Genomic DNA, 56812 nt, shown 5'->3' on the forward strand with positions numbered 1-56812 from the left:
AAACACGTGACGCGCAATGCGAGAAATGCGGCGCAATGTCAAGCGCTATGCGCATTGTGATTGTAGTGGCCGCTTACACGAACCTGCCAGATGATAGATTCAGTCTAATTGATTTCATCAATTTCTCTGGTCGAAAAACTCCATGAGGTGTGATGGCACAAATCCGCCACTGCCGCGTTGATAAGGCATATAGATGGATTTGACAGACAGGAGGATATTTATGTCAAACGATAATGGAAATAATGCCGCAAAAGCACTGGCGGACTCACTTAATGGCCTGCTGGCTGATAGCTTTGCGCTCTATTTCAAGACAAAGAATTTTCATTGGCATGTGGCGGGACCTAATTTTCGCGATTACCACTTGCTGCTTGATGAGCATGCCGCTGAAATCATCGGCATTACCGATGTTATTGCTGAGCGTGTGCGCAAAATAGGCTATCGCACGCTGACATCAATCGGATCGGTGGCTGCGAAACAGTCCGTGTCTGATAATGACAGTGAAGACATTGATGCCAAAGTGATGCTTGAAGAGCTGCGTAATGACAATATGGCTTTTGTGAAAGCGCTTAAGGATACCAAGGAGCTGGCCGAGGCGGCTGGCGATAATGCAACGGATGGTCTGATCGACGACTGGACTGATCAGGCGGAGCAGCGCGCATGGTTCCTGCGCGAAACATTGAAATAAGGCTATATCCCATATGAAAAGGGCGGCGTATCCAATGATGCGCCGCCCTTAATGTTTGAAATATGAAACTGCCTAGCCCGCTTTGGGGGACAGGTTGACTGCGGAATATTTGCCGCGGCGATCAACCTCAACATCAAATTCAACCTGATCGCCTTCATCCAGCCCCGACATGCCAGAGCGTTCGACGGCACTGATATGGACAAATGCGTCGGCCTCACCATCGTCGCGCGTGATAAAACCAAAGCCCTTCATGCTATTGAAGAATTTCACCGTTCCGCTGGTGCGTTCACCGGTCAGTTCCCGCCGGGGTGGTTCTGCGCGCTGCGGTGCTTCGATCACCTCACCGTCAATCTGCAGATCGCTTGCCGACACCTTGCCACCGCGATCAACCAGTGTGAATTCCAGGCCCTGACCTTCGGCCAGACCGCTTAGTCCTGCTTTCTCGACAGAGCTGATATGCACGAATACATCTTCACCGCCATCCTCACGCTGAATAAAGCCAAAGCCTTTCTGCGCGTTGAAAAATTTTACGACGCCCTTGCCTTCGCCAACGACCTGCGCTGGCATGCCGCCACGTGCGCCGCCACCGGCAAAACCGCTGCGTGGTGCGCTATCGCCGCTGTTAAATCCGCCGCTACCGCCGAAACGATCGTTGGAATTATTATTATATCCGCCGCCATCAAACCGGCCACCGCTGCCTTGATATCCGTCGAAATTCTCATCACCAAATTGGTCGCGCTTGTCCCGGCCCTTACCACGCCGGCCTCTGTCAAAACCCATGCCTTAAAATTCACTTTCGCATCGTCCGTAATATTTTCAGTGCGGATTGCGGAATGGACGAATTTCCGCTCTCCGTATAATTTAAAAAGACAGCCGGGTATCCGCTGTTTCAATGCGGATGCGGCTTTCTTTTCCTCTTCCGGCAACTGCCAAGACCGCCAGATGGGCGAATCTATAAACCAAAAAACCTGCCTTTGCGAATAGAATCCACGTCATACGGCACCAATATGTGGCAAAAATGTACCATTTCAGCCCATTTGGTTACCTGATAGCGTGCTGTTAGAGAAATTTTGTGACTCGTTCATGACATATGCTTTTGTGTGAAGATATACGGCGCGGCGCAATGCTCTTGCAAGATAATCGCGGCTGGGCCATGAGAAACCCGTTATGAATTTGTCGCCTTGCCAGACAAACCCTGTGGCCAAATCCATGGCCTGAATAGACCGGAAAGCCAAATATGACCGTCCATTTCCATGAAGAAGATTTGCCAGCAGATGCCCTGGGGCCTGGCGATGTCGCCGTCGATACAGAAACAATGGGACTTATCACGCCGCGCGACCGGTTGTGTGTGGTGCAGATTAGCGATGGTAGCGGCGACGAGCATCTGGTGCGCTTTGGACCAGACAGTGACTATGCTGCTCCCAACTTGCGGGTGATACTCGCGGACCCGGACCGGGTGAAGCTCTATCATTTCGGCCGGTTCGACCTGGCGGCGATCGATCATTATCTGAACGTCACTGCAGCGCCGGTATTTTGTACCAAGATCGCTTCACGGCTGGTGCGCACTTATACTGACCGGCACGGCCTGAAAGAACTGGTGAAAGAATTGCTGGGCAAGGATATTTCCAAGCAGCAGCAGTCCAGCGACTGGGGCGGACCGGAGTTGAGTGATGCGCAGCGCGATTATGCGGCAAGCGATGTGCGTTTCCTGCATGAACTGCGTGAGGAATTTGTCACCCGGCTCAAGCGGGAAGGGCGGATGGAAATGGCGCAGGCCTGTTTTGATTTTCTGCCGCGCCGCGCTGAGCTTGACCTGATGGGCTGGCCGGAAATTGATATTTTCGCGCACAGTTAATATATAGATGTGAAGCAAGACGGCGCCAATCCGGTGCCGGTCACCAGGATGATCGATTTATGAGCGCCAAGGCCGAACGGATGCGCACGCGCAGGCATGCTGTTGCTGCCCCCGGCAGTGCGCGTGACACATGGGTGAAGATATGGCGGGTGATTCTCCCATCGGCCATTGGCGCGCTGGCGGCTTTCCTGATCCTGGCGCCATTGACCAACAAAGGTGAAGTCAGCTTCCTGCTCGACAAGGATAGTGTGGAAATCGCCAAGGAACGCCTGCGCGTCAACGAGGCTGAATATCGCGGATCGGACAATAAAGGCCGCGCCTTTTCATTAAAGGCGGGTTCCGCTGTGCAGCGCAGTTCGGCCTTGCCGGTGGTGGAAATGGAAGACCTGCTGGCACGCATCGCTCTGGACACGGGGCCTGCCGAGCTGCGGGCTGATGAAGGCTCCTATAATATGGATGCCGAAACTGTGGAAATCACCGGCCCGATCGAATTTGAATCGGCGGGTGGTTATGGACTTGTGACGCGCGATGTTGACGTCGACTTGAACGGGCAACGTATGGAAAGCCGCGGCGCGGTGACCGGGCGCGTGCCGAGCGGCACATTTCGTGCCAATAAACTGGTGGCGGATCTGGATGAGCGCCGCGTCGTGCTGGAAGGTGGTGCGAGGCTCAGGATGCAACCGGGATCAAAAGGGCTGGGATTCTAATGCCCTGTTTTATTTTACATACAGTTCGGCTAAGGAATAGGTCATGAAAAAGACAGTTTCGATAGCCGTTATTGCAAGCGCACTGACATTTGCCGGAGCCGCTGCGCTCAATGCGCAGTCCATCACCAGCCATAACAGCAACGCACCGGTCAACTATGCTGCGGACCGTATTGAGCTGCAGGACAGGCAAAACCGGGTGGTGCTGAGTGGTAATGTCAATATCGAACAGGGCGGGCTCAACATGCGTGCGGCGCGTACCACCGTGGCTTATCGTAATCAGGGCAGCCTGCAAATTGACCGTATCGACGCCACGGGCGGCGTGACGGTGGCAAAAGGCAATGAACGCGCTAGCGGCAATGTCGCCGTGTATGATTTTAACCGCCGCATCATTACTGTTGTTGGCAATGTGGCACTGCGCCGCGGCACCGACACACTTAATGGGGGTCGTCTTGTGATTGATTTACGCACGGGCCGGTCGACTATTGACGGCCGCAGTTCGGGAAGCTCTGCTCCCGGCGGCCAGACAGGCAATAATGGCCGTGTTTCGGGAAGCTTTTCCGTTCCGCAAAGTACGGACTAGACAGCTTTCAACGGCAGAGGTTTAGACTTTTTCTACATATACATGCATAAATCCTGCCAAAATCATTTTTTGGCCGGTTTCCTATTATTTTCTCCATGCTATAGCTATATATGAAACAAGGAAACACGCGCTTCAGGATGGATTTATGAACGATGCCGCCACGATTGACCCGGCCGAAAATGCGGTAACCGATGCAGCGCTGGATCATGGCCTGGCCGTGATTTCCATCGCCAAAAGCTATGACAAGCGCGAAGTCCTGTCCGATGTATCGCTCTCTGTGGCTAATGGAGAGGTTGTCGGCCTGCTTGGCCCCAATGGTGCGGGCAAGACCACCTGTTTTTATTCTGTCATGGGATTGGTAAAGCCCGATGCGGGCCGGATCATGCTGGACGGTGTGAACATCACAGCGCTGCCTATGTATCGCCGTTCCGTGCTTGGATTGGGCTATCTGCCGCAGGAGACATCCATTTTTCGCGGGTTGAGCGTTGAAAAGAACATCATGGCTGTGCTCGAAATGGCGGAGCCGGACCGTGATGCCCGGCATGCCCGGCTTGATGAGCTGCTTGATGAGTTCGGCTTGACCCGTCTGCGCAGCGCACCGGCCATGGCCCTATCTGGCGGTGAGCGCCGCCGCTGTGAAATTGCCCGCGCGCTGGCGGCAAATCCCTCAATTGTCCTGCTCGACGAACCGTTTGCAGGGATTGACCCCATTTCTATCTCCGATATCCGTGAGCTGGTGATCCAGCTTAAAGACCGTGATATCGGTGTGCTGATTACCGACCATAATGTACGCGAAACGCTCGATATCGTGGACCGTGCCTGCATTATCTATGATGGTCATGTGCTGTTCGCAGGCAGTCCGGAAGATCTGGTCGCCGACGAAAATGTGCGGCGGCTTTATTTGGGCGAAGGTTTTGCATTGTAAGGGCCGCGTAATGGAAGTTTTTCCGGTTCGTTCCGGTTTACATGCGGCACCGGTTCGCATTCAACTTCAAGGCCTTTTTGGTTCGCTCTCGCTCGCAAGTCGGCACCAGTTCGCATAATGGCACTGACCCCCCGCCTTGATTTACGCCAGAGTCAGTCATTGGTGATGACGCCGCAACTGCAGCAGGCGATAAAGTTGCTGGCACTCTCAAATCTGGAAATCGAATCCTATATTGCCGAAGAGCTGGAGAAAAATCCGCTGCTTGATGTGGCTGATGGCGCACGTGAAACCCGCGATGTCGATGGGGAAGCAGATGGCGGGCCACCCGAACCCAAAGGTTCTGACGAATTGCTGCAAAGCGGGGTATCAGAAGGCGAAGCGGCTCTCGATATGAATACCGAAGCCGATATCTATCACCATGATTGCCCAAGCGATATGGTCGACAGCAAGGCGAGCGACGGCGCGGAAGCGGGTGCAGGCCTGACCACATCCGGTCTCGATGGCGCGCTTGGCATGAACGGGGATATGGGCAGCGGCGGTCCGGGCGGGGATGGCACCGGTTTTGAAAATATGCTGCAGGATGACCTGTCACTGCAGGATCATCTGCAGGCGCAAGCAGGGGAGATGCTATCGGGTGATGCGCTCTTCATTGCCCGCCACCTGATCGGGCATGTTGACGACAGCGGTTATCTACGCGGGGATATTACTGAAATCGCAGATCAGCTGGGAACATCGCTGGCTGACACACAGGCTGCACTAGACGTGATACAGGGTATGGAACCGTGCGGTGTCGGCGCGCGGGACCTCAGTGAATGTATGGCGATACAGGCGAAAGATGCCGATCGGTATGACCCGTGCATGTCGCGGATGATAAACAATCTTGACCTGGTTGCGCGCGGGGCCTGGCCCCAGCTGAAACGGATGTGCCGGGTCGATGACGAAGACCTGATGGACATGATCGCTGAACTGCGCGGCTATGATCCCAAGCCAGGCCTGAAATATGGAGGCACAACCGCACAGGCCGTGGTGCCCGACCTGTTTGTGGTGCCGCGCGGGAAAGGCTGGGCGATTGAATTGAATACGGCGACACTGCCGCGCCTGCTCGTTAACCGGCAATATTATGTCGAAATGTCGGATGGCGCGCATGACAAGGCATCGAAAGCGTGGCTTAGTGAATGCCTGAATGATGCGAGTTGGCTCGTAAAGGCGCTTGACCAGCGGCAGCGCACGATCATCAAGGTGGCAAGCGAAATTGTAAAGCAACAGGAAGGCTTTTTCCGCAAAGGCGTGTCGGAGCTGAAACCGCTCACGCTCCGACAGGTGGCCGAAGCTATCGATATGCATGAATCGACGGTCAGCCGGGTCACTTCACGCAAGTATCTAAGCTGCGCGCGCGGCCTGTTTGAGCTTAAATATTTTTTCACCAGCGGCATTCAATCATCTGATGGCGGGGAAGCGGTGTCGGCCGAAGCGGTGAAAGCCGCGATCAAGACGCTGATCGACAATGAGGATCCGAAAAAAATTCTGTCCGACGACAAGCTGGTCGAATTGCTCAAGGCTGACGGATTCGAAATTGCCCGGCGCACCGTTGCCAAATACCGCGAAGCGATGGGGCTCGGGTCCTCTGTACAGCGGCGGCGGCAGAAGAAATTGCGGGGGGAGTGACCGCACAGGCCCCCCCCCGCAACCATGATGGCTCAGTTTATTTTATCATAGTCTATTTCATAATCCACGCCGGCTGAAAAAGCCTTGCGTGTGAAAATAAACTGGGTCCGTGTCGTTTCCGCCGGCTCGGAATCGCGGAACAGCTTGTCCTCATGGACCAGGAATTCACCATCCAGTTCTGAACCGCCTGAAATACGGCTTTTGGGTTCGATGAGGATTTTCCATTTGCGGATTCTTTTCCCCTCGCCCTGCCGGGTGTGTTCGCGTACTTTGAATGCTACTTTGCCGCCGCCGGAGGCTGTTAAGGTATAGCGATATCGTCCAGGTTCCAGATAGCGATCAAATGCATCGCGGTAATCACCTTTTCTCAGGTCGTTTCTAATTGTAGGCATAACTTCTCTCCTGTCTGTGTGTTTGTGTTTTTTGCGTCCCAAGACTCACACTAAGGCAAGGCCGCATCAGAGTATGTGACAAAAAAGACAGGCAGGTATTGTGAAGTTATGTAGCAGAAACGCGGATGTCCGTTTAAGATGTCAGCCCAGGATGCTGACCTAAAAGTCTATCGCAACGCCGTTTATTTCCCAATCGCCGTAGCGCACAGGGTTGCGGCCTTCGCTGCTGTTTTTGGTATTTTTTTCAGCCTGCGGTTCCGGGGCGGGTGCATTTTTCCAGTGTGCAGGCGGCTTTACATGGGCCGGGCGCTTTGTTGCGCGTCGGGTCTCGCCGATTTTACCGCTCATATTATCCGCCATATTGCCGCCTCATGTATATTTGAAAAACAAAAAACCTGACACCATATAGGGTATATATGACCAGAAAGTGCAATGTTTCTAGTGTGAGAACAGGCGCGGACAGGAAAATACTGATGAGGATAACCAGATGAACTTTATGAAAACCACTATGCTGCTGGCGGCGTTGACAGCCTTGTTTATGGCGCTCGGTTTTACGCTGGGCGGGCCACGCGGCGCGGTATTGGCGCTGATTGTCGCGGCGGGCATGAATTTATTCACATTCTGGAATGCCGATAAAATTGTGCTGAAAATGCACAATGCGGTTGAGGTCGATGCGCAGTCACACCCTGACTATTATGGCCTTGTGCAGAATCTTGCACAGCGTGGCGGCCTGCCGATGCCCAAAGTCTATCTGATAGACATGCCGCAGCCCAATGCTTTCGCGACAGGCCGTGATCCCGAACATGCGGCGGTGGCGGCCACGACCGGTTTGCTATCGATGCTGAGCCGTGATGAGGTGGAAGGCGTGATGGCGCATGAGCTGGCGCACGTGAAAAACCGTGACACGCTGATCATGACAATGGTGGCGACCATTGCCGGCGCGATTTCGATGCTAGCCAATTTCGGCATGTTTTTTCGTGGACGCAATGCCGGGATAGCTGGATTGCTGGCAGTGCTTGTCGCTCCCTTTGCGGCAATGATTGTGCAGATGGCGATCAGTCGTACACGTGAATTTGGCGCGGACCGTGGCGGTGCGGAAATCAGCGGCAAGCCGCTCGCACTGGCCTCTGCACTTGCCAAGATAACCGACAAGGCGAAGCAGGGCGGGAACCCGGTCATTGCCCGCAACCCGGCGGCGGCGCAGCTTTACATCGTACCATCAGGCATCAAGGCGATGTTTTCGACTCATCCCGATACAGGTGACCGCATCGCCGCACTGCAGGACATTGCTGCGCAGATGGGTGATGGCACGGGAGGTGCAATCGGTGGTGAAACGGTGAATATGGAACGCGCCCCGCGCGGCAGTGCGCTGAATCCGCACCGGCGTGACTGAGCGGTTATTCCAGATAGAAGTTGACCGTCGTAACCACGCGCACCTTTTTATAGGGCGTATCGCTTACACCGTAACCGCCACCATCACCGTCGCGTGACTGGACCGAAAAATAGCCCTGCGTTGCGCTTTTGATGCTGCCGACATCGGTGCCGCTATCCTCGGCAAATTGCTGCGCGGATTCGCGGGCATCCCTGGTGGCTTCGGCCACCATTTCCGGCTTGATGTCGTTAAGTTTGGTGAAAGTGTAGCTCATGCCTGAGCCATCTTCGAGCACCACACCGCGCTTGATCAAGTCAAACTGCCGCGCGACGGCGGCCTGAGCCTTTTCAATATCGGTGGTGCGCAGCGATAACCGCTGCCGGATGGTGTAAGTGGTTTTGCCATAATTGCTGTATTGCGACACGTTGGCGCCGGTGGGTTGCAGGGCATCTGCCTTGAAACCCAATTCTGTGAAAAAACCGCGTATCGCATCGGTATCGCGGTCAATTTCTGCCTGTGCTTCGGCAAGGTTTGCACTTTTTGAGCTATAGGCAATGGTCCAGGTGGCAAGGTCGGCCGTGACATCGCGTTCGGCCAAACCGCGGACCGTGACCGAACGGTCTGCCTCGCGTGCCCGCAGCAAACCGTCACCCAGAAGATATCCACCCGCCACCAGGCCAATAGTCAGCAGGCCAGCACTGGCCAGCATCACTTTGTTGAAACTATCAGTCCATTTGCTGGAATCTGTGTCCTCGAAATGCGTTTCTTCACTCATCTTGCCACTCCTTCCCATTACATCCATATTGGCTTCATCATCCTTTCGTCGCTATGCGCTTGCTGCGATGAACCGTTTCTGAACTGCGACAAAGCGAGTAAAATGACTACAGAATATCTCCACACCATGATCCGTGTCCGTGACCTTGATGCGACCATTGCCTTTTTCAAGCTATTCGGTGTGGAGGAGGTCCGGCGTTTCGATGTCGAAAAAGGGCGATTCACGCTGGTTTTCCTGGCGGCTCCGGGGCAGGCCGCAGAAGTTGAGTTGACCTATAACTGGGATGCGGAAGAATATGATGTTGGCCGCAATTTCGGCCATCTCGCTTACCGCGTCGATAATATTTACGAGACCTGCCAAAAACTCATGGATGCGGGCGTGACCATCAACCGGCCACCGCATGATGGGCGCATGGCGTTTGTGCGTACGCCCGACAATATCTCGATTGAGCTGTTGCAACGGGGGGAGCATTTACCTCCGCAGGAACCATGGGCTTCGATGGAGAATAGCGGTAGCTGGTAAGCCCGCCTGATTGTAAAAAATGGCGATTTCTGTTACTGTCATATTATTACGGGGGTAAAACTGGAGAAAACCTATGCGTAAAGTCTTTGTTCCCCTTTCCCTCATGGCTTCGGCTATGGCGCTTACCGGGTGCGCGCAAGCTGATTACGCCGCTGGTGAAAAAGAACCACAGCTAACCGAAAAGCAGCAGGTCAAGCTTGATAAAAAACTTGCCGGGCGTGTTGCAGGAGAGCCTGTGTCATGCATTCAGCGCAGCCGTGTCCGCAATTTCACCGCGATCAGTGATGATGTCCTTCTCTATGAAGTTGGCGACACCGTATATGTAAATCAGCCCTATGGCGGTTGCCCCGGAGTGACCCGGGACACATTGGTTACAAGAGCGACGACGAACAGGTTATGCAGCGGTGATATTGCACGAGTCACCGACTTGCAGATCGGGATAGACGTGGGCAGCTGCGCGTTTAGTGAATTTGTGCCTTACCGAAAAGTGGAAGAAGACAGCGCGGACTGAAGTCTGACTCTAGGTTTCGGGCTATTCGCTGATGAGATCGGCGGGCAGGGTCGGTTCGCTGATAATCCGTTCCATTGCGGCCCATCGAAACAATGGGTCACTGCCCGCATCTTCGATGTGCGCACGCACCATATCCTTACCAAGTCCGTAATTGATGACATAGCTGCGGTAGGTGTCATTGAAATCCAATGACTGGCGCGCCCGTTTTTCGCTAACCAACTGATACTTGCGGATCAGTTTCACAGCCTCTTCGCGGTCAATTTCTCCATCAAGATATTGTTGCGCTATCGTAAAACGCGCACCCGATAGCGCGCCCATGGCGTTGGTCAGGTTGAAATAGGCGCGCGCCGTGCCGGGGTCGAGCCCGGCGAGTGGGTAGAGCACACCGCGTTCGAATTTCAGGCGTTCATCGCCCGGAAAAGCGAGATCTATACCATAGTTGGCCGACCCTTCGGCAATCAAGCTTTGCGGACTATAGAGCGGATATACACTAAATTCCTGCCAGCCCTTGGCCTTTGCCTGACGTGCTTCAAGTAGCATGTTGAGTGCATGATGACCGGGATAGCCTTCATGGCAGCCAAGATCGACAGCGCGGCTGATACGGATGGGCAGGTCGGTGTTGATCTGAATCAGGCTTTCATATCCGCCCTGGTAATAATTATAACCGCTCCATGGCTTGTCAGTGACAAACTCCATGGTGAATTTTTCGCCTTCGGGTAGTTTGATATAGCGCGCAGTGCGGGCGCGGCATTCGGCAATTGCGGCCTCGAAAACAGGTTTCAGACGCTGTTTTGGAATGACATAGCGGTCAAGAAATTCGGTTACACGTACATCGAGCGGACCATCGCCGGGTACCATCTTTTCGATATTGGCCAATATCCCGTCATAGCTCGCCAATGGCTTTAATTCAGGCGTTGCTCCGAAAAGGCCCAGCGATTCTTCGCGAAAGCTGAGCGTTTCACCCTGCATCATGATAAGCCGCGTATGCGCGGCATTGAGCTGCGCACGCAGGAAGCGCGCCCGCCGTTTTTCATCATCGGCCAGCGTTTCAACGGGGATATTGCCAAGCTGCTCTTCGAGCAGTGTAACGGCATTGCCAAGTTCGATCATGCCCCGCTGTGAGGATTCAGCATCTGCCTGCCACTTGGCGGGGCCGTAATAAGCGTCGATATAACCCGGCTCCCGCTCCCCTATTTCCAGGCTGAGCCGGACATAGCGATTTGCGAGATGGCCCAGCATTTCGGATGATGTAGCTTTGCGCACCTCGGCTGGTTGGGCTGTAGGCTGTGCCTGTTTTTCCGGCATCGCACACCCCGCCAGCACAGCTGGAACGAGAAGCAGTGGCCAGAGCCGCATTATTCCGCCGCCTCTGCGGTGTTTGTTTTACCGGTTTCCGTTTCCAATTCCTTGTCCGCGTTGGGTGCAAAACGTATCAGGAGGAAGCCGACTATCGCCGATAGGACCGAGCCGAGCAGAACGCCGATCTTGGCTTCATCTATCAGCAGCGCATTGCCCGGAAAGGCGAGCGCGCCAATAAACAGGCTCATGGTAAAGCCGATACCACAGAGCAGCGACACACCGTAAATCTGTGTCCAGCTCGCCCCGCCCATCTTGTCTGCATAGCCGGTTTTGACCGCGATCCAGACGCTGCCAAAAATGCCGAGCTGCTTACCCAGAAAAAGGCCCGCTGCGATGCCAAGAGGCAGCGGCGCGAGTATTTGTTCCGTTCCCATGCCTTCGAGCGATACGCCCGCATTGGCAAAACCGAATACCGGGATGATGAGATAAGCGCTCCACGGATGAATGGCATGTTCCAATATGTGCAGCGGGCTGTCCTTGGCATCAGGCGCGCCGGGTGTGCGGTCCAGCGGGATGGTCAATGCCGCCAGTACGCCCGCTATCGTTGCGTGCACGCCTGACATGAGCACGCAGTACCAGAGCACCACGGCCATTATTAGATATATCGGAATGGAACGCACACCGCTTTTGTTGAACACATACATGACGCCCAGCACGATGGCCGACATGAACAGCCATATGGTGGCCAGCGTTTCGGTATAGGCAATCGCGATAATCGCCACCGCCCCCATGTCATCAACAATCGCAACCGTGACAAGAAAAAGCTTGAGCGATGCAGGTGCACGTTTGCCCAGTAGTGCGAGCACGCCGATGGCAAAGGCGATGTCAGTCGCGGCAGGGATAGCCCAGCCATTTTCCAGCTCGGGATTATTGCGGGTTATGAACAGGTAAATCAGCGCAGGAACAAGCATGCCTGCAGCCGCAGCGATAAACGGAAGCCGCCGCCTTTCCCATGTCGACAAGCGGCCATCTATAAACTCGCGTTTGATTTCCAGTCCGACCAGCAGAAAGAAAATAGCCATCAATCCGTCGTTAATCCACAAATGTGGAGTCATTGGTCCCAGTTTCCTGGTAAGAGTGGGGCCATCAATTTCATGGAGGAAATGATGATAAGCATCATAAAGCGGGCTGTTTGCGACTATCATTGCAAGCGCAGCCGCAAGCATCAGCAGGACACCGCCTGCTGCCTCGCTTCTCAGGAAGTCGCGTAAGACTGAATCTGTTCCTGAACGTGGTGGTGCGCTATCGCCCATGAATGCTCCTATTTACCGTTTCCGTGCATATTTATAGCGATTGGCCTGCAAGTCCAGCCTTGCAGTGTTGAAATAGACGCTTTTTCCAAAATTTTATGCGTCGTTTTCCGGTTAGCGCCGAATAATCCATAACCGACCATTTTGAAGTGGAGGATTACATAAGTTTAATGTAGGAATATCAAACCTATCTTGAGGGGGCAGGCAGGTTTTAGGCGATTTCTTCAGTTGGACCGATGTCCTGGGGCATGAGCTCCTGCTTTTTGCCGCGCTCTGGTTCCTGATCGGCGCATTGGACGATATCGCAGTGGACCTGATCTGGCTTGGCCGGAAGGCAAAAGGGTTCTGGCATTGGCTTTCGAGGCGGGCACGCGAAACAAAACCTGTCCCCGATCATATTGACACTCATATTGACACGGGCGGCTTCGCAATTTTCATTCCCGCCTGGCAAGAGGCGGATGTGATTGGCCATATGCTACATCATTGCCGCAAGGCATGGCCGCATGATGATATTCGCATCTATGTCGGGTGTTATCCGAATGATGGGGATACGATCGACACCGTTTGCTATGCGGCATTTCAGGATCCGCGTATCCGGCTTGTCATTAATGACCGCAATGGGCCGACGTCCAAAGCCGATTGCCTGAATGCCATATGGCAGCAAATGTGCATGGATGAAGCGGGCGGAGATGCTTCGGTGCGTGCCATCATATTACAGGATGCCGAAGACGTGGTTCATAAAGATGCACTGCGTGTTTTCGCACGCTATCTGCAAAACCATGATTTTGTGCAGTTACCCGTGGTTCCATTCGTCAACCCGCACTCGCGTTGGGTATCAGGACATTATTGCGATGAATTTGCCGAGGCGCATGGCAAGTCCATGGTTGTGCGCGCCGCCGTATCGGCCGGACTGCCTGCTGCCGGTGTGGGGTGCGCATTTTCGCGCGATGCCATTGTCGCCGTGGCGCAACAGAACTGGCGCAGCGGCAGGGCGGCCCAGCCATTTGATGCGGATAGCCTGACCGAAGATTACGAACTGGGTCTCAGGATCAAGGATATGGGCGGATCAGGTGTTTTTGTACGTGAACGCGGCAGTGAGGGCACTCTTGTGGCAACATCGGAATTTTTTCCCTCTGACATTGGTGAGGCTGCACGGCAGAAGAGTCGATGGATGGCGGGCATTGCCCTGTTGGGTTGGGAACGCATGGGGTGGCGTGGTAACTGGGCGGAAAAATGGATGCGCCTGCGCGACCGCCGCGCCGTGCTGGCCGCATTGGTGCTGTGCGCGGCATATCTTGCCATGCTGTTTCTTGCAGTTACCACCATAGGCAAATGGGCGGGTATTTATGACCCGGTTCCCATTGGCGCGCCGTTGTCGCTTATATTGCTTTGCAATGCGGGGTTGCTTTTATGGCGGCTATGTTTCCGGTTTGGCTTTACCACGGCGCAATATGGCTGGCGTGAAGGATTGCTTTCAGTACCACGCGTGGGGGTGGCCAATATTATCAGCATCATGGCGGCCCGCCGCGCGCTGGCCGGATATATCCGCGACCTGAAAGGCATAAGGCTGCGCTGGGAGAAAACGCAGCATATTATCAAGCCAGGAATGCCTGAATGACAGTGAGAAACCGGGATATGCGGGGTCAACCCATTATTTTTCTGGGCATTGTGGCATGTGTCTGGATACTGGCGCGGATCATTGCCTATCTGCCGGGTCAGGATGTGGTAATGCAAAACCCCTATGCCGCGCATATACCTTCGCCGGCCGCCGCCATGGCAGAAACTGATATAGCAGAAAATGCGGTTCAGGTTGGTGGAGTACCATATGCCATACGCGGCTATTTGCATAACACCAGCACAACCGAAAATCATGACCGGCGTTATATTTCCCAGCACTATACTTCTACGCCCAAGCCACACGGAAGGGGTATTGATCCAGCCATCATGGCGCAGCATCACCTGCTATATATGCGCAGTTCCGGTTATATGAGCGGACAGGGTTTCCAACGTGCATTTGCCGCAGGCGCGCAAAATATGCGATCTGATAAATGGCGGCATCTGGAAACCGGATTGCAGCAGCCGTCTTTCCTGCCTGCACCAGCCATATCAACATCGCGGCCTGGCAGATGGTCTTTGCAGGGCTGGGCTTTTGTCCGACAGGGCGGCCAGGCACTAAGCGTAGGGCAGGGGCAATATGGCGGAAGCCAATTCGGCGTGACGGGCCGTTATACGCCCAACCCGCAAAGCAAAAGGCCGGTCCATCTTTATGCCCGTCTTGCCAGCTCCCTGCCAGATGGTGGCAGGCCTGGCTTTGGTGATGCGGATGTCGCGCTGGGCGCTGTGGTACGGCCATTGCCTGCTATTCCGGCAGCATTGGCGGCGGAGCAAAGGTTTGGGCTTGGCAAGAACGCGCGAACGCGCCCTGCCGCCTATGCTGTTACGCAGATCCCGCCAGTGAATCTGCCTGCGCGCTTTTCCGCAGATATATATGCACAGGCAGGAGCGGTGGGCGTAAAAGATACGCAGCTGTTTTTTGATCTGCAGATGGTGGCGGAGCGGAAAATTGCCCGTCAGGGCAAGGCCGACGTCTCAATGGGCGCGGGATTATGGTCGGGCGGACAGACAGGCGAAAAAAATGCCACCGGTGCGCGGGACAATACAGTCCGGCTGGATATCGGTCCGCGTGCTTCAGTGCGCTTTCCTGTCGCGAGGGGCCGTGCAAAGCTATCGCTTGACTGGCGGCGGCGCATTTCCGGAAACGCGCAGCCAGGTTCAGGAGTGGCACTCACACTCGCCACCGATTTCTAACGCGATAACTTCTAATGCGATAAAGGGGCGGTTTTTGCCGCGGTAGTTACGGCGCGCGCAAATTATTATCGCCAATCGTGCTGCGCGAGCTTTTGCTTGGCTGCAAAACAGGATACAGCAGCCCATATGGACGTTTACCTCCCCATAGCCAATATGTCGGTCAATGCGCTGGTCATTATCGGGCTGGGCGGGCTGGTCGGTTTCCTGTCGGGCATGTTTGGCGTGGGCGGCGGTTTCCTGACAACACCATTGCTGATCTTTTACGGCATTCCCCCTACGGTGGCGGCTGCATCCGCCTCGACCCAGGTGACAGGTGCCAGCGTTTCCGGCGTTATTGCTTACACGCGCCGCAAGGGGGTTGATTACCATATGGGCGCGGTGCTGGTCGTTGGCGGCCTGCTGGGCACAGTATTCGGGGCCATGCTATTCAGCCTGCTGCAACGGCTTGGGCAGATCGATACGGTTATCAATATTTTATACGTGCTGATGCTGGGCAGCATTGGCGGTATGATGGCGAATGAAAGCATCCGTACGGTAATTGCGATGCGGACCGGGCGGCAGCTGAAAGCAAAGAAGCGCCGTCACCATCCGCTGGTGGCCAACATGCCGATGCGGTGGCGTTTTTACCGCTCGGGCCTTTATATTTCCCCGCTCGCACCGCTTATACTTGGTTTTGTAACGGGCATCCTGACAATCCTGCTCGGCGTGGGCGGAGGTTTCGTGATGGTGCCGGCCATGCTTTACCTGCTGGGCATGGGCGCACAGGTGGTGGTGGGCACATCGCTGTTCCAGATACTGTTTGTCACGATAGCTTCGACCATGGTGCATAGCATGACGACCAAAGCCGTGGATATTGTGCTGGCCGTTCTGTTGTTATTGGGCAGTGTTGTCGGGGCGCAACTGGGTGCGCGTTTTGCGCAAAGGCTAAAACCTGAATATCTGCGCCTGCTACTGGCCGCTCTGGTTTTGATTGTCGCGTTGCGGTTGGCCATCGGCCTTGGTTGGCAGCCAGATGAAATTTATACGGTGACGGTGCAGTAACAATGCGGCGCTGGCATCATATCCTGCTCACCTTTCTGGCCTTTGCCAGCATGCCGGGCCTGGCCGCCGCGCAGGAACCGACACTGGTGCCTGAGGTGTCACAGCGTGAAATCAACATTCAGTATGGTTTTACCGGGGCGGAGCTGTTGTTGTTTGGCGCGCTGGTAGCCCCAGGTTCATCTTCGGGCAAGCAAACGGACATTGTGGTGGTGCTAAAAGGCCCGGTACAACCCATAATAGTGCGCGAAAAACAACAGATTGCCGGAATCTGGGTCAATGCGGAAAGCACGGAATTCAGATCGGCCCCGGGATATTTTGCCGTTGCCTCTTCGCGGCCAATCGCAGACATAGTCGATGACAAGACCGCTGCCATATATGAGCTTGGGCTGGATTATCTGCAGCTTTCCCCGGCAGGGTCGATTGACCCGGAGGAGCAAAGGCGGTTCACGGCGGGGCTGGTTGACCTGAAATCACGTGGCGGGCTGTATGGTGAGAGCGGCAATAGTGTGACGATCAGTGAATCCGTACTGTATCAGGCACGTATCCAGATACCTTCCAGCGTACCAGTGGGGACCTATACCGCTGAAACTTTCCTTATTCAGGATGCCCGGGTGCTTGCTGCGGCGGTGCGCGAGGTGGAAATCCGCAAATTTGGTTTTGAAGGGTTTCTGGCATGGATGGCGGAAGATATGTCATTCATCTACGGCCTGGCCGCCGTCACCATATCCCTGCTCTTTGGCTGGGCAGCAGGAAATTTTTTCCGCCGCGATTAAAGGTGTTTTAAGCCTTTGAGAACCGTTTAAAGCCTTTATTTACCCTATTTGGCTATGAGATCTGGATGCAAGATTATGCGCAGCCAGAAAGAGCAGATAGGGGCCAGGACATGGATATTCGCCAACAGGATTTTGACGGGCGCCAGCCCGCGCCAGAGCAGGATGTGACAGCTGTCGCGGCGGCCAGCCAGAATGCGCTCGCGCAATATGAGATTGGCGAAATCATCGAAATATCAGGTGCCGGTTCAAAAATCGTCATTGATGTGGAGCGGCTGGAGGGACTTTTGGATGATCCCGATCCCAGCATCGCCATGGCGGGGCAAGTGGGTAGCCAGATCAAGATCAAGCTGGGCGAGCGCTCCGTGCTTGCGAATGTGCGTACCCAGCAGATGCATCCGCGCCAGGGCGGTCTCATTATTGCCAGCATCGACTTTCTGGGCGAAGGTGATGAGGAAGTCCTGACAGGTCGTATCTATAATTTCCGCCGCGGCGTGACGCGGTACCCGGTTCCAGGCTCACCTGTCTATGCGGCCAGCAGTGAAGATCTGAAACAGATATATGCCGCCGATGCGCGTGCCAATGTTGAAATCGGCACGGTGTATCCCACCAGCGATATTCGCGGTGCGCTTTATGTCGATGCGATGCTGGGCAAGCACTTTGCGCTTCTGGGTTCGACGGGTACAGGTAAATCGACCAGTGCGGCGCTGATCCTGCACCGGATATGCGACCTTGCCCCCGAAGGGCATATTGTGATGGTCGACCCGCACGGGGAATATAGTGCGGCGTTCAAAGGCAATGGCGCGCTCTATGATGCCAACAACCTGTCGTTGCCCTATTGGTTGATGAACTTTGCCGAACATTGTGAGGTGTTTGTGAAATCATCAGGTGCAGACAATCAGACAGACAGCGATATTCTGGCTAAATGCCTGCTGAGGGCGCGGGCCAAGAACCGGCTGGCCGAATCAATCGGCAAGCTGACCGTGGATTCGCCGGTGCCCTATTTGCTGTCCGACCTTCTCAACGAGATCCAGACTGAAATGGGCAAACTCGACAAAAGCTCATCCAGTGCGCCTTATATGCGGCTCAAGACCAAGATTGAGGAACTGAAAGCCGATCCACGCTATTCCTTCATGTTCTCCGGCATGCTGGTGGGTGACACCATGGCCAATTTCATAGCCAAGATCTTCCGCCTGCCATCCGAAGGCAAACCGATTTCGATAATCGACGTGTCATCAATGCCGTCTGACATTACCGCGACTGTGGTTGCGGTGCTCAGCCGGCTGGTGTTCGATTACGCCATCTGGGCGCGCAACGAGCCGCAGCGCCCGATCCTGTTCGTATGCGAAGAGGCGCACCGCTACATTCCTTCAGATGACAAGGGCGGTGACAGCGTGGTGCGCGATATCCTGAGCCGGATTGCCAAGGAGGGCCGTAAATATGGTATCTCACTGGGCCTGATAACCCAGCGTCCGTCCGACCTTGCCGAGGGCGTGCTGTCGCAATGCGGTACGATCATCGCCATGCGCCTCAACAACGACCGCGACCAGGCATTTGTGAAAGCCGCCATGCCCGAAGGCGCGCGCGGCTTCCTCGATTCGATACCGGCGCTGCGCAACCGCGAATGCATTATCTGCGGTGAGGGTGTGTCGATCCCGATCCGCGTGTCGTTCGACAATCTGGAAGAACATCGCCGGCCTGCATCAGAAGACCCGAGCTTCAGTGAGCTTTGGCAGGAACAGGGCGGTGAGGAAGAGATGATAGGACGGGTAGTCCACCGCTGGCGTAACCAGGGCCGATAAAAACTGGAGATTGCAGCGATCTGCTACGTCGCTGCGCCTTGGAAGTGCTTTTAGCACTCCCCGCGGCTGGCTTCTCGCAGCTCACTACAATCTCCAATTTTTACGGCTTTGCCATTGAATACCGTTTGGGCGAGATGCAATTACGTTCCGCGCGTATCCCCGTAGAGGTGGATATGCAGCCGGTCGGTCATGGCATAGCCGTTTTGCAGGGCAAGTTGGGCAAGCCATTTTTCCTTTGTTCGCAGCTCTTCGGACGTCACGCCTTCTGGCATCAGGAAAATGCGCGCGACCGGGACATTGAACCGTTTTTGCAGCGCATTTACCTCTTCCATGTCTTCTGGCGCAGCGATTACGAACTTGAACCAGCTGCGCGGGTCAGCGGCATAGGCGGTTAGTGCCAATGCATTGATGCGCTCGTCTTCCCCATTGCCCGAATGGGCGAGCTTGGGGGAGATATTTATCTGGTCCACGTGCGCGTCAAAAGCAGCGAGCAGTTCCACACTGCCATTGGTTTCTATTTCAATGTGATATGCATCGCCAAGCAGGGCGCATAGCTGTGCCAGCACGCCCTGTTGCAGCAACGGTTCGCCGCCGGTAAAGATAATGCGCGGGCAGTCAAAAGCGCGGATGGCCTCTGCCACATCGGCAATCTCCATGGCCAGGCTGTTGTCGCCACGATCATATTTCCGTCCGTCACGATGGTCAAAGTCGGTGCCGTTAAAATTCCATGTATAGGCAGTGTCGCACCATGTGCAGTGCAGGTTGCACCCCGACAGCCGTACAAACACTGACGGTTGGCCTGTGCTATATCCTTCGCCTTGCAGTGAATGGAATATTTCCGGTTTTCCCGGAGCGGTGGTGGCCAGGCGGAGTTTGGGCATCGTCCGCCTTTTCCCTTAACCCAGCCGCGCCAGTGCGGCCTGCAACCGCTCTGCCTCGGCGGTTTTATCGGCATGGTCTGCGCGCGCTTTTTCCACCGCTTCGGGCTTGGCGCGTTCGACGAAGTTGGCGTTGCTGAGGCGGCCCTCGAGTGATTTCGCCTCTTTCATCACGCCTTCCATCGCTTTATTCAGCCGTGCCTTTTCGGCGGCAATGTCAATCACGCCTTCAAGGGGCAGCACATATGTCGCGCCGTCCACCACGATCTGCGCCGCTGCACCATCGGGGGCTTTATCCGCAGTCACATGTTCTAGGCGGCCCACACGGTCGAGCGCGGCTTTCTGCCGTTCGATACGCGCCATCAGGTCCGTATCACCATCGCGCACATGCGCGGTCATTTTCGCGCCGGGCGGAATATTGAGCTCAACCTTGGCGGCGCGTACTCCGCTCACCAGCTTGATGATCCAGTCGATCTCCGCCTTCGCTTCTGCATCCACATTCGCGCGCGGGTCGGGCCATTTGGCGACGATCAGGTCATAAGTCCGCCCGCCTTTGTCCGCCGCCATGGAGTGCCATAATTCCTCGGTGATAAACGGCATAAAGGGGTGCAGCATGACAATAATCTGGTCGAGCACCCAGCCCGCAACCTTGCGTGTTTCATCGGCATTGTCGCCCTGCATTTCGGGCTTGATAAGCTCCAGATACCAGTCGCAGAACCGGTCCCAGACAAAGTGATATATGGTGTTCGCCGCCGCATCGAAACGCAGGTCGGTGAGCGCCTTGTCCAGCGTTTCCAGTGTTTCCACCACTTCGGAAATAATCCAGCGGTTGACAGGCAGGCTCGCTTCGGGCGCTTTCAGCGTATCGCTCGCGCCAATACCGTTCGCTTCACAGAAACGCGCAGCATTCCACAGCTTGGTGGCAAAATTGCGATATCCCTCGACGCGTTTTTTATCCATTTTAATGTCGCGGCCCTGGCTTTCCATTGCCGCCATAAAGAACCGCAGTGCATCGGCGCCATATTCGTCGATCAGGCCCAGCGGATCGACCACATTGCCTTTCGATTTCGACATCTTGCTGCCATCATCGGCGCGCACCAGCCCGTGCAGGTAGAGCCGGTGCCACGGCACATCACCCATGAATTCAATGCCCTGCATCGCCATGCGCGCATCCCAGAAAAACAGGATATCAAAGCCTGAAATCAGCAGGTCACCCGGATAATGGCGTTTCAGGTCGGTCGTTTCTTCCGGCCAGCCTATGGTCGCAAACGGCCAGAGCGCGGAGGAGAACCATGTATCGAGTACGTCCTCATCGCGGGTAAGCGTTACGCCTTCACCGGCCAGCGCCTGCGCCGCCGTTTCGTCTTCGGCGACATAGACTTTGCCATCGGTATCAAACCAGGCCGGTATCCGGTGTCCCCACCAAAGCTGCCGTGAGACGCACCATGGCTGGATATTTTCCATCCAGTTGAAATAGGTCTTCTCCCAGCTTTTCGGGACAATCTCGATCTTGCCTGATTTCACGGCTTCGATCGCGGGCTGGGCCAGCGTTTCGGCATCGACATACCATTGGTCGGTTAGCCATGGCTCGATAACCTCGTTAGAGCGGTCGCCATAGGGTGTCTGGATGACGCGGTCTTCGATATTTTCGAGCAGGCCTTCTGCTTCAATCGCTGCCACAACCTTTTTGCGCGCGTCGAAACGGTCCATCGCCAGATAATCTTCGGGGATCAGGCCATCACTGGTCTGGCACACCTTGGCCTCGGCATCGAGCATGTTGAGCATCTCGGCAGGCGCAAATCCTGCGCGTTTGCCCACCTCAAAATCGTTGAAATCATGACCCGGTGTGATTTTCACCGCGCCTGACCCCAACTCAGGGTCAGCATGTTCGTCAGTGACAATCGGCACCAGGCGGCCTGTGATCGGGAGCTTGACCATCTTGCCAACCATATCGGCATAGCGTTCGTCAGACGGGTGCACCGCGACTGCCATATCGGCCAGCATGGTTTCGGGCCGCGTGGTGGCAACCGAAATCGAACCACTGCCATCCCCCAACGGATATTTGAAGTGCCAGAACTTACCGTTTTTCTCGACCGTTTCCACTTCAAGATCGGAAATCGCGGTTTTCAGGCCCGGATCCCAGTTGACGAGCCGCTTGTCGCGGTAGAGCAGGCCTTTATTGTAGAGATCGACAAACACTTTAGTCACTGCCCGCGTAAAGCCTTCGTCCATGGTGAAACGTTCGTTCGACCAGTCCATTGAACAGCCCAAACGGCGCAGCTGGCCGGTGATCGTGCCGCCGCTTTCCTCTTTCCATTCCCAGACTTTCGACACGAATTCATCGCGGGTGAAATCGGTGCGTTTTTGCTGTTTGGCATTTAATTGCCGCTCAACCACCATCTGCGTGGCGATGCCCGCATGATCGGTACCGACCACCCACAGGGCATCCTTACCCTTCATCCGTTCGTGGCGGATGATGATGTCTTGGAGCGTATTGTCGAGCGCATGGCCGATATGCAGGCTGCCCGTCACATTGGGCGGCGGGTTCACAATGGTGAACGGCTCGGCATCATCGCGGGCGGGGCGGAACAGGCCCTTTTCTTCCCAATGGCTGTACCAGCGGGTTTCAATCGCAGCGGGGCTGAAATTCTTTTCAAGTGTCATGCTCTGCCTTTGCCAGTGTGCGCAGGCTTATTCAAGCCGGGAATGAGAGGTTGCCTGGACTAGCAGCTATTCACTTCGCGAATGCTTCCGGCTATCCAACACCCGGCAGGCGCCAAATCCAACAGGATTGACGGGCTTTGGCGCAAAACAAGGGCTCCTGGGCGCGAAGCTAAGGGAAGTTAAACCGATATGGTAGGTTTTGCCTGGTCATGTACCTGCAAAATATAAAGGGCGTTTATTCTGCTCCCTCACCGATATGCTTGTCCAGCCAACCGAATACATTGCGGTGCCACTGGATGCTGTTTTTTGGCTTGTTGATCCAGTGGTTTTCGTCGGGATAGATGAGCAGTTTTGAATCAATGCCCTTTTCCTGCAGCGCGGTGAATGGCATCAGCGACTGGGTATAGGGAATGCGGAAGTCTTTCTCGCCATGGATGACCAGCATCGGTGTCTGCCAGTTTTCGACATGGTTTGCCGGGTTCCATTTTTCGGCATCGGCGCGGCTCCACCACGGACCGCCATGATCCCATTGGTCGAACCATAGTTCCTCGGTCGAATAGGCAAAGGAACGCAGGTCGAAAATCCCGGCATGGTTGACGATACATTTAAAGCCATCGTTCCAGTTTCCGGCAATCCAGTTCATCATATAGCCGCCATAGGACGCGCCGAGTGCGCAGGCATTTTTGGTGTCGAGCGAACCGTCCTTTTTGCCTGCCGCAGCCAGGCCGAGTTTCAGGTCAGTAAGCGGCTTGCCGCCCCAGTCCTTGTTGATCGAGTCGGTAAATTCCTGCCCGTAACCAACGGATCCGTGGAAATCGACGGTGACAGCGGCATAACCTTGACTGGCCATGACTTTGGGGTTCCAGCGGAACGACCAGCTATTACCAAACGACCCCTGCGGTCCACCATGGACCAGGAATGCGACGGGAAGCTGGTCGGCGTCACCGCGCGCTGCGCCAGTGGGTTTGATGATCTGGCCCCAGACCGTATCGCCATTCGCGCCTGCGAAAGAGAAGCGGTCAACAACAATGGGATCAATTTCGGACAGCACATCCGCATTGACACGGGTAAGCTGTGTCACCTTGCCATTCGCATCACGGCGGTACAGGTCATTGGGCGCCTGCAGGCTATTCTTCGCATAGATGATTGAGCCATCCGCCAGCGGTGTCACGCTGTGCACATTGCCTGCGCCGGTCAGCCGGGTGATTTTACCGCTTGCCACATCGACGCGGAAAGCCGGATGGTCAAGCACATCCTGCGCGGTGACAATCAGGCTTTTGCCATCGGGCGCCCAGGCGATTGAACCGACAGAGCGGTCCCAGTCTTTTGTCAATGCGCGTTCGTTTTGCTGCGGGGTTTTGAGTTCGCGCAGCATAACGACCAGCTTGTCGCTTTCATATCCGGGACGCTCCATCGCGGCCCATGCCAAATATTTACCATCGGGTGAAATGGCGGGAAGCGTATCGGTCGCTTTGTTGTCAGGGGTCAGGTTAACAACCTGATCCGAATGAAACGACGCGCCATATATGTCGAGATTGGTGGATTTGGGTTCATCGCCATCGGCAATGCGCATGGTATAACCAATGCCTGTGCTGTCAGGTGCCCAGACGACTTCTTCACCGCCGCCAAAAGGCTTGGATGGACTATCGCCCACAAATTCGCCGTCCGCTGCCTTGCCGGTGCCAGTGATTTTGCCATCTGCCATTTCGAACATGAAAATACGGCTGTAATTACCCGGCTTTTCCCAGCTGGACCAGTGGCGCACGAACAGTTCGTCATATTCCCGGCCTGTGCCAAGGCCGTTGTCAGCGGTGTTGCCATCGTCGTCACAGCCGAATGTCGGGCAGTTTTTCGCAATATCGCTCCATATGGCTACGCGCGCGCCATTGGGGGCAATATGATAGCCGACAATATCGGTTTTCAGATCGCTTGTCTGGACAGGCGTGCCTGCGCTGCCATCTGCGGAAAGCGGAACGTGCCATAGCTGCTCCGAACCCGAACGGTCGGAAAGATAATAAAGCGCGTTGCCATCAGGTGCGAAGCTAGGGCTATGTTCGTCTGCGCCATCATGGTCGGCGACCGGTATGGGCTGTGCGTTTTTGGAATCGAGCTTGAGCAGGTATAGCCGTGTCGAACGATCAAAACTGTCGGCATCTGTAGAGGTGACCTGATAGGCTGCCCATTTACCGTCCGCCGAAACTGTAGGCGCGCCGAGGCGCTTCATGGTGGCAAGGTCCATTTCGGTCATGGGCCGGGCGGCCGCTTGCGCGGAAAGGGTGAAAGGTGCGCTGGCAATGGCGAGGGCGCACATACTCGCTTTCAGGATATGTTTCATATGAAACTGCTACCGCACAAATGCGCGTCAGGACAAGTATTATCGGCCCCCATTACTAGCTTTTGCGGGTAATCCTGCTGATTTCGCGTGCCACCATATTCTCGACAATCTGCGGCAGGTTGTCATCCAGCCACTGTGCCAGCATGGGGCGCAGCATATCCCTGACCATGGCTTCCAGCGAAGATTCACCCGACTGCGCGGACGCAGAGGCAGGTTGCGGGCGGGAGAATGTGGACAGCGCCTCCAGTGATTCGCGCATCGCGTCACGTTTCGGATCGCTAACCATGGCATCTTCTGCAACAGGTGCGAAATCATCGGTCAGTTCCAGCACGTCGTCTTCATCGGCTTCGATATATTCGCTATCACTCATGCTGGTTGCGACCGGTGCAATGCCGTCTTTACCGCGGCCAGTGACCGCCGCACGGTTATCTTCCGCAATCACTTTTTTGATGGAAGCCAGAATTTCCTCAACGCTTGGTTCCGAACCGCGTTCTGCCATGTACTTTATCCTCGGGGAATAGTTATTCGTCTACAGGACCCATTGTCGCGGTTTGTGCGGGCGTGTCAACGGTGCGTGTGGATACAGGTTCAGGCAGTGGGTCACGGCTCCAGTCATTCCATTTCCCATCGACACGATCGTAATTGTCCTGCGGATCATAAAGCACGCCGCCATCCAGGCCCAGATCACGTGCTTCGGCGCGGCCCATGGCGGCCAGCAGGGTAAATCCGGCGACATAGGCATTGCGGCGGGCTGTCACCAACTGAACCTGCGCCCTCAGCAATTCCTGCTCCGCGTTGAGGATATCCAATATGGTGCGGTTGCCCACGCTGTTTTCGGCGCGTACACCTTCCAGCGATAAAGCGCTGGCTTCAACTGCCTGTTGTGAGGATTCAATAACCTGCAGGGATGCGCGCCAGCTGGAATAGGCTGCACGGGTCTGTGCGACGACATTGCGTTCGACTGCAATGGCCTGCTCCAATGCGGCACTGTAACGGGCCTGTGACTGGCGCACCCGCGCGCTAGGCAAGCCGCCCTGATAAAGTGGGACAGTAAGCCGGACCCCAGCATCGGCAGTTGTCTGTGCAAATGACTGGCCAAAATCGTCATTTGTGTTCGGAATGCCATCAGGACCTACATTTTGCAGGCTTTTGAGGAAATTGGAATAACCGCCATTGGCAAATACACTGACACGGGGCAGCTTGGTTCCATTTGCAGAACGTATGTCATAGCGGCTGGCTTCAATATCTTCCCTTGCTGCGATAAGGTCTGGATTGCTTTCCAGTGCAATGGTTACGGCTGCATCGGGTGAACCGGGTAGATTGGGCAGGGGCGGCGGTGCTTCCAGTCCGCCAGGAGGATTGCCAACCAGCTGGATATATACTTCCTTGCTACGGATCAGGTTGGCGGCGGCGCTCTGCAAATCGCTGCGTGCGATGGCAAGCCGTGAATCCGATTGCGCTATGTCAGTGCGGGTCAGGTCGCCAATCTCAAACCGGTCGCTTGTAGCCTGCAGATTGGTTTCCAATACGCGCACATTCTGCGCGTTCAGGCTGACGACCGCCTGATCGCGGATGACATCCATATAGGCTGCGACCACATTGCTGAACAATGCAGATTCCGTGCCGCGCAGATTTGCCTGGCCAGCCTGTACGCGTTCCTTTGCGGCACGCACATTATTGCGCACGGAACCGCCAGAATATACGGGCACGCTAAGTTGCACGCCTGATGTCAGTTGCCGTTCCGGAGATGTAAAGCTGGTCCGGCTTTGCTTTAGGAATTCGGTATAGTTCGTCTGGTTGGTGACATTGGGCCGTCCGTCCGCCTTGGCGATGGGCACGGTTTCATCGGTGGCGCGCTGCTGTGCCCGCGCTGCGGCCAGTGTCGGGTTTGTCAGATAGGCATTGACTAGCGCTTCACGCAAGGTATCCGCCTGTACCTGCATAGGGAAAGCGAGCGCGGCAATTGCAGCTCCTGCCATCCATTTGCGGTATTGTGATTTGCGTTTCGCCATTCTGCTTCCCTCGGCTGAAAAGTGCGTACCCTTAAGATAAGCCTCTAAAACTTATAACTTTTAGGTGCAATAAATTGCGGCAGTGTCATAATGTCTGAATCGGCAAATGGTGTAAGTCCAAATGTACCGTTTCTTTTGCGGCCCATGGCTATGCGTGTGACGCCATTTTCGACCAGTCCGGTCAGCAATCTGCCATTTTCGTCCAGTTGTTTGATAATAGTATCTGGCAGCTGTTCAACCGCGCCATCGATAATTATCAGGGAATAGGGCCCTTTGCGGCCGTGCCCTTTAACCAGGTCGCCACTTGCAGGTGCAATATTCCCGAAATTGCTTAGCTGCGATGCTGCATCACCCGCAAATGATGCATCTTCTTCCAGGGCCACAACCGATGCCACAAGCGGGGCAAGCAAGGCGGCAAGATAGCCGGTTGCCGATCCTATGACCAGCACATGGTCATCATGGCGAAGCTGCGCGCGATCCAGCATAAGGCCGGTGGCAAGCGGTGGATTCAGAACGCGCCCGCCTGCACCAAGCGGAACTGCGCGGTCCATATAAGCGGTCTGCTTGCGGCTTTCCGGCACGAAATCTTCGCGCGGAGTAACCGCCATGGCGCTAATGACGACGGGGTCATTCACGTCGCTGGGGCGCAATTGGCTTTCCACCATCACGCGGCGCATGGACGCAAAATCATTCTGAACTTCAGGCTGGGGGGTATCGGAAGTAGTGGAAACCATGAAAATTTTTATCTCACTGCAAAAATTGTCTTAGGCGCCATACTGTATTATAAACACAATACAGTCAAGCGATTTGGGATATCCTTACCGCTTCATATGCGCGCCGCCAAGATGCTATAGCCGAATATCGACCAAATGCAGCCATTTCTATGCAGGCGCCACTCAGCACAGCTGAATACGCCCTTTTATATGAACCATAACCTGGCGGGATTGTGCCATAAAATGGCAATAACGATAAAGATACCTTGACAAAATGATGAAAGCCTAGCAATTGCGCGGTCGGCGGCCCGATGGCGGAGTGGTGACGCAGCGGATTGCAAATCCGTGTACGCCGGTTCGATTCCGGCTCGGGCCTCCAATCGGTGATATTTGCCTATGTGCCACTCCATTTTTCTCCTAACAGTGCTGACAACCTTGTCTGACCGCATTTGCTGTGGCAATTATGATACGGTTTTGTGAGTGCGCCCAGAAGATGCGCGAAAGGTTTCCGATTGAACAGCATTGTCACTGAATCGGGCAAAGTGCCTGGTAAATCGCGTACAACAATGGTTGATGTGGCGAAGGATGCGGGCGTATCCTTTAAAACGGTATCGCGCGTTCTGAATGGCGAAGGGAATGTCCGGGACGAGACCCGCAGGCTCGTCTTGGAGTCTGCACAGCGGTTAAATTACTCTGTTAACGGTGCTGCGCGAAGCCTGCGTGTGGGCGGGCCGCAGATCATTGCTCTGCTGGTCGCCAATCCCAGCCGCAGCTATGTTGAGAGTATGCACCTGGGCGCGCTCAGGAGATGCCATGAAACCGGCGCACATCTCATCATGGAAGAATGCAATGATGTTTCCGGCATCGCTTCCATGATTGACAATACATCGCCGGTTGGCGTGGTCGTCACGCCGCCATTATGCGACAATCCTGCAGTCATCAAGTTGTTGCAGGATAGGGAAATTCCCTATGTGCTGATTGCACCGGATGACCCGCAATCATCGCGAGGAGCTTCCGTCAATATGGACGATGAAGCCGCCGCAAGGGAAATGACCGAATATCTTATCGGCATGGGTCATCGCAGAATTGCGTTTATCAAGGGACATCCAGAACATAATGTATCGGAAAAGCGCTATAGCGGATATGTGCAGGCGATGAAAAATGCGGACATTCAGTTATCTGCAGAGCTGGTGGAACAAGGCCATTTTTCATGGAGCTCAGGGCTTGTGGCCGCAGAGAAACTGCTCGACCTGCCCGAGCGGCCAAGTGCGATTTTTGCGAGTAACGATGATATGGCGGCAGCAGTCATTGCCGCTGCCTATCGCCGTAATATACATGTGCCTGGTGACATGTCCGTTGTGGGGTTTGACAATACGCAAGTCGCTGCGGTCATCAGCCCGTCACTTACAACGGTGAATCAGCCTATTGCTGAACTTGTATCGGAAGCCGTTGGCCTGCTTTCCAATCAAATGTTCCGTCATGGCGATACGTCTGATCCGGTTTTTTTGAAGCACCACATTGTGAAACGTGAGTCTGTAGCACGGCCTGCAAAGCCAGCCGGACAGCTCTAAAGTTCCAGCGCAGCATCAATCTGTCGCCCGGCTGCATCCAGGATCATGGGACGCCAATCCTGTATTTCGACCAGCTGTGATACAGCATTGCCACGCAGCCGCACAAAGCCGTGCAGCGTTGCCCATAAGGTAAGCGCGAACTCCTGTTTTTCCGCAAGCGTCGCATCTTTGGGCAGTGCCGATGATGTCAGCGCTATAAGCCGGGCAAAAGCTTCTACACCGGCGCGCCGCGCTTCTGGGGAAGGTTCATAGTCTGGATCAGCCTCCCCGAAGATAAGCCGGTAATGCGCGTCATATTTCTCCGCCAGGTCTATATAGCGTTTCATGCCCAGCATGATCGCTTCACGGGGGCCATGTTCCGAAAGGTCGATGTCCATGGCCGCGGACACTTTCTCAAACCCCTCTATATATAAAGCGTCAAGCACACCCTGCTTGCCCTGAAAATGGCTGTAGATGCCGATAGTGGACATGCCCGCGCGCCTGGCAATGGCGCGCACTGACAATGCAGGCAGCCCGCCCTCAAGGAACAGTGCGGAAGCTGCATCCAATATCCTGGTTTTCGTGTCGCCCTGCAAATCAGTCGTCTGTGAATCATGCACCATGATCCGATTTTAGCATGCCTTGACAAAATATAACAGCGTTATATAACGCCGTATAACACCGTTATATTCGATTCGTATTTATTTTAGGAACGCCCCCATGACCACGAAACTCAAAACTGACTACCTGATTGTTGGCAGCGGCGCTGTCGGTATGGCTTTTGCCGATACTCTACTCACCGAAACCGATGCCAATATCATCATTGTTGACCGTTATGCGAAACCGGGCGGGCACTGGAATGTCGCTTATCCGTTCGTGACCCTGCATCAGCCGTCACAGTTTTACGGTGTTAGTTCAAAAGAGTTGAGCAAGGGCCGGGTTGATGAGGTGGGCTTGAATAAAGGCCTGAATGACCTGGCCACGGGGCAGGAAGTCAGCGCCTATTTTGACGATGTGATGCGCCACCAGTTCCTGCCGACGGGCCGCGTGCAGTATTTTCCGATGTGTAACTATGAGGGCGAAGGCAGGTTCACTTCAAAGCTGAGCGGTGAGGCATTTGAAGTTGACTATGATAAACTGGTCGACTGCACTTTCCTCAACACCTCTGTGCCCTCGACACATACACCAGGCTTTACCATTGCAGATGGCGTGCCTTTTATTCCGCTCAATGACCTGCCCAAAGTGACAGAGGCGCCCGAAGGCTATGTCGTTGTCGGTGGGGGCAAGACCGGGATTGATGCCGTTTTGTGGATGCTGGAAACCGGGATTGATCCCGATAAAATCACCTGGATCATGCCGCGCGATGCCTGGCTCATCAACCGTGCGAATACCCAGCCTTCGATGGCGTTTTTCGAAAACACCATGGGTGCACAGGCGGCCCAGTTTGAATCGATCGCGAATGCGGAAAACATGGATGATATGTTCGACCGTCTGGAAGAATCGGGTTATTTCCTGCGTATCGACACTGACGTGCGCCCGAAAATGTTCCACGCCGCGACAGTGAGCGAGATGGAAATTGAAGAGCTGCGCCGCGTGAAAAACATTGTGCGTATGGGCCGCGTCTCGGCCATCGAGACCGACCGCATTGTGCTTGCCGAAGGCGAAATCCCGACCAGCACAAATCACCTGCATGTCGATTGTTCGGCGAGCGCGATCACGCGCGCCGACATGATCCCCGTGTTCAATGGCAACACCATTACACCGCAGACGGTGCGTGCTTACCAGCCGGTTTTCAGTGCCTCGCTGATTGCGCATGTCGAAGCGTCAAGCCGCGATGAAGCGGAAAAGAACCGGCTGTGCACAGTCGTGCCGCTGCCCAACAGCACCTATGATTATATGCGTATGACCGCCGCCATGATGATGAACCAGTATAACTGGGGGCAGGACAAGGAAATCCAGGCTTGGATGCTTGAAAACCGGCTCGACGGATTCAGCAAGATGGTATCCAAAGTTGATCCGAATGATACCGAGAAGATGGATATCCTCAATCGCCTGCGTGGCAACGCTGTGCCGGCCATGGCAAAGCTGCAGCAGTTTATTGCCGAAAGCGCGCCTGCTGCATAAATATATCGCACGCCTGTCTGACAGTTTGGCCTAAACCATCGACAGCATGGGCAAAAAGTGATTATGGTCCCCTGACTTGCAAACAGGGGCCATCATCATGCGTAAATTCGTTGGTTGGGTAAAACGTCATCCCGTGATTTCCGGCATTGGCGCGTTGATATTGGCACTGGTGCTTTACAATGTCCTTGTACCGTCGCCACCATCTTATGAATATGAAGTTGAGGCAGTATCAAAAGGTGATGTGACCCGGGGCATTTCAGCCAGCGGCAAACTGCGTGCGCTCAACACGATCAACGTAGGTTCTGAAGTGTCGGGGCAAGTCACGGCGGTTTATGTCGATTATAACTCGCCGGTCACGCAGGGCCAGCCGCTGGCGCAGATTGATGACACGCGGCTGCGTGCCCGGGTAACGCAGGCGCAGGCACAGGTGCAGTTGGCGCGAGCTTCACTGGCTCAAGCCGAAGCGGCCATTGCCCGCGCCCGTACCGATGTCGAAGTGCAAAGCCGGGATTTCGCACGACGAAAGGAACTGGCTGAAAAGGGTTTTGTGTCCAAGACACAACTTGATCAGGCACAAAACCTGCTTGCAACGGCAAAGGCATCACTAGCGACTGGACAGGCACAGGCTCAGTCGGCGCGTGCGCAGATTGCACAGAGCGCTGCCGAACTTTCTTCGGCGCAGCTTGACCTCAGCCGTACGCGCATACTTGCGCCCACCAGTGGAGTGGTGATTAATAAACTGGTAGAGCCCGGCTCGACTGTGACTGCAGGTTTCCAGACACCCAACTTGTTTGAAATCGCTGCCGACACCAGCAAGATGCAGGTCGAAGCTTCAGTCGATGAAGCCGATATCGGCCAGGTCGAAATCGGTCAGGCGGTGACATTCACCGTGGACAGTTTCCCGGACGAGAAATTCGCCGCCAAGGTACAGCAGATCCGCAAATCGGCAACTGAAGCACAAAATGCAGTCAGCTATCTGGTAATTCTTGATGTCGACAATATTGGCGGCAAATTGCTCACAGGCATGACCGCTAATGTCGAGATCATCACTGGTCGTAAAAAAGATGCCACGCGTGTCCCCGTGGCCGCGACACGTTTCCGGCCCAAGCAGGAAGACCGGCCGGAAGAAGGTGATGAGGCGAAGAGCAAAAGCGGCGATAATGACAAAACTACTGTCTGGCTTACCACCGACGATCCATACCGGCCCGAAGAAGTGGAAGTCCAGACCGGACTGGAAGGTGAGGACTATGTGGAAATCACCAATGGGCTGAAGCCGGGACAGAAAATATTGCTGCGTACCCGTAATCTTGATGGCAGCGAGGATAATGACCGCGGAGAGGATGACTGATGTCCCATCCGCTGGTCGCAACGACCAATCTTGTCAAAACCTATGAACTGGGCGGTGAGACAATCCATGCTGTGGACGGGGTATCGCTGACCATCGACAATGGTGAATTTGTCGCGATCATGGGTGCGAGTGGGTCGGGCAAGTCGACCTTCATGAACATGATTGGCTGTCTTGATGTGCCGACATCAGGCAACGTGGAAATTGATGGCATACCCACTAGTGATATGAGCGGCGATGACCTGGCGGATCTTCGTAACCGCAAGATCGGTTTTGTGTTTCAGCAGTTCAACCTGCTGGCCCGCACGACGGCGGTCGACAATGTTGCCGTGCCGCTTATCTATGCAGGCAAGAGCGGGGAAGAACGGCGTGACCTTGCGACGCAGAAACTGATCGCCATGGGGCTGGGTGACCGGCTGGTCAATTCGCCGGCGAAACTTTCGGGCGGGCAGCAGCAGCGTGTGGCCATTGCCCGCGCGCTCGTGACCGAGCCGCTGATGTTGCTTGCCGACGAGCCGACCGGCGCGCTCGATACACGTACATCCGAAGACATCATGCAGATTTTCCAGCAGCTCAACGATGATGGCATTACAGTGATCGTGGTGACGCATGAAGATGAAATTGCCGATCATGCCAAGCGCAAAATCATGTTTCGCGATGGCAAAGTAATTGAGGACGCGCCTGTCACAAACCGCCGCTTTGCCAAAGCGCAGGAAGAAGGGCAGGAGGTGCCGGCATGAAGCGCAGCCTGTCCTCGCGCCTCTCCGCTTGGCTGGTCAACATCTCGATCGCGATGACCGCGCTGCGCACCAATCTGATGCGTTCGATTCTCACCACCCTGGGTGTGATGATTGGCGTGTTTGCGGTGACGCTGGCGGTGGGCGTAGGTTCTGGCGCACAGGTATCAGTGCTTGAATCGATCAATTCACTAGGGTCAAACATGGCGCTGGTATTCCCGCAGCCTGATGGTGAGGGAGGACGCCGCAGTTTTGAGCGTGGCCGCCTCACAACCCGCGATGCGCGTGCTATCGAACGCGAAATTGACGGTGTAACCGATATCGCGCCGCAGCTGCGTGTAAGTATTACTCTTGTGGCTTCGGGCAATAGCACCTCTACCAGTGCAATTGGGGCCACACCCGCTTATGGCCGTGTGTCGAACGTTGCGGCAGAGCAGGGCCGGTTTATCACTGACGCGGATGTGCGCACGGCGGCGCGCGTTGTCGTGCTTGGTACCAGTACGGCCGAAAGTATGTTTGGTGACTATAATCCTGTTGGTGAAAGCCTGCGCATCAACCGCATCCCGTTCAAGGTAATAGGGGTTCTGGAATCAAAAGGTTCGAGTTTTGGCAATGACAATGACGATATTGCAATTATGCCGCTGAGCACAGTGCGGCAACGGTTTGTGGGCGATACACTGGCAGGCCCCGATGACCTGCATATCCTGTTTGTCGGGTTTCAGGATGGGGTGCAACTATCGACAGCCAAGCGCGAAATGACTGACCTTTTGCGGGACCGGTACAAGGTGCGTGGGCGTGACGGCAATCCATTCACCATCCGCACAACTGAGGAATTTATCGAGGAAACCGGACAGGTCACCGGTATATTCCAGACAGTGCTGGTGGCGATTGCATCGATATCGCTGCTGGTCGGCGGGATTGGGATAATGAATATCATGCTAGTGTCAGTGACTGAGCGGACGCGGGAAATTGGCCTGCGCATGGCGCTTGGAGCAAAGAAAAGCGATATCCGTAACCAGTTTCTGGTTGAGGCGGCAGTGCTGTGCGTAATTGGCGGCGCGATGGGGTTGTTGCTCGCCATTGCCGCCGGGCGGGTGCTCACTGCCTATGCCGATTTTCCGGTGCCGATCGGGCTGGGTGTTTCGATTGGTGCGATTATTTTCTCGGCGCTTGTAGGGTTGGTTTTTGGCGGTTGGCCCGCCGTGCGCGCTTCGCGTCTATCGCCGATAGAGGCACTGCGCACAGAGTGACGCTACGGCATCGGTGAAGCCGCAGTTTTCTCTCCATTTCCCGTTCACAAAGCTGTGCAAACAGTTTAAACAAGCGATTAAGAGTCGCGTTCTTCAGCAAGCGCGTGGACAATGCAGGAGAGAGCCATATGAACCTGGAATTCAGCCCCGAAGAAAATGCGTTCCGTGATGAAGTGCGCGCATTTATCGAAGAAAATTACCCAACCGATCTGCCCAAGCGTGGGCTCGCCGATGATATGACTCGTGAAGAGTTCCTGAAATGGCATAAGATATTAGGTAAGAAAGGCTGGTCCACGCCCGCTTGGCCCGAAGAATATGGCGGCACCGGCTGGACTCCGACCCAGCGTTATATCTGGCAGGAGGAAAATGCGCGGGTAAATGCGGTGATGCCGCTGCCTTTCGGGGTCGCGATGGTTGCTCCTGTGATCTATACATTTGGCAACGAAGAACAAAAGGCCAAGCATCTGCCAGGCATTCACAGCGGTGAAGTGTGGTGGTGCCAGGGTTATTCTGAACCGGGTGCGGGTTCTGACCTCGCATCGCTCAAAACGACCGCCGTGCGGGATGGTGACGATTATATCCTCAATGGCCAGAAAACATGGACCACATTGGCGCAGCATGCCGATTGGGGTTTCTTCTTGTGCCGCACCGATCCCACAGCAGAACGCCCGCAACAGGGCATCAGCTTCATTCTGGTCGATATGAAAACACCAGGCATTGAAGTGCGCCCGATCAAACTGATCGATGGCGGCTATGAAGTGAACGAGGTCTGGCTGACCGATGTGCGCGTACCGGCGGAAAACCTGATTGGTGAGGAAAACAAGGGCTGGACCTATGCCAAATTCCTGCTCGCGCATGAACGCAGTGGTATTGCCGGGGTGGCGCGTTCAAAACGTGCACTTGAAAACCTACGCGATATTGCGGACGCTGAAATGATGGATGGCGCACCACTGAGCGAAGACTTTGATTTTGCGCGCAAGCTGAGCCAGCTGGAGATTGATCTTGCAGCGCTGGAAATCACCGAACTGCGCACGCTTGCGGGCGAACAGGCAGGCAAAGGCCCTGGGCCGGAAAGTTCTATCCTGAAAGTGAAGGGCACCGAGATTCAGCAGCGGCTCACCGAGCTGACGGTCGAGGCGGTGGGCACATATGGCCTCCCCGATTTCCGCTCGTTTGAAGATAACCTGGCCAATGACAATGCGGTTGGCCCGGATTATTCGACACATGCCGCACCGCACTATTTCAACTTTCGTAAAGCCTCCATCTATGGCGGTTCGAATGAAATCCAGCGCAATATCATCACCAAAATGGTGCTTGGGCTTTAAGCATATATACCCACTGATAAGGGTTAGGAGATACAGATAATGCACTTCGACTTTACCGAAGAACAGACCATGATCCGCGACACGTTGGCGCGTATGGTGCGTGAAGAATATACATTTGAAACACGCCACAAGGTGATAGAATCTGACAGTGGCTGGCGGCCTGAATTTTGGGCGCAGCTGGCCGAGCTTGGCATATTGTCAGCGCCGTTCAGCGAAGAAGATGGCGGCTTTGGCGGCGGCCCTATTGAAACACTGGTCATTATGGAAGAGCTGGGCAAAGGTCTGGTTGTCGAACCATTTGTCCCCAGTGTGGTGTGCGCGGGCGGTATCCTGAAACATGGCGGCTCGCAGGCGCAGAAGGATGAACATCTCGCCGCAATAATTGACGGTAGCCGCGTATTTGCTTTCGCACATGCCGAGCCTCGGGGCCGTTATGACATGGCTTTCCTGGAAACCCGCGCAAAAGCAGATGGCGACGGCTATGTGCTAAATGGCCATAAGGCGGTCGTGATTGGCGCTCCATGGGCGTCACACCTGATCGTCACTGCGCGCACTTCGGGTGATGTAGCGGATCATGATGGCGCTAGTGTGTTCATCGTGTCCAAGGATGCGGAAGGCATTTCCACGCGTGACTATGCGACAGTCGATGGCCGCCGCGCGTCCGAAGTCTATTTTGAAAATGTGAAAGTCGGCGGCGATGCGTTGGTCGGCGAAGAAGGCGGCAGCCTGGGCCTGGTCATGCAGGTGGCAGACGAGGCCATCGCTGCGCTCTGCGCAGAAGCGTGCGGCGCGATGCAGGTCGCCAATGCAATGACACTCGATTACACCAAACAGCGCAAGCAGTTCGGTGTGCCGATCGCGAAGTTCCAAGTGTTGCAGCATCGCATGGCCGACATGTTCATGGAATATGAGCAATCAGTATCGATGTCATACCTTATCACTCTCAAGCTGGGTGAACCGGCGGCGGAGCGCGCGAAATTCGCATCCATGGCCAAGGCACGGACCGGACAGGCGGCGCGCTTTATTGGCCAGAACGCAGTGCAGACTTTCGGCGGCATTGGTGTGACGGACGAAGTGGCAATCAGCCATTATTTCAAACGCCTCACCATGATCGACAGTGAATTTGGGGATGCAGGTCACCACTTGAAACGTCATGTTGCGCTAAGCCGGAAGGCGGCTTGACTAATCGTTCAGTAAAGAGGCGATTCGGGCCCTGAGTGCAGGCAGCACATCGCTTTCAAACCAGGGATTTGTTTTCAGCCAGCGATTGTTGCGCGGGCTGGGGTGCGGCATCGGCCAGCGCACAGGCGCGTGGGTTTTCCAATCTTGTACGATGGAAGTGAGGCTCGCCTTTTTCGGCGGTCCGATATGCCAGTCGAGTGCATAGCGGCCGATCACCAGAGTGCAGGCAATATCGGGCATGCGTGCCAGCATCTTTTCCCGCCATGCAGACGCACATTCGGCGCGGGGGGCAAAATCACCGCTTTTGCCGGTGCCGGGAAAACATAGCCCTATCGGCACAATCGCGACTTTGGAAGTATCGTAAAATATGCTCCGGTCAATCCCCATCCATGCGCGCAGCCGCTCGCCCGATGGATCATCGAAAGGTTGGTCTTTGTGATGGGTGATGCGCCCCGGCGCCTGCCCCGCAATCAGTATACGCGCGCGTGGATCGATCTGGAATATCGGCCGCGGCCCGAGCGGCAGGTCAGAGCAGATATTGCATCCGCGCACTTCTGCTCTGAACTGTTCAATATCGCTATCGGATGATGTGGTCATGCCTGCGATGCTACGGGCATTGGCCGCTCAGGCCAAGGGTGAAGTTTTTTCGCTCCGGGCGCATGCACTGACGGCGCGATTGCGCCATATTTCCCGACCCTTTTCATCCGGATGGATGCCGTCGGTCGTATGTTCAGGTGCGATGGGCGGGATGAATACTGCTTCGATTTCTGCGGCTTTTGCCTTCACATAGGCGTTGGCAATATCGCTGTTGCCGATGCCGACTAGCGCAAAGGGACGCGTGGGCAGGCGCTCCAACATCGCATCGTATCTGACCTCGAAAGCAGCATCATCGGCAATGCCCTGATAGGCATCATTGGTGCCAATCGCGACAAGAACTTTGCGGGTGCGCAGTTTCGCAAAAACCCTCTCGCCCAAATCGGAAATCTGCTGGGTCGTGGCGCCTGCGACACTGGCATTGAGCGTGGTGCCGCACATGCCATCCAGCCAGATGGACTCGGCGATGCTATCACCCAGTACAACGGTATCAACACGGTCCGCCGATGCAGCGGCACTGGCGACCATGTCGCTGCGCACCTGCTTATAGGGCCTGCCGGGTTCCGGCCTGTTATGGTTTGTCCATGCCGTGTTGATTTGGAGCACAAGCGCGCATGCAAGCACAGCGATGGTCACAGGTTGGGAAATTCTCCGCATAATGTACTGCTACCACCATTTGTTTTGGATATGGTTAACAGTACGGTGGGGCAACATGGGCGTTACATCACCCCTCCTGCAGATATCCGTTGGCGGCGAGCCATGTCACGATTTTTTCGGCGGCCTGTTCGGCGCTCATATCGACAGTGTTGATCGTGATTTCGGCATTCATCGGTTCTTCATACGGGCTGTCAATACCGGTGAAATTCTTGATCTCCCCGGCGCGTGCTTTTGCGTAAAGCCCCTTCACATCGCGCATTTCGGCAACTTCGAGCGGGGTATCGACATGCACTTCGATAAACTCGCCATCCTCCATCATCGAACGCGCAATCTGCCGCTCGCTGCGAAAGGGGGAGATGAACGATACGCACACCATCAGGCCAGCATCGAGCATCAGCTTTGCCGTTTCTGATACGCGGCGGATATTTTCCACGCGGTCGGCATCGGTAAAGCCCAGGTCCTTGTTCAGGCCGTGGCGCACATTGTCACCGTCCAGTATGTAAGTGTGGCGGCCCATGTCGTAGAGCTTCTTTTCCACCAGGTTGGCAATGGTCGACTTGCCCGAACCCGACAGGCCGGTAAACCAGAGCGCTGCTGGCTTCTGGTGCTTCTGGGATGCGCGCTGCGCCTTGCCCACTTCCAGGTCCTGCCACACCACATTGTCCGCGCGGCGCAGCGAAAAGTCGATCATGCCGACACCAACGGTTTCGTTGGTCAACCGGTCGATAATGATGAAATTGCCCGTCTTGCGGTTATCAGCATAGGCGTCAAAGGCAATCGGCTGGATCAGCGAGATGTTGCATACACCGACCTCGTTGAGATGCAGCGTCTTGCCAGCATCTTCACTCAGGTCATTGACGTTCACCGTGTGTTTGAGCGCGGTGATGCTGCCGGCTACGGTCTTGTTGCCGGTCTTGAACAGGTACTGGCGGCCGGGGAACATTTCCTGTTCCGACATCCACAGGATATGCGTCATGAACTGGTCGGATTGTTCAGCGGGACCATCTGTCGAACAGATCACGTCGCCGCGCGAGATATCGATTTCATCTTCCAGCACGAGGGTTATTGCCTGATCGGGCATCGCCTCGTCCAGATTGCCGTCATAGGTGACGATTTCCTTCACCCGTGACCGTTTGCCTGACGGGATGACAATTATCTCTTCGCCCGGTTTGACATGACCTGATGCCACTGTGCCGGAAAAACCGCGGAAATCGAGATTCGGGCGATTGACCCATTGCACCGGCAAGCGGAAAGGGCGACCTTCCTTTTCGCTGAGCACATCGACATTTTCCAGATATTCGAGCAGTGTCTGCCCCTTGTACCAGGGGGAGCTGTCACTGCGCCCGGTCACATTGTCACCGTTCAGCGCCGACATGGGGATGCAGGTGATTTCACTGAAGCCCAGGTCTTTCGCAAAGCTGCGATATTCTTCCTCAATCTCGTTGAAACGGTTCTGGCTGAAATCCAGCAGGTCCATCTTGTTAACCGCGAGGACGACATGACGGATGCCGAGCAGCGACGCGATAAAGCTGTGGCGGCGGGTTTGCACCTGCACACCGTGGCGCGCATCGACCAGCACGATGGCGACGTCCGCGGTGGATGCGCCAGTTGCCATATTGCGGGTATATTGCTCATGCCCCGGGGTATCGGCGACGATGAATTTGCGCTTTTCGGTTGAAAAAAACCGGTAAGCGACGTCGATGGTAATGCCCTGTTCGCGCTCTGCGGCTAGCCCATCGACGAGCAGTGCAAGGTCCAGTCCTTCACCTTGTGTACCGACTTTTTTGCTGTCACTCTCGATCGAGGCAAGCTGGTCCTCATAGATCATCTTGCTGTCATAAAGCAGCCGTCCGATCAGCGTGGACTTGCCGTCATCGACACTGCCGCAGGTCAGGAAGCGCAGGAAGCTTTTTTGCTCATGGCTTTCCAGATAGCCCAGAATATCGCCGGCAATGCGGACGTCGGTTTCATATGCGTATTCTTGCTCGGCCATCAGAAGTACCCTTCCGCTTTTTTGTCTTCCATCGATGCACCATGGTCGCTGTCAATCACACGGCCCTGCCGTTCGGATGTGGTGGTGAGCAGCATTTCCTGAATCACCTCGGGTAATGTTGTCGCTTCGCTTTCAACCGCCCCGGTCAGCGGGTAGCAGCCCAGCGTGCGAAAACGCACCATGCGCTCTTCGGGTACTTCGCCCTCTTCCAGTGGCATACGCTCGTCATCGACCATGATCAGTGTCCCGTCGCGTTCAACAACCGGACGCCTGGCCGCAAGATACAGCCCGGGAAGCGGGATCTGCTCTTTGTAGATATATTGCCAGATGTCGAGTTCGGTCCAGTTGGACAGCGGGAAGACCCGCATCGATTCGCCCTTGGCGACATTGGTGTTGTAGATGTTCCACAGTTCCGGGCGCTGGTTTTTCGGGTCCCAGCGGTGCTGGGCGTTGCGGAAGGAAAAGACGCGCTCCTTGGCGCGCGATTTTTCCTCGTCGCGCCGGGCACCGCCAAAGGCCGCATCGAATTTATGCATATCGAGCGCCTGTTTAAGCGCCTGTGTCTTCATAATGTCAGTATGCACCGCGCTGCCATGCGTGAAAGGGCCGACGCCCTCAGCAATACCATCCGGATTGCTGTGCGTGATCAGTTCCATGCCAAGGTCCTTGGCCATGGCGTCGCGAAATTCGATCATCTCACGGAATTTCCATGTTGTGTCGACGTGCATCAGCGGAAAAGGTGGCTTGGAAGGATAGAATGCTTTGATCGCCAGATGCAGCATGACTGCGCTGTCCTTGCCGACTGAATAAAGCATGACCGGGTTCTGGCACTGGGCCACCACTTCGCGCATGATGTGGATGCTTTCTGCTTCCAGTCGGTCGAGATGTGTGAGGGCTTTGGGGGCAGCCGCCTGCCCGACCTGCTCCAGCTCGGTGAGCTTCTGGACTGCGCTTTCGAGCGTTTTCAAGGTCAATTGCCCGCCATCCTTCAGGCGCGCAAGGCCCTTGCCGTCATTGAGCAATTTGCGTGAGATGGTCGACAGCGACTGCCCGGTCTGGCCTGCGAGCTGCTCTGCCCGGCTTACCAGTTCTGATATTTGCATATTATCCATGGGAAGAATCCCTTAATCAATTCAATTTTGCCTGTATTTATGCATTAATACGTCAAAAACAAGCAAAAAGAGATATTTTCAAGCCAATGCGTGGGATTTCTCCCATGTTGCCATGGTTGATTTTGGCTGCGATCAACATCTGCGTGATGCATCGTGGGGCGCTATACCTCACTATAGACAGAAAAAGACAACGATGTCATACAGGGTATATAAGGACTTGAAATAAAGTGATGCATACATATGCATGATGCTTTTTTTCACAAACCGGTCTAGCCTTGGACAGAAGATTTGACGGGCAATTGCGAGGGGATGATTATGCAGGGCAGTTACTCAACGCTCTTACTCTTTGGCGCTACGGGCGATTTGGCCAAGCGCAAGTTGCTGCCTTCGCTTTATGCTCTGCATGAAGACGGGTTGGTCGCGCCTGACCTGCGTATTTTCGGCACGGCGCGTAGCGCTATGTCGGATGGAGAATATCAGGCGCTGGCGCGTGAGGCTTTGCTGCAATATCTTCCTGATGATCGCCGCGATGAAAGTAAACTGCAGAGCTTTCTCGACCGGCTCGCCTATCAGGCGCTCGACGCTTCGACCATTGAGGGCTTCGATGCGCTTGCGAAAAAGCTGGGAGATATTTCGGGCGGGCTGTCGATATTCCTGTCCACCGCACCTTTCCTGTTTGAACCGACCATCAAGGGTCTCGATGCGGCGAGCCTTACGGGTGAAAATGTCCGCATTGGCCTTGAAAAACCGCTCGGTAATGACCTTCAATCCTCGGGCGTCATTAATGATGCGGTGGCCAGCGTTTTCCCCGAAGAACGTATTTTCCGCATTGACCATTATCTGGGCAAGGAAACGGTGCAGAACCTGATGGCGCTGCGCTTTGCCAATATGATGTTCGAACCGCTCTGGAATTCGCAGGGCATCGACCATGTGCAGATCACCGTGTCGGAAACGGTCGGTTTGGAGGGGCGGCACGGGTTTTATGACGACACCGGCGCATTGCGTGACATGGTGCAAAACCATATGCTGCAGCTTCTGGCGCTTACCGCGATGGAGGCACCTGCCAATCTTGATTCAACCTCGGTGCGCGATGAAAAGGTCAAGGTGCTGCGCAATTTGCGCAAAGTCGCACCCGACGAAATGGTGCGCGGCCAATATGGCGATGGCGCAATCGATGGTAAATCGGTGAAAAGTTATGCCGAAGATTTCGGCAAGGCTTCGGATACCGAGACATTTGTGGCTATCAAAGCACATGTCGATAACTGGCGCTGGAACGGGGTGCCGTTCTACCTGCGCACCGGCAAGCGCATGGCCGAGCGGCGCAGTGAAATTGCGATCCAGTTTAAATGTGTGCCGCATAACATTTTTGCCGAGCGCGGCGGCAAGCTCAATGCCAACCGGCTGGTGATCCGGTTGCAGCCGGAAGAATATGTGCGGTTGCAGGTCATGGCAAAAGAACCGGGCATGGACCGTGAGGGCGTGGTGCTGCGCGAAGTCCCGCTTGACCTCTCGCTGACTCAAGCTTTCTCAAAAGCGCAGCGGCGCATCGCCTATGAACGGCTGCTGCTTGATCTGATTGATGGCGATCCGACGCTGTTCGTGCGCCGGGATGAGGTTGAAGCACAATGGCGCTGGATTGATGATATCCGCGCGACATGGGCGCGTGAAGAGATTGAGGCCAAGCTCTATGGCTCGGGCAGTTGGGGTCCGGCGGGCAGCATCGCACTTACCGAACGCGACGGAGTGAGCTGGAATGAGTGATATCCATTATGCCGATAGTGCCAGCCTGGAGGCGGTCGCTGATTTTATCGAAGCGGCCATCACGAGCAGGGAAAATGCGCAGCTGGCGGTGCCGGGCGGACGTACGCCGGGGCCGTATCTGGCACAGTTTGCCAGGCGCGACATGGACTGGGGCAGTGTGCAGATATGGCTGACCGATGACCGCTGCGTGCCGGCGGACCATGAAGCCAGCAATTATGGCCTGCTGAAAAAACATCTGGGCGCGACAGAGGCCTATATCACGCCACTGGCTGAAGATCTGGAACCACCGCATTTTGATCTTGTCTGGCTCGGCATGGGCGCGGACGGGCATATTGCCTCGCTATTTCCGAATATGGACCCACAGCCGGACGGCGCGGCGCAAATCGTGCGCAACACGCCCGACCCACTGCCACCTGAAGCACCATTTGATCGTGTCAGCCTGAACATGGCCGCACTCACCAATAGCGATGCCATCATGCTGCTTGTCAGCGGTGATGAAAAACGCGCCGTTCTGGATGCTGCCATGGCAGGTGAAAATGATCTGCCCATTGCGCGGCTGCTTGGTGCGGCGACGTGTCCGATCACAATATTCTGGAGTCCCTCATGACCTTGCATCCCACGCTCGAAAAAGTCACGCAGCGTATTATCGAACGTTCCAGTCCGACACGACAAGCCTATCTGGACCTAATCGACCGGCAACGTGGGGCGGGGGTACACCGGCCCAATATGTCGTGTGGCAATCTGGCACATGGTTTTGCGGCATCGGGTGATGACAAAAAAGTGATCCGCACCGGCAAGGCGATGAATATTGGCATTGTCACCGCCTATAATGACATGTTGTCCGCGCATCAGCCCTATGGGCGGTACCCCGAACAGATCAAGATTTTCGCGCGTGAAAAAGGCGCAACGGCGCAGGTGGCGGGCGGGGTCCCTGCGATGTGCGATGGCGTGACACAGGGGCAGGACAGCATGGAACTGTCGCTGTTCAGCCGCGATGTGATTGCTATGAGCACGGCGGTGGCGCTCAGTCACGGCATGTTTGAAAGCGCGCTGCTGCTCGGCATATGTGACAAGATCGTGCCAGGGTTGTTAATCGGTGCACTCAGGTTCGGACATCTGCCGACCATCCTGATCCCCGCCGGTCCCATGCCATCAGGCCTTGCCAACAAGGAAAAAATCCGCGTGCGGCAACTTTATGCCGAGGGCAAAGTGGGTGAGGAAGAGCTACTCGAGGCCGAGTCTGCCTCCTATCACGGGGCGGGCACCTGCACATTTTTTGGTACAGCCAATTCAAACCAGATGATGATGGAGATGATGGGGCTGCATATTCCAGGTAGCTCGTTCGTCAATCCGGGAAATAAGTTGCGGCAGGAACTGACCCGTGCCGCTGTACACCGTGTCACAGAAATCGGCTGGGGCGTCGGAGATGAAAGCGCAGACGACTACCGCCCGCTTGGGCACTGTATCGATGAGAAGGCGATTGTGAACGCCGTAGTCGGCCTGCTTGCAACGGGTGGTTCGACCAACCATATGCTGCACCTGCCCGCCATTGCGCGCGCGGCGGGTATCGCCATTGATTGGGACGATATGGACGAACTGTCAAAAGCAGTGCCGCTGATTGCCGCTGTTTATCCTAATGGAGCAGGCGATGTGAATTATTTCGCGGCGGCGGGCGGCATGCCGTTCGTGATCCGCGAGCTGCTGAGCGCAGGGCTGGCGCATGGCGATATCCGCACCGTTTATGGTGCTTCACTGGCGCAAGGTGCGCTGGAACCCGTGATAGAAAATGACGAACTGGTCTTTAAGCCTGCACCAGTGAACAGTCTGGATGAAACGATCCTCAAAACCGTGGCAGATCCGTTTCAGGGGGATGGTGGCATGCGGCTGTTGTCAGGTAATCTGGGCCGGGCCACCATGAAAGTGAGCGCAGTCGATAAAAGCCGCTGGACCATTGAAGCGCCGGTGGCAGTGTTTAGCGACCAGAATCAGGTGTCTGAAGCCTTCAAGCGCGGCGAACTGGACCGTGATGTGGTTGTTGTGGTGCGGTTTCAGGGACCGGCGGCGAACGGCATGCCCGAACTGCACAAGCTCACATCGCCGCTTGGTGTATTGCAGGACAAGGGTTTCAAGGTCGCTTTCGTGACCGATGGCCGTATGTCGGGCGCGAGCGGCAAGATACCGTCGGCGATCCATTGTAGCCCGGAAGCCTATCATGGCGGGCCGCTCGGCAAATTGCGCGATGGCGACATGGTCCGTGTCTGTGCGGAAAAGGGCGAGCTTGCCGCACTGGTCGATGCCGCAGAATGGGACGCGCGCGAACAGGCTGAAGTGCCGCCTGTGCCGTTGGGGACAGGTCGCGAACTGTTTGCCATGCTGCGCCATCATAGCGATCCTGCGGAAATGGGCGGCAGCGCAATGCTGAAAGAAGCGGGGCTTTGAACGTGCACGAGCTGGTTGTGGCCGATATTGGCGGCACGCATGCGCGCTTTGCCATCGCCTTGATCGAGGATGGACATGTCACCGGACTGGACCATATCGTCAAAATGAAAAGCGCCGACCATGCCAGCCTGCAAATCGCGTGGCAGGCCTATGGGCGTGAGATTGGCCGGACGCTGCCGCGTGATGGCGCATTGGCGCTGGCGGGCCGTCTGGGCGGCGACGTTATCTATTTCACCAATAGCAGCTGGCTGGTCAGGCCTGCGTTGATATGCGACAAACTGGAGCTGGACCGATATACGCTAGTTAATGATTTTGGGGCGGTGGGCCATGCCGTTGCGGTGCTGGATGAAGATATGTTCAGCCATATTTGCGGGCCGAAAGAAACAGCATCTCCGCACGGCGTGACTACTATAGTGGGGCCGGGCACCGGGCTGGGCGTGGCGCATATTCTGCATCAAGCAGATGGCTATCATGTGACGGAGACGGAAGGCGGGCATATTGATTTTGCGCCGCTTGACCATGTTGAGGATCGGCTCTTGTCAAACCTGCGTGAAACTCATCGGCGCGTGTCGGTGGAGCGTGTGTCTTCTGGCCCGGGCCTGCAGGTCATTTATCGCACGCTTGCCGAAATGGAAGGCGCAGCACCGCAAAGACTGGATGACCGGGAGCTTTGGCAACTGGCATTGTCGGGAGAAGACAGTCTGGCATCGGCTGCGTTTGACCGGTTCTGCCTGTGCCTGGGCGCAGTGGCGGGTGACCTTGCGCTTGCACAGGGCGCACACCGCGTGGTGATGGCGGGCGGTCTTGGCAACCGCATTGCAGGCAAGCTTCCTGAATCGGGTTTCCGTCAGCGTTTTGTCGCCAAGGGACGGTTTGAATCGCTGATGGAGCATATTCCCGTCAAACAGTTATTGCATGACGAGCCGGGCCTCTATGGCGCGGCAGCGGCATTTGTGAAGGAGCACGCACTATGAAGCCTATCGAGAAAATCATGCGCACCGCGCCGGTCATCCCCGTGCTGGTGGTGGACGATGCGGCCCATGCCGTGCCAATTGCAAAGGCTTTGGTGGCGGGTGGCCTGACCGTGCTTGAGGTGACACTGCGCACCGATGCCGCGCTCGACGTGATCCGCGAAATGAAAACGGTAGCGGGCGCTATTGTCGGGGCAGGCACCGTCACCAATCCGGATGAGCTGGATGCTGCGATTAAGGCAGGCAGCGAATTTATCGTCGCTCCTGGCCTAACGGACAATCTGGGCAAGGCCGCGGTGGAGCGCGATATTCCGTTCCTGCCCGGCATTGCCAGTGCAGGTGACATTATGCGTGGGCTAGATTTAGGCCTGACCCATTTCAAGTTTTTCCCCGCCGAAGCGTCGGGCGGCCTGCCTGCGCTTAAGGCGTTGGCCGGGCCGTTTGGCCAGTGCAAATTCTGCCCCACGGGCGGCATAAAGGTATCAACCGCTGCCGACTGGCTGGCGCATAAGCAAATACTGTGCGTTGGCGGAAGCTGGGTTGTGCCAGGGGACGTGCCAGATGTTGATGCAATAACGGCAAATGCCAAAGCCGCGGCAGTCCTGCGTTAAGCCATATTGCCTATAACCCAATCGGTTGCTAGTGGTGTCTTATGGTTATGAAACACATAAGCAGGCAGGATCGGTAATATGGATGAAGGCAAGCCTTCGACATCCGGACTGGAATGGAATTTCCTGCTGGTCCTGCTGGCGATTGTCACTTTGGCTTTTGCGTGGCTGATCGAGCCATTTCTGGGTGCAATTTTGTGGGGCATCATACTGGCGGTGCTGTTCATGCCGCTCAACAAGCGGATTCTCGGATTTCTGCCGGGCCGACTGAACAGTGCGGCATTTTTGACACTGCTTATCATCATTGCGCTGGTGATCGCACCGGCGCTGGCGCTGGGCGTTGCGCTGGTGGGTGAGGCATCGGAGGTTTATGAACGCCTGCGATCGGGTGAGATTGATTTTGCGCAAGCTTTTGCGGCGGCGGAAAAGGCGCTACCCACATGGATGCGTGAGCAGCTGGAGGCTTATGGTTTTGCCGATACTGCCTCGATACGTGAACGGCTCTATGCGGGCGTTACCAATGTACTGGAATTCCTGATTTCACAGCTTTTCAAAATTGGCCAGGGCGCGATTAGCTTTTTCCTTGCGCTGGGTGTTACGCTCTACCTCACTTTCTTCCTGCTGCGTGACGGCGATGCGCTTGCACGGAAAATAGAAACGGCGATCCCGCTGCATGCGGAGCAGCGCCGTTCATTGCTCGCCAAGTTCATTGTCGTGATCCGCGCGACCATCAACGGGACAGGGGTGGTTGCCATATTGCAGGGCGCGATTGGCGGGTTCATATTCTATATGCTGGATATTCCCGGCGCATTGCTCTGGGGTGTGCTGATGGGCTTTCTTTCTTTGATCCCGGCGATTGGCACAGGGCTGGTATGGGCGCCTGTCGCCATTTATCTGATGGTAACAGGCGCATTGTGGGATGGTATCATCCTGGCACTGTGTGGCGTTTTCATCATCTCAATGGTCGACAATGTGGTGCGGCCGATACTGGTGGGGCGTGAAACGCGCATTCCCGATTATATTGTCCTGATAACAACACTGAGCGGCTTGCAGTTATTCGGGTTTAACGGCATCATCATCGGCCCGCTGCTCGCCGCCGCGTTCCTGGCGGTCTGGCACATATTTGCCGAAACGCACGGCAGCGGTGATGCACAAGCATCCGCATAATCTGCTGAATATCGGATTGTCATGGTTTGGCGGCTTATAAGAATTGACGCCTATCAGAGCATGTTCTACTTATGTTCCATAACAGTTTACGAGTAAGGACATAATCGATGGGTAAAATTACTGGAACATGCCATTGCGGCGCGGTCGCTATTTCCGTGCCGTCGCTGCCTGAAAAACTGGTCAGCTGTAATTGCTCCATATGCAGCAGGACAGGCTGGCTTGGGGCCTATTACCACCCGAATGATGTCACAGTGGATGCGAAAAACGATGGCATGGCCGGATATGTGCAGGGGGACAGGGCCATTACATTCTGGCGGTGCCGGCATTGCGGTAATGCAACGCATTGGACGGCGTTAACAGCACCTGAGGACCGTATGGGCGTAAACGTACGCATATTTGATCGCAAGCTTTGGCAGGATGTACCGTTGGAACAGGTGGATGGAGCCAGTTGGTAGCCAGGCATTGGCTTATCAAATCTGGTGCGGCCGAGAAGACTCGAACTTCCACGGGATTTAACTCCCACAGCGACCTCAACGCTGCGCGTCTACCAATTCCGCCACGGCCGCATGTCCATATTGCAAGGTAGGCGCGTGCCATTAGCAAAGGCCGCGCGGGTGCGCAATATCTATTGCGGGCAAAATGTGTAAATCCGGCAGGGGCGCCAATTAAGGGGTCTGATCGACAACCTATTCAGCCTGAAGGGGACCAGCCAATTTCCGCCACTGTGGCAGAGCGGGGGATATCGACCACCGCTTCATTGAAATTGGCGCGTTCGCCGGGACCAAGCTCGTCCACCGGCGCCTTCACTTCCCAGTTATAGACGATCCGCCCGCGCGCGTCGCGCAATACGATCAGCATGTCCGGCACTTTCTGCGTCGTGGTGCCGGTATTTACTACGGTACCGCTGGCGGCGAAATATTCGGTGCCGCTCGGCGCCCGCCGCCGTTCCTGTTTTTCGACTGGGAACTCAATGATAAGGTCGGGTTCCTGCTCGGCAAATGTCGCGCCGCCGCCAAGGAATCCAGGCAGTCCGAAATAAGAGACTGCGCCGATGGTGAGGGCCGCTAGCAGAGCAAAGCCAATGGCCAATATCGTCCATAACCGTGCCGGGTTGCGCCGTGGCCGGGCAATGGCGGTGGATGGTGCCCGTTCTTCCTGTACGGCGTCTATTTCACCTGTATCGGCATCTACCGGTTCCGGCGCAGGCTGCTGTACGGGTGGACTTGGCGCAGGTGCTGGAATGTCCGCCTCACCCTGTTCGGCGGGTTCCGGCTCCATCTTTGCGTTTACGCGACCAGCAGTCTCATCGGCCTCAACATGTTTTACCGGGTCAGGATGCTCGGTTTCGTTTTCCTGCTGCTGTGGCTCAGATGGCGCCTGCGCTGCTGAATCAGCTGGCGGCGGCGCGACATCGACAGGCGCACCCTCCTGAAACCAGCTATGCTGGCATTTTGCACAGCGCACCGTGCGGCCATCAATGCCAATGGCATTGTCCGGCACCGCATATTTTGTGTGGCACGCTGGGCAGGCGATAATCATAGCTGTTGTCTAAACACACGCGCGCGCTTTGTGGCAAGGTCGGATAGGTGGTTTTACACAACGAAATTGACCGGACAGGGGATATTGCGCCAATAAATATCCTTTATCCGGCGGCGAAAAGACCCTATCGGTTTTTGCGATGGACAGCATTGTGCAATTTGAAAATGTGGGCCTGCGTTATGGCACGGATACTGAAACGCTGTCCGACATAAGCTTTACCCTGTTTCCCGGGCGTTTCTATTTCCTGACAGGTGCATCGGGGGCGGGTAAGTCATCGCTGCTGCGCCTGCTATTTCTGGCCCAGCGGCCCAGCCGCGGCCTCATCAAACTGTTCGGCACCGACGCAGTTACCCTGCCGCGTGAGGAATTGCCCGCATTGCGCCGCCGTATCGGTGTTGTGTTTCAGGATTTCCGGCTGGTGCCGCACCTTTCCGCTTTTGATAATATAGCCCTGCCGTTGCGCGTGGCGGGGGTGAGCGAGCGTGAGTTGCAGCAGCCGGTGGCGGAAACGCTCGATTGGGTTGGCATCGGGGAGCGTGCCAGCGCTCGTCCGGCAACACTATCGGGCGGGGAGCAGCAGCGTGTGGCGATTGCGCGTGCCGTCATCTCTCGCCCGGAGATTCTGGTTGCCGATGAGCCTACGGGCAATGTTGATCCTGATATGGCGCTGCGTTTGTTGCAGCTGTTTGAAGCGTTGAATAAACTTGGCACTACGGTGGTAGTTGCAACACATGACCTGCACCTGCTCAGCAAGGTGAAAAATGCGCAGATGATGCGCCTGGACAAGGGGCGGCTGTCTGATCCCACAGGTGCGCTGCGTTATCCGCCACGGCCCGGCGATGCGGGGCAAGGGGGTTAGTCATGGCTTTCTTTACCCTTCCTTCCGCGCAGGACCGGGGCCTTATACCCGAAGGGCGTCTGACCGGGCCCATGCCGTGGGTGATCGCGATCATGATGTTCCTGACCATTCTGGCAGCGGCGGCCGGACTTTCCGTGCGGGCATCGGCAGACAGGGTGAATGCCGATCTTGCCGGGCGCGTAACGGTGCAGATAGTCGAGGCCAACCCCGATCTGCGCGCGGAACAGGCGGGCGCTGCGGTCGAAGCGCTGAGTAAAATCAGGCTGGTGGAAAAGGTAGAGCCGGTGTCAGAGACCGACGTTGAAGAGATGCTGGCACCGTGGATCGGCTCGGACGGGTTGGATGATACGATACCTATTCCCGCACTGATTGACCTTGACCTGAATGGCCCGGCGACAGAGGCGAATCTGGATGAAATACGCGATCTGCTGACCGATATTGCGCCCGCCGCACGCATTGATGCGCATGGATCCTGGCTCAAACCGGTTTTCAATCTTTTGAAATCGCTACAATATCTGGCGCTTGGCCTTGTCTTGCTGCTTGCTTTTGCGACTTCGGCGACAGTTCTGCTGGCAGCGCGCAGCGCGCTTGATACGCACCGCGAGACAATCGATATCATGCATCTTCTGGGGGCCACTGACGGGCAGATAACCCGTCTTTTCCAAAGGCGCATCGGCCTGGATGCCGGTTTTGGCGGCGCGGTTGGTATTATTGCGGCGCTGATGGTTTTATTCTTTATCGCGGTGCAGATGGGCGAAATTGGTTCAGGTTTGCTCGAATCAGGCTTGCTGCGCTGGCATGATTGGGCGATATTGGCGCTTATCCCCATTGGCGGCATAGTGCTGGCCATGCTCACCGCGCGCGTGACCATTATGCGCGCCTTACGGAAAATGTTGTGATTATACGGTTTGTATCAGCTTTACTGCTATTGTGGATGCTGGGCTTCGCCTGGTTCACCATTGCCCTGCCCCAACCGATGGGTAAGGAGAAAACGGACGCTGTTGTCGTGCTCACCGGCGGCCCCAACCGGATTGACCGCGGGCTTGAGGTGCTTGAAAAAAATTGGGCGCCCCAGATGCTGATTTCGGGTGTTGATCGCGACGTAAGGGCGCCTGAGCTGGCCGCTGAATATGACAAGCCGCTCCGGCTGTTCAGCTGCTGCATTGATCTTGGCTTTGATGCTGTCGATACGCGCACCAATGGCGGGGAAACCGCGGCCTGGATAGCCGAGCATGATTATAAGTCGATACGGCTGGTTACCACCGACTGGCATATGCGTCGTGCGCGCAATGAAATAGAGCATGCCCTGCCAGCAGGCGTTGTGGTAAAACCAGACGCAGTGCGCAGCGAGCCGACACTCGAAACGCTGTTCCTCGAATATCACAAATATCTGTTCAGTCTTGCCGCGGGCGCGGCAAATATCTAGGGCATACGTCCGTCATGCGATATCTGATCAATCTTGTCCGCTCGTTGCTGTTTGCACCAGTGTTTTATACTGGGTCGCTGCTGGTTGTGCTGGCGGCGTTAATCGGCTTCCCCTTTTCGCAGCGTTTTTTGAGTGCCTGCGCGCATGGATGGGGCCATTTTCATTATGCGTGTGCCCGGATTTTCCTGGGCATTCGCGTAAATATTATCGGTGAGTTCAGCGAAAAACCTGTGCTTTATGCGATCAAGCATGAAAGCATGTTTGAAACGATAGAAGTGTTGCGGCTGTTTAAAAACCCCGGTGTAGTGGCGAAGCAGGAGCTTTCGCGTATTCCTTTCTGGGGCGCGGTGGCGCGGCGTTATGGCATGATATTTGTCGATCGCGGGGGTGGGGCCAGCAGCCTGCGCCAGATGCTGCGCACAGTGCGCGGATTTGTGGCCAAGGGGCGTTCGATCGTTATTTTCGCTGAAGGTACCCGCGTCCCGCATGGTGAGCGCCCCCCACTGCAATCGGGTTTCGCCGGGTTATACAAAATTGCAAACCTGCCGGTGGTGCCGATTGCAGTGAATACCGGACTGCACAGCCCCAAGCACAGTTTTGTCAAAAAACCAGGCGTGGTTACCTATCTGATCGGTGAAGAAATCCCCCCCGGCCTGCCGCGTGCGGAAATCGAGGCGCGGGTGCATGAAGCGATTAATGCGCTGAACGGGGAGCCTGTTTGATCTCACTCATGACTACGCCCGAAATCGGGGGCGGCGTCATCCTGGCCTTCTTCGATAATCTCGCGGCGAATCGCGCGAGTGCGGGTGAACAGTTCTTCCAGCTCATCTCCCTTTTCCCATCGAATGGCACGCTGCAGGGCGCTTAAATCTTCGGAAAAGCGCTGCAGCATCTCCAGAACGGCTTCCTTGTTGGACAGGAAAACATCACGCCACATAATGGGATCGGACGCGGCGATACGCGTAAAATCACGAAAGCCGCCGGCGCTGTACTTGATGACTTCGCTTTGTGTCACATCTTCCAGATCAGACGCGGTGCCGACAATCGTATAGGCGATAAGGTGCGGCAAATGGCTGGTCACGGCGAGCACCATGTCGTGATGAGCGGCGTCCATGGTTTCGACATCTGCACCTAAGACCTGCCAGAAACGGCTGAGCCGTTCCACGGCTGCGCTGTCGGTATTCGCATCGGGTGTGACAATGCACCAGCGGCCCTGGAACAGGCTGGAAAAACCGGCATCAGGTCCGCTTTTCTCGGTGCCCGCGACGGGGTGCGCGGGGATGAAGATATGCCCTGGTACTTTCGCGCGCATTGCGGCTATGACGCTAGACTTGCAGGAGCCGACATCGCTGATGACCGCGTCTGTCGCCAGATGCGGGGCGATGTCAGCAAGCACCTGTTCCATTGCGCCCACGGGGACACACAGAATAACGAGATCGGCCTGATCCAGACCATCAGCGGGGTTGCTGCCGATATGGTCGCACAGCTTCAGTGCTTTGGCCTTCGCGCGGGTTTCTTCACTGGCATCAAAGCCGGAAGTGCGCATGTCTGGTATATATTCACGTACAGCGCGCGCGATAGAGGAGCCGATCAACCCCAGCCCGATAATGGCGACATGCTGGAATGGCGCGCCGCTCATGTCTCAGCCTCCATAATGTCGCGCAGTGCTGCAGAGAGCCCGCGCATATCGGCTTCGCTGCCAATGGTGATGCGCAGGGCGTGGGGCAATCCCTGCCCGGGCATCCAGCGTACGATATAGCCCGCCTCCATCAATCCGTTCAGCGCCGTTTCTGCCAGAGCGGCATCGGGGAACAGCACCAGCACGAAGTTGGTGTGCGAAGGCACAGCGGAAAGGCCGTAATTGCCCATCGCCTCTATTTCATTCATCAACCAGTCGCGCCATTTTGCATTGTGTGTGCGTGAATGTGCCACGAATTCCTGATCGGTGAGTGCCGCTATTGCCGCCGTCTGCCCGGTGGATGTTACGTTAAACGGCCCGCGTATCCGGTTCAGCGTGGCGATAATGTCGGCATGTCCAGTGGCCCAGCCGATGCGTTCGCCTGCCAGGCCGTAAATCTTGGAAAATGTGCGCGTTACCAGCACATTGTCTGCTGTCTGTGCCAAGGCGAGTCCGTCATCATCATCGGCTTCATCCAGATACTCAGCATAGGCCTGATCCAGTACGAACAATACATCCGAAGGGATGGCGGCGTGCAACCGGGCAATGTCACCGCGGCTTGCCAATGTACCGGTGGGGTTGTTGGGGTTGGCAAGGAATATCACCCGTGTCCGTTCAGTGATGCAGCCGATCAACGCGTCGATATCAGTCGCATAATCGCTGTCCGGGGCAATGACGGGAGTAGCTCCCACACGCCGTGCGGCAATGTCATAAACGGCAAAGCCATAACGCACATAAAGGACTTCATCACCTTCCCCTGCATAACCCTGCGCGGCAAGGTTGAGCAGTTCGTCCGATCCAGTGCCGCATACAATATGCGCGGCGTCCAGTTCGTGCGCGTGTGCGATCGCTTGCCGCAGCGCTGCCGCATCGGGATCAGGATAAAGCGCACCGCTTGCCGCAGCGGCAGTTTGCATCGCTGCCCGTGCTTTCGGGCTATGCCCCAGCGGATTTTCATTGGCGGATAATTTGGCCAACGGCCTGCCGTCCTCACCCGATGACTTGCCCGGCACATAGGCGTGGATTGCCTGTACATAAGGTTTGGGCGGCGGGCGGTTTTGGGTCGGCTTTGTCATAATCACGGGCTTTAGCGCTGCTTTACAGGTCGTGCCAAGTGTTAAAGCGCGCAAGCTTTGCATTGACAGCGCCATGCAAGGCGGAATAGCGCCGTTGCACAATGCAAAATGCCGATCGCCATAGTCAGTCTGTCAAACTCGGTTCCCCGCTGCCGCTCGATTGCGGCAAGCAGCTGGAGGGTGTGGAAATTGCCTATGCCAGCCACGGCATGCTCAATGCGGACAAAGATAATGCAATCCTGATCTGCCACGCATTGACTGGCGATCAATATGTGGCGAGCGATCACCCCGTCACTGGCAAACCGGGATGGTGGGTGCGCATGGTAGGGCCGGGCAAGCCGATTGATACGGACCGCTATCATGTTATCTGCGCCAATGTGCTGGGCAGCTGCATGGGTTCGACCGGACCAGCTTCGATCTGCCCCGTCACTGGCAAGCCCTATGCGATGGACTTTCCGGTCATCACCATTGCCGACATGGTGCGTGCGCAGGCAATGCTGCTTGATCATCTGGGGATTGAAAAACTGCACGCGGTTGTTGGCGGGTCTATGGGCGGCATGCAGGCGCTTAGCTGGGCTGCGCAATACCCTATGCGCGTCGGCGCGGCGGCCATTATCGCTTCGACATCGCGGCACAGCGCACAAAATATCGCCTTTCATGAAGTGGGACGGCAAGCGATTATGGCGGACCCCAGCTGGCAGGGCGGTGAATATTATGGTGATGGCAGTGCGGCACCCTCGGCGGGCCTGGCCGTGGCACGCATGGCCGCGCATATCACCTATCTGTCCGAAGCCGGTCTGACCGAAAAATTTGGCCGGCGGCTGCAGGACCGTGACACGAAGACTTTCGGCTTTGATGCGGATTTCCAGATTGAAAGTTATTTGCGCCATCAGGGAATCAACTTTGTCGAACGCTTTGATGCGAACAGCTATCTCTATATCACGCGCGCGATGGATTATTTCGACCTGTCAGAGGCGCATGGCGGCATGCTCGCCAAGGCTTTTGCCGGAACCCCTGTGCGATTCTGCCTGATTAGCTTCAACACCGACTGGCTCTACCCCACCGCGGAATCGCGCACCATATTGCAGGCGCTCCATGCCGCAGGCGCGGATGCGAGCTTCGTCGAACTGGAATCACCTTTCGGCCATGATGCTTTCCTGCTGGAAAATGCGGAAATGGAGGCGATCATACGCGGGTTTTTGGGGAATGGAGAAGAGCGATGAAAAATTTGCCTGATCATTATTCCATCTCTCTAACCCGGGCAGACATGCAGGTTGAGGCTATTCACAAATATCTGTCCTGTGACAGCTATTGGGCGCAAGGAATACCAATGGATGTCGTAAGGAGGTCCATAGAAGGTTCGCTATGTGCGGGCGTATTCTATAAGGACAGCCAGGTCGGGTTCGCCCGCTATATCACAGATGCGGCGACGTTTGCTTATCTCGCGGATGTTTATGTACTGGCGGACCATGGCGGCCAGGGGCTGGCACGGGCTATGATAACGGCACTGGAGCAGCATGACAGCCTGCAGGATATCCGCAGCTGGCTGCTGGTCACTGCCGATGCGCAGGGGTTGTACAGGACAATGGGTTGGCAAGTGCACCCGCAACCGGAACGCGTTATGCAGCGCCTTTTCCCGGATATTTACAAATGACCAGCTTGCGCCCCGACCAGAAAATCATTGCCGCCCATGTGGCCGATGGTGCGCGTGTGCTGGATATTGGTTGCGGCAGCGGCGTGCTGATGCAGGAACTTGTGGAGACGCGCGGCGCGGATGTGCTGGGCATGGAAATCAACC

At 55.7% G+C, this 56812-nt stretch carries 54 protein-coding genes, 2 tRNA genes and 1 pseudogene (1 of these 57 running past the window's edge); 36 read left to right on the forward strand and 21 right to left on the reverse strand.

The annotated features are described in order from the left end of the window. The first annotated feature begins 220 nt into the window (after positions 1-220). The gene (locus G6Q15_RS02220) at positions 221-685 is read left to right on the forward strand and encodes a DNA starvation/stationary phase protection protein (RefSeq protein ID WP_164115227.1); all 465 of its coding nucleotides are present in this window, start codon (positions 221-223) and stop codon (positions 683-685) included. A gap of 72 nt (positions 686-757) precedes the next feature. Here the strand turns inward: G6Q15_RS02220 and G6Q15_RS12270 are convergent, their stop codons facing one another. Further along, entirely contained in the window at positions 758-1465 is a 708-nt protein-coding gene (locus tag G6Q15_RS12270) for a cold-shock protein (protein ID WP_164115229.1), read from the reverse strand. Between the two features lie 457 nt (positions 1466-1922). Here G6Q15_RS12270 and G6Q15_RS02230 point away from each other — a divergent pair, with 457 nt between their 5' ends. From G6Q15_RS02230 to rpoN, 5 genes are all read left to right on the forward strand, one after another. Continuing rightward, a complete protein-coding gene (locus tag G6Q15_RS02230) occupies positions 1923-2540 on the forward strand; it encodes a ribonuclease D (protein ID WP_164115232.1) in 618 nt (205 codons plus the stop codon). 59 nt (positions 2541-2599) lie between these two features. After that, positions 2600-3247 (forward strand): LPS export ABC transporter periplasmic protein LptC, encoded by a 648-nt coding sequence (lptC, locus tag G6Q15_RS02235; RefSeq protein ID WP_164115234.1) that lies wholly within the window; start codon positions 2600-2602, stop codon positions 3245-3247. 43 nt (positions 3248-3290) lie between these two features. Continuing rightward, positions 3291-3827: an LptA/OstA family protein gene (locus G6Q15_RS02240; protein WP_164115237.1), complete on the forward strand. Its 537-nt coding sequence runs from the start codon at positions 3291-3293 to the stop codon at positions 3825-3827. A gap of 145 nt (positions 3828-3972) precedes the next feature. Continuing rightward, a complete protein-coding gene (gene lptB, locus G6Q15_RS02245) occupies positions 3973-4752 on the forward strand; it encodes an LPS export ABC transporter ATP-binding protein (RefSeq protein WP_164115239.1) in 780 nt (259 codons plus the stop codon). A gap of 117 nt (positions 4753-4869) precedes the next feature. Further along, complete coding sequence (gene rpoN, locus G6Q15_RS02250) at positions 4870-6417, forward strand: RNA polymerase factor sigma-54 (protein WP_164115241.1); 1548 nt, start codon at positions 4870-4872, stop codon at positions 6415-6417. Between the two features lie 32 nt (positions 6418-6449). Here rpoN and G6Q15_RS02255 read toward each other — a convergent pair whose 3' ends face one another. Together G6Q15_RS02255 and G6Q15_RS02260 are read right to left on the reverse strand one after the other, a co-directional pair. Beyond that, positions 6450-6809: a hypothetical protein gene (locus G6Q15_RS02255; RefSeq protein WP_164115243.1), complete on the reverse strand. Its 360-nt coding sequence runs from the start codon at positions 6807-6809 to the stop codon at positions 6450-6452. A 159-nt stretch (positions 6810-6968) separates the two neighbouring features. Then, positions 6969-7169, reverse strand: coding sequence for a DUF1674 domain-containing protein (locus G6Q15_RS02260; RefSeq protein WP_240330706.1), 201 nt, complete (start codon positions 7167-7169; stop codon positions 6969-6971). 127 nt (positions 7170-7296) lie between these two features. Between G6Q15_RS02260 and G6Q15_RS02265 the strand changes: the two genes are divergently transcribed. Then, positions 7297-8202 (forward strand): M48 family metalloprotease, encoded by a 906-nt coding sequence (locus G6Q15_RS02265; protein ID WP_164115245.1) that lies wholly within the window; start codon positions 7297-7299, stop codon positions 8200-8202. Between the two features lie 4 nt (positions 8203-8206). Here the strand turns inward: G6Q15_RS02265 and G6Q15_RS02270 are convergent, their stop codons facing one another. Next, positions 8207-8890, reverse strand: coding sequence for an SIMPL domain-containing protein (locus G6Q15_RS02270; protein ID WP_240330734.1), 684 nt, complete (start codon positions 8888-8890; stop codon positions 8207-8209). A gap of 168 nt (positions 8891-9058) precedes the next feature. Between G6Q15_RS02270 and G6Q15_RS02275 the strand changes: the two genes are divergently transcribed. Then, entirely contained in the window at positions 9059-9478 is a 420-nt protein-coding gene (locus tag G6Q15_RS02275; protein ID WP_164115250.1) for a VOC family protein, read from the forward strand. A gap of 73 nt (positions 9479-9551) precedes the next feature. Next, positions 9552-9989 carry a hypothetical protein gene (locus tag G6Q15_RS02280; RefSeq protein ID WP_164115251.1) on the forward strand — a complete coding sequence of 146 codons (438 nt, stop codon included), beginning with the start codon at positions 9552-9554 and terminating at the stop codon, positions 9987-9989. A gap of 21 nt (positions 9990-10010) precedes the next feature. On the opposite strand, the gene G6Q15_RS02285 is transcribed toward G6Q15_RS02280, so the two are convergent. Together G6Q15_RS02285 and nhaA are read right to left on the reverse strand one after the other, a co-directional pair. After that, a complete protein-coding gene (locus G6Q15_RS02285; protein ID WP_164115253.1) occupies positions 10011-11345 on the reverse strand; it encodes a hypothetical protein in 1335 nt (444 codons plus the stop codon). Next, the gene (nhaA, locus tag G6Q15_RS02290) at positions 11345-12601 is read right to left on the reverse strand and encodes a Na+/H+ antiporter NhaA (RefSeq protein ID WP_164115255.1); all 1257 of its coding nucleotides are present in this window, start codon (positions 12599-12601) and stop codon (positions 11345-11347) included. Before nhaA ends, G6Q15_RS02285 begins: the two co-directional genes overlap by 1 nt. A 229-nt stretch (positions 12602-12830) precedes the next feature. Between nhaA and G6Q15_RS02295 the strand changes: the two are divergent. The 5 genes and pseudogenes from G6Q15_RS02295 to G6Q15_RS02315 form a co-directional block, all read left to right on the forward strand. Then, positions 12831-14216, forward strand: a pseudogene (locus G6Q15_RS02295) (glycosyl transferase family protein); the annotation flags it as partial. After that, on the forward strand, positions 14213-15406 hold the full coding sequence (locus G6Q15_RS02300; protein ID WP_164115257.1) for a hypothetical protein: 1194 nt from the start codon (positions 14213-14215) through the stop codon (positions 15404-15406). The pseudogene G6Q15_RS02295 and the gene G6Q15_RS02300, both read left to right, overlap by 4 nt. Before the next feature lie 126 nt (positions 15407-15532). Continuing rightward, on the forward strand, positions 15533-16447 hold the full coding sequence (locus tag G6Q15_RS02305; RefSeq protein ID WP_164115259.1) for a sulfite exporter TauE/SafE family protein: 915 nt from the start codon (positions 15533-15535) through the stop codon (positions 16445-16447). A 50-nt stretch (positions 16448-16497) separates the two neighbouring features. Continuing rightward, a complete protein-coding gene (locus tag G6Q15_RS02310) occupies positions 16498-17220 on the forward strand; it encodes a TIGR02186 family protein (protein WP_240330736.1) in 723 nt (240 codons plus the stop codon). Positions 17221-17330: 110 nt separating this feature from the next. Next, positions 17331-19019 carry a DUF87 domain-containing protein gene (locus G6Q15_RS02315; RefSeq protein ID WP_164115263.1) on the forward strand — a complete coding sequence of 563 codons (1689 nt, stop codon included), beginning with the start codon at positions 17331-17333 and terminating at the stop codon, positions 19017-19019. Between the two features lie 140 nt (positions 19020-19159). Here the strand turns inward: G6Q15_RS02315 and G6Q15_RS02320 are convergent, their stop codons facing one another. From G6Q15_RS02320 to G6Q15_RS02345, 6 genes are all read right to left on the reverse strand, one after another. Continuing rightward, positions 19160-19900: a 7-carboxy-7-deazaguanine synthase QueE gene (locus G6Q15_RS02320; protein ID WP_164115265.1), complete on the reverse strand. Its 741-nt coding sequence runs from the start codon at positions 19898-19900 to the stop codon at positions 19160-19162. A 15-nt stretch (positions 19901-19915) separates the two neighbouring features. Beyond that, positions 19916-22561 carry a valine--tRNA ligase gene (locus G6Q15_RS02325; protein WP_164115266.1) on the reverse strand — a complete coding sequence of 882 codons (2646 nt, stop codon included), beginning with the start codon at positions 22559-22561 and terminating at the stop codon, positions 19916-19918. A gap of 235 nt (positions 22562-22796) precedes the next feature. Next, positions 22797-24896, reverse strand: a complete 2100-nt coding sequence (locus G6Q15_RS02330) for a S9 family peptidase (protein ID WP_164115269.1) — start codon at positions 24894-24896, stop codon at positions 22797-22799. A gap of 55 nt (positions 24897-24951) precedes the next feature. After that, positions 24952-25395 carry a DUF2497 domain-containing protein gene (locus tag G6Q15_RS02335; RefSeq protein ID WP_164115271.1) on the reverse strand — a complete coding sequence of 148 codons (444 nt, stop codon included), beginning with the start codon at positions 25393-25395 and terminating at the stop codon, positions 24952-24954. Positions 25396-25417: 22 nt separating this feature from the next. After that, on the reverse strand, positions 25418-26875 hold the full coding sequence (locus G6Q15_RS02340) for a TolC family outer membrane protein (protein WP_164115821.1): 1458 nt from the start codon (positions 26873-26875) through the stop codon (positions 25418-25420). Between the two features lie 77 nt (positions 26876-26952). Further along, a complete protein-coding gene (locus G6Q15_RS02345) occupies positions 26953-27642 on the reverse strand; it encodes a protein-L-isoaspartate O-methyltransferase (protein WP_240330707.1) in 690 nt (229 codons plus the stop codon). A gap of 284 nt (positions 27643-27926) precedes the next feature. Here G6Q15_RS02345 and G6Q15_RS02350 point away from each other — a divergent pair. After that, positions 27927-28000: transfer RNA gene (locus G6Q15_RS02350), tRNA-Cys, on the forward strand. A gap of 133 nt (positions 28001-28133) precedes the next feature. After that, positions 28134-29192, forward strand: a complete 1059-nt coding sequence (locus tag G6Q15_RS02355; protein WP_164115272.1) for a LacI family DNA-binding transcriptional regulator — start codon at positions 28134-28136, stop codon at positions 29190-29192. On the opposite strand, the gene G6Q15_RS02360 is transcribed toward G6Q15_RS02355, so the two are convergent. Further along, positions 29189-29794: a TetR/AcrR family transcriptional regulator gene (locus G6Q15_RS02360; protein ID WP_164115274.1), complete on the reverse strand. Its 606-nt coding sequence runs from the start codon at positions 29792-29794 to the stop codon at positions 29189-29191. The genes G6Q15_RS02355 and G6Q15_RS02360 overlap by 4 nt on opposite strands. A gap of 97 nt (positions 29795-29891) precedes the next feature. Here G6Q15_RS02360 and G6Q15_RS02365 point away from each other — a divergent pair, with 97 nt between their 5' ends. The 6 genes from G6Q15_RS02365 to G6Q15_RS02390 all read left to right on the forward strand — a co-directional run bounded on the left by G6Q15_RS02365 (position 29892) and on the right by G6Q15_RS02390 (position 37134). Then, on the forward strand, positions 29892-31295 hold the full coding sequence (locus tag G6Q15_RS02365; RefSeq protein WP_164115276.1) for an NAD(P)/FAD-dependent oxidoreductase: 1404 nt from the start codon (positions 29892-29894) through the stop codon (positions 31293-31295). Positions 31296-31392: 97 nt separating this feature from the next. Beyond that, the gene (locus G6Q15_RS02370; RefSeq protein WP_164115278.1) at positions 31393-32643 is read left to right on the forward strand and encodes an efflux RND transporter periplasmic adaptor subunit; all 1251 of its coding nucleotides are present in this window, start codon (positions 31393-31395) and stop codon (positions 32641-32643) included. After that, positions 32643-33380 (forward strand): ABC transporter ATP-binding protein, encoded by a 738-nt coding sequence (locus tag G6Q15_RS02375; protein ID WP_164115280.1) that lies wholly within the window; start codon positions 32643-32645, stop codon positions 33378-33380. The genes G6Q15_RS02370 and G6Q15_RS02375 overlap by 1 nt, the downstream gene beginning before the upstream one ends. Beyond that, on the forward strand, positions 33377-34627 hold the full coding sequence (locus tag G6Q15_RS02380; RefSeq protein WP_164115282.1) for an ABC transporter permease: 1251 nt from the start codon (positions 33377-33379) through the stop codon (positions 34625-34627). The genes G6Q15_RS02375 and G6Q15_RS02380 overlap by 4 nt, the downstream gene beginning before the upstream one ends. Positions 34628-34755: 128 nt before the next feature. Continuing rightward, on the forward strand, positions 34756-35952 hold the full coding sequence (locus G6Q15_RS02385; RefSeq protein WP_164115284.1) for an acyl-CoA dehydrogenase family protein: 1197 nt from the start codon (positions 34756-34758) through the stop codon (positions 35950-35952). Positions 35953-35991: 39 nt separating this feature from the next. Beyond that, complete coding sequence (locus tag G6Q15_RS02390) at positions 35992-37134, forward strand: acyl-CoA dehydrogenase (RefSeq protein WP_164115286.1); 1143 nt, start codon at positions 35992-35994, stop codon at positions 37132-37134. On the opposite strand, the gene G6Q15_RS02395 is transcribed toward G6Q15_RS02390, so the two are convergent. The 4 genes from G6Q15_RS02395 to cysD all read right to left on the reverse strand — a co-directional run bounded on the left by G6Q15_RS02395 (position 37135) and on the right by cysD (position 41490). Beyond that, positions 37135-37731 (reverse strand): uracil-DNA glycosylase family protein, encoded by a 597-nt coding sequence (locus tag G6Q15_RS02395; protein ID WP_164115288.1) that lies wholly within the window; start codon positions 37729-37731, stop codon positions 37135-37137. It lies immediately after the preceding gene. A gap of 27 nt (positions 37732-37758) precedes the next feature. After that, entirely contained in the window at positions 37759-38385 is a 627-nt protein-coding gene (locus tag G6Q15_RS02400) for an SGNH/GDSL hydrolase family protein (RefSeq protein ID WP_164115290.1), read from the reverse strand. Between the two features lie 67 nt (positions 38386-38452). Beyond that, positions 38453-40378, reverse strand: coding sequence for a sulfate adenylyltransferase subunit CysN (gene cysN, locus G6Q15_RS02405; RefSeq protein ID WP_164115291.1), 1926 nt, complete (start codon positions 40376-40378; stop codon positions 38453-38455). Next, positions 40378-41490, reverse strand: coding sequence for a sulfate adenylyltransferase subunit CysD (gene cysD, locus G6Q15_RS02410; RefSeq protein WP_240330708.1), 1113 nt, complete (start codon positions 41488-41490; stop codon positions 40378-40380). Before cysD ends, cysN begins: the two co-directional genes overlap by 1 nt. A 315-nt stretch (positions 41491-41805) precedes the next feature. Between cysD and zwf the strand changes: the two genes are divergently transcribed. The 7 genes from zwf to G6Q15_RS02445 all read left to right on the forward strand — a co-directional run bounded on the left by zwf (position 41806) and on the right by G6Q15_RS02445 (position 48891). Beyond that, on the forward strand, positions 41806-43251 hold the full coding sequence (gene zwf / locus G6Q15_RS02415) for a glucose-6-phosphate dehydrogenase (RefSeq protein ID WP_164115293.1): 1446 nt from the start codon (positions 41806-41808) through the stop codon (positions 43249-43251). Then, positions 43244-43858, forward strand: a complete 615-nt coding sequence (locus tag G6Q15_RS02420) for a 6-phosphogluconolactonase (RefSeq protein WP_164115295.1) — start codon at positions 43244-43246, stop codon at positions 43856-43858. The genes zwf and G6Q15_RS02420 overlap by 8 nt, the downstream gene beginning before the upstream one ends. Further along, a complete protein-coding gene (gene edd / locus G6Q15_RS02425; RefSeq protein ID WP_164115297.1) occupies positions 43855-45690 on the forward strand; it encodes a phosphogluconate dehydratase in 1836 nt (611 codons plus the stop codon). The genes G6Q15_RS02420 and edd overlap by 4 nt, the downstream gene beginning before the upstream one ends. A gap of 2 nt (positions 45691-45692) precedes the next feature. Beyond that, positions 45693-46664 (forward strand): glucokinase, encoded by a 972-nt coding sequence (locus G6Q15_RS02430; protein ID WP_164115299.1) that lies wholly within the window; start codon positions 45693-45695, stop codon positions 46662-46664. Further along, on the forward strand, positions 46661-47272 hold the full coding sequence (eda, locus tag G6Q15_RS02435; protein ID WP_164115301.1) for a bifunctional 4-hydroxy-2-oxoglutarate aldolase/2-dehydro-3-deoxy-phosphogluconate aldolase: 612 nt from the start codon (positions 46661-46663) through the stop codon (positions 47270-47272). The genes G6Q15_RS02430 and eda overlap by 4 nt, the downstream gene beginning before the upstream one ends. A gap of 78 nt (positions 47273-47350) precedes the next feature. Continuing rightward, a complete protein-coding gene (locus G6Q15_RS02440; RefSeq protein ID WP_164115303.1) occupies positions 47351-48436 on the forward strand; it encodes an AI-2E family transporter in 1086 nt (361 codons plus the stop codon). Between the two features lie 107 nt (positions 48437-48543). Then, positions 48544-48891 carry a GFA family protein gene (locus G6Q15_RS02445; RefSeq protein WP_164115306.1) on the forward strand — a complete coding sequence of 116 codons (348 nt, stop codon included), beginning with the start codon at positions 48544-48546 and terminating at the stop codon, positions 48889-48891. A gap of 22 nt (positions 48892-48913) precedes the next feature. Here the strand turns inward: G6Q15_RS02445 and G6Q15_RS02450 are convergent. Next, positions 48914-49002: transfer RNA gene (locus tag G6Q15_RS02450), tRNA-Leu, on the reverse strand. A gap of 124 nt (positions 49003-49126) precedes the next feature. Then, positions 49127-49975: a zinc-ribbon domain-containing protein gene (locus G6Q15_RS02455; protein WP_164115308.1), complete on the reverse strand. Its 849-nt coding sequence runs from the start codon at positions 49973-49975 to the stop codon at positions 49127-49129. A 139-nt stretch (positions 49976-50114) separates the two neighbouring features. On the opposite strand from G6Q15_RS02455, the gene ftsE reads away from it, so the two are divergent. The 4 genes from ftsE to G6Q15_RS02475 are packed head-to-tail and all read left to right on the forward strand — an operon-like array spanning position 50115 to position 52982. Beyond that, on the forward strand, positions 50115-50834 hold the full coding sequence (gene ftsE / locus G6Q15_RS02460; RefSeq protein WP_164115310.1) for a cell division ATP-binding protein FtsE: 720 nt from the start codon (positions 50115-50117) through the stop codon (positions 50832-50834). Between the two features lie 2 nt (positions 50835-50836). Further along, positions 50837-51733 (forward strand): cell division protein, encoded by an 897-nt coding sequence (locus tag G6Q15_RS02465; RefSeq protein WP_164115312.1) that lies wholly within the window; start codon positions 50837-50839, stop codon positions 51731-51733. Continuing rightward, the gene (locus tag G6Q15_RS02470; RefSeq protein ID WP_164115314.1) at positions 51730-52260 is read left to right on the forward strand and encodes a YdcF family protein; all 531 of its coding nucleotides are present in this window, start codon (positions 51730-51732) and stop codon (positions 52258-52260) included. The genes G6Q15_RS02465 and G6Q15_RS02470 overlap by 4 nt, the downstream gene beginning before the upstream one ends. Positions 52261-52274: 14 nt before the next feature. Then, positions 52275-52982, forward strand: coding sequence for a lysophospholipid acyltransferase family protein (locus G6Q15_RS02475; protein WP_345940282.1), 708 nt, complete (start codon positions 52275-52277; stop codon positions 52980-52982). A gap of 2 nt (positions 52983-52984) precedes the next feature. On the opposite strand, the gene G6Q15_RS02480 is transcribed toward G6Q15_RS02475, so the two are convergent. Then, positions 52985-53899: a prephenate/arogenate dehydrogenase family protein gene (locus tag G6Q15_RS02480; RefSeq protein ID WP_164115316.1), complete on the reverse strand. Its 915-nt coding sequence runs from the start codon at positions 53897-53899 to the stop codon at positions 52985-52987. Continuing rightward, complete coding sequence (hisC, locus tag G6Q15_RS02485) at positions 53896-55014, reverse strand: histidinol-phosphate transaminase (protein ID WP_164115317.1); 1119 nt, start codon at positions 55012-55014, stop codon at positions 53896-53898. Before hisC ends, G6Q15_RS02480 begins: the two co-directional genes overlap by 4 nt. Before the next feature lie 101 nt (positions 55015-55115). Between hisC and G6Q15_RS02490 the strand changes: the two genes are divergently transcribed. The 3 genes in view from G6Q15_RS02490 to metW are tightly spaced (each overlapping or abutting the next) and all read left to right on the forward strand, a layout consistent with a single transcriptional unit that may run on beyond the window. Then, positions 55116-56237, forward strand: coding sequence for a homoserine O-acetyltransferase (locus tag G6Q15_RS02490; RefSeq protein WP_164115319.1), 1122 nt, complete (start codon positions 55116-55118; stop codon positions 56235-56237). Continuing rightward, entirely contained in the window at positions 56234-56668 is a 435-nt protein-coding gene (locus G6Q15_RS02495) for a GNAT family N-acetyltransferase (RefSeq protein ID WP_164115321.1), read from the forward strand. The genes G6Q15_RS02490 and G6Q15_RS02495 overlap by 4 nt, the downstream gene beginning before the upstream one ends. Continuing rightward, positions 56665-56812, forward strand: partial view of a methionine biosynthesis protein MetW gene (gene metW / locus G6Q15_RS02500; protein ID WP_164115323.1) — the 5' portion only. The gene runs 443 nt beyond the window's last position; 148 of the gene's 591 nt are visible here — the first part of the coding sequence; the start codon lies at positions 56665-56667; its stop codon lies beyond the right edge, outside the window. The genes G6Q15_RS02495 and metW overlap by 4 nt, the downstream gene beginning before the upstream one ends.

Origin of the sequence: Sphingorhabdus sp. Alg239-R122 (assembly GCF_900537065.1) — a bacterium.
Classification (GTDB): Bacteria; Pseudomonadota; Alphaproteobacteria; order Sphingomonadales; family Sphingomonadaceae; genus Alg239-R122.

What these genes read in the sequence shown, in the direction of transcription:
- G6Q15_RS02220 (WP_164115227.1), top strand. Translation starts at nt 221, where the DNA reads ATGTCAAACGATAATGGAAATAATGCCGCAAAAGCACTGGCGGACTCA.
- G6Q15_RS12270 (WP_164115229.1), bottom strand. Translation starts at nt 1,465, where the DNA reads ATGGGTTTTGACAGAGGCCGGCGTGGTAAGGGCCGGGACAAGCGCGAC.
- G6Q15_RS02230 (WP_164115232.1), top strand. Translation starts at nt 1,923, where the DNA reads ATGACCGTCCATTTCCATGAAGAAGATTTGCCAGCAGATGCCCTGGGG.
- lptC (WP_164115234.1), top strand. Translation starts at nt 2,600, where the DNA reads ATGAGCGCCAAGGCCGAACGGATGCGCACGCGCAGGCATGCTGTTGCT.
- G6Q15_RS02240 (WP_164115237.1), top strand. Translation starts at nt 3,291, where the DNA reads ATGAAAAAGACAGTTTCGATAGCCGTTATTGCAAGCGCACTGACATTT.
- lptB (WP_164115239.1), top strand. Translation starts at nt 3,973, where the DNA reads ATGAACGATGCCGCCACGATTGACCCGGCCGAAAATGCGGTAACCGAT.
- rpoN (WP_164115241.1), top strand. Translation starts at nt 4,870, where the DNA reads ATGGCACTGACCCCCCGCCTTGATTTACGCCAGAGTCAGTCATTGGTG.
- G6Q15_RS02255 (WP_164115243.1), bottom strand. Translation starts at nt 6,809, where the DNA reads ATGCCTACAATTAGAAACGACCTGAGAAAAGGTGATTACCGCGATGCA.
- G6Q15_RS02260 (WP_240330706.1), bottom strand. Translation starts at nt 7,169, where the DNA reads ATGGCGGATAATATGAGCGGTAAAATCGGCGAGACCCGACGCGCAACA.
- G6Q15_RS02265 (WP_164115245.1), top strand. Translation starts at nt 7,297, where the DNA reads ATGAACTTTATGAAAACCACTATGCTGCTGGCGGCGTTGACAGCCTTG.
- G6Q15_RS02270 (WP_240330734.1), bottom strand. Translation starts at nt 8,890, where the DNA reads ATGCTGGCCAGTGCTGGCCTGCTGACTATTGGCCTGGTGGCGGGTGGA.
- G6Q15_RS02275 (WP_164115250.1), top strand. Translation starts at nt 9,059, where the DNA reads ATGACTACAGAATATCTCCACACCATGATCCGTGTCCGTGACCTTGAT.
- G6Q15_RS02280 (WP_164115251.1), top strand. Translation starts at nt 9,552, where the DNA reads ATGCGTAAAGTCTTTGTTCCCCTTTCCCTCATGGCTTCGGCTATGGCG.
- G6Q15_RS02285 (WP_164115253.1), bottom strand. Translation starts at nt 11,345, where the DNA reads ATGCGGCTCTGGCCACTGCTTCTCGTTCCAGCTGTGCTGGCGGGGTGT.
- nhaA (WP_164115255.1), bottom strand. Translation starts at nt 12,601, where the DNA reads ATGGGCGATAGCGCACCACCACGTTCAGGAACAGATTCAGTCTTACGC.
- G6Q15_RS02300 (WP_164115257.1), top strand. Translation starts at nt 14,213, where the DNA reads ATGACAGTGAGAAACCGGGATATGCGGGGTCAACCCATTATTTTTCTG.
- G6Q15_RS02305 (WP_164115259.1), top strand. Translation starts at nt 15,533, where the DNA reads ATGGACGTTTACCTCCCCATAGCCAATATGTCGGTCAATGCGCTGGTC.
- G6Q15_RS02310 (WP_240330736.1), top strand. Translation starts at nt 16,498, where the DNA reads ATGCCGGGCCTGGCCGCCGCGCAGGAACCGACACTGGTGCCTGAGGTG.
- G6Q15_RS02315 (WP_164115263.1), top strand. Translation starts at nt 17,331, where the DNA reads ATGGATATTCGCCAACAGGATTTTGACGGGCGCCAGCCCGCGCCAGAG.
- G6Q15_RS02320 (WP_164115265.1), bottom strand. Translation starts at nt 19,900, where the DNA reads ATGCCCAAACTCCGCCTGGCCACCACCGCTCCGGGAAAACCGGAAATA.
- G6Q15_RS02325 (WP_164115266.1), bottom strand. Translation starts at nt 22,561, where the DNA reads ATGACACTTGAAAAGAATTTCAGCCCCGCTGCGATTGAAACCCGCTGG.
- G6Q15_RS02330 (WP_164115269.1), bottom strand. Translation starts at nt 24,896, where the DNA reads ATGAAACATATCCTGAAAGCGAGTATGTGCGCCCTCGCCATTGCCAGC.
- G6Q15_RS02335 (WP_164115271.1), bottom strand. Translation starts at nt 25,395, where the DNA reads ATGGCAGAACGCGGTTCGGAACCAAGCGTTGAGGAAATTCTGGCTTCC.
- G6Q15_RS02340 (WP_164115821.1), bottom strand. Translation starts at nt 26,875, where the DNA reads ATGGCAGGAGCTGCAATTGCCGCGCTCGCTTTCCCTATGCAGGTACAG.
- G6Q15_RS02345 (WP_240330707.1), bottom strand. Translation starts at nt 27,642, where the DNA reads ATGGTTTCCACTACTTCCGATACCCCCCAGCCTGAAGTTCAGAATGAT.
- G6Q15_RS02360 (WP_164115274.1), bottom strand. Translation starts at nt 29,794, where the DNA reads ATGGTGCATGATTCACAGACGACTGATTTGCAGGGCGACACGAAAACC.
- G6Q15_RS02365 (WP_164115276.1), top strand. Translation starts at nt 29,892, where the DNA reads ATGACCACGAAACTCAAAACTGACTACCTGATTGTTGGCAGCGGCGCT.
- G6Q15_RS02370 (WP_164115278.1), top strand. Translation starts at nt 31,393, where the DNA reads ATGCGTAAATTCGTTGGTTGGGTAAAACGTCATCCCGTGATTTCCGGC.
- G6Q15_RS02375 (WP_164115280.1), top strand. Translation starts at nt 32,643, where the DNA reads ATGTCCCATCCGCTGGTCGCAACGACCAATCTTGTCAAAACCTATGAA.
- G6Q15_RS02380 (WP_164115282.1), top strand. Translation starts at nt 33,377, where the DNA reads ATGAAGCGCAGCCTGTCCTCGCGCCTCTCCGCTTGGCTGGTCAACATC.
- G6Q15_RS02385 (WP_164115284.1), top strand. Translation starts at nt 34,756, where the DNA reads ATGAACCTGGAATTCAGCCCCGAAGAAAATGCGTTCCGTGATGAAGTG.
- G6Q15_RS02390 (WP_164115286.1), top strand. Translation starts at nt 35,992, where the DNA reads ATGCACTTCGACTTTACCGAAGAACAGACCATGATCCGCGACACGTTG.
- G6Q15_RS02395 (WP_164115288.1), bottom strand. Translation starts at nt 37,731, where the DNA reads ATGACCACATCATCCGATAGCGATATTGAACAGTTCAGAGCAGAAGTG.
- G6Q15_RS02400 (WP_164115290.1), bottom strand. Translation starts at nt 38,385, where the DNA reads ATGCGGAGAATTTCCCAACCTGTGACCATCGCTGTGCTTGCATGCGCG.
- cysN (WP_164115291.1), bottom strand. Translation starts at nt 40,378, where the DNA reads ATGGCCGAGCAAGAATACGCATATGAAACCGACGTCCGCATTGCCGGC.
- cysD (WP_240330708.1), bottom strand. Translation starts at nt 41,490, where the DNA reads ATGGATAATATGCAAATATCAGAACTGGTAAGCCGGGCAGAGCAGCTC.
- zwf (WP_164115293.1), top strand. Translation starts at nt 41,806, where the DNA reads ATGCAGGGCAGTTACTCAACGCTCTTACTCTTTGGCGCTACGGGCGAT.
- G6Q15_RS02420 (WP_164115295.1), top strand. Translation starts at nt 43,244, where the DNA reads ATGAGTGATATCCATTATGCCGATAGTGCCAGCCTGGAGGCGGTCGCT.
- edd (WP_164115297.1), top strand. Translation starts at nt 43,855, where the DNA reads ATGACCTTGCATCCCACGCTCGAAAAAGTCACGCAGCGTATTATCGAA.
- eda (WP_164115301.1), top strand. Translation starts at nt 46,661, where the DNA reads ATGAAGCCTATCGAGAAAATCATGCGCACCGCGCCGGTCATCCCCGTG.
- G6Q15_RS02440 (WP_164115303.1), top strand. Translation starts at nt 47,351, where the DNA reads ATGGATGAAGGCAAGCCTTCGACATCCGGACTGGAATGGAATTTCCTG.
- G6Q15_RS02445 (WP_164115306.1), top strand. Translation starts at nt 48,544, where the DNA reads ATGGGTAAAATTACTGGAACATGCCATTGCGGCGCGGTCGCTATTTCC.
- G6Q15_RS02455 (WP_164115308.1), bottom strand. Translation starts at nt 49,975, where the DNA reads ATGATTATCGCCTGCCCAGCGTGCCACACAAAATATGCGGTGCCGGAC.
- ftsE (WP_164115310.1), top strand. Translation starts at nt 50,115, where the DNA reads ATGGACAGCATTGTGCAATTTGAAAATGTGGGCCTGCGTTATGGCACG.
- G6Q15_RS02465 (WP_164115312.1), top strand. Translation starts at nt 50,837, where the DNA reads ATGGCTTTCTTTACCCTTCCTTCCGCGCAGGACCGGGGCCTTATACCC.
- G6Q15_RS02475 (WP_345940282.1), top strand. Translation starts at nt 52,275, where the DNA reads ATGCGATATCTGATCAATCTTGTCCGCTCGTTGCTGTTTGCACCAGTG.
- G6Q15_RS02480 (WP_164115316.1), bottom strand. Translation starts at nt 53,899, where the DNA reads ATGAGCGGCGCGCCATTCCAGCATGTCGCCATTATCGGGCTGGGGTTG.
- hisC (WP_164115317.1), bottom strand. Translation starts at nt 55,014, where the DNA reads ATGACAAAGCCGACCCAAAACCGCCCGCCGCCCAAACCTTATGTACAG.
- G6Q15_RS02490 (WP_164115319.1), top strand. Translation starts at nt 55,116, where the DNA reads ATGCAAAATGCCGATCGCCATAGTCAGTCTGTCAAACTCGGTTCCCCG.
- G6Q15_RS02495 (WP_164115321.1), top strand. Translation starts at nt 56,234, where the DNA reads ATGAAAAATTTGCCTGATCATTATTCCATCTCTCTAACCCGGGCAGAC.